General features: G+C 63.1%; 45 protein-coding genes and 1 tRNA gene (1 of these 46 only partly in view). 19 read left to right on the top strand and 27 right to left on the bottom strand.

Features of this window, described 5'->3' with window-relative positions:
• Positions 1 to 289 precede the first annotated feature (289 nt).
• From rpsJ to G0P99_RS06105, 4 genes are read left to right on the top strand one after another with little or no spacing between them, the layout of a single operon-like run.
• Positions 290 to 604 carry a 30S ribosomal protein S10 gene (rpsJ, locus tag G0P99_RS06120; protein WP_005621947.1) on the top strand — a complete coding sequence of 105 codons (315 nt, stop codon included), beginning with the start codon at positions 290 to 292 and terminating at the stop codon, positions 602 to 604.
• A 16-nt stretch (positions 605 to 620) separates the two neighbouring features.
• Positions 621 to 1346 (top strand): 50S ribosomal protein L3, encoded by a 726-nt coding sequence (rplC, locus tag G0P99_RS06115; RefSeq protein WP_164128501.1) that lies wholly within the window; start codon positions 621 to 623, stop codon positions 1344 to 1346.
• Positions 1343 to 1960: a 50S ribosomal protein L4 gene (gene rplD / locus G0P99_RS06110; RefSeq protein WP_164128500.1), complete on the top strand. Its 618-nt coding sequence runs from the start codon at positions 1343 to 1345 to the stop codon at positions 1958 to 1960. The genes rplC and rplD overlap by 4 nt, the downstream gene beginning before the upstream one ends.
• Positions 1957 to 2253, top strand: a complete 297-nt coding sequence (locus tag G0P99_RS06105) for a 50S ribosomal protein L23 (RefSeq protein ID WP_093029010.1) — start codon at positions 1957 to 1959, stop codon at positions 2251 to 2253. The genes rplD and G0P99_RS06105 overlap by 4 nt, the downstream gene beginning before the upstream one ends.
• Before the next feature lie 112 nt (positions 2254 to 2365).
• On the opposite strand, the gene G0P99_RS06100 is transcribed toward G0P99_RS06105, so the two are convergent.
• A complete protein-coding gene (locus G0P99_RS06100; RefSeq protein ID WP_164128499.1) occupies positions 2366 to 3187 on the bottom strand; it encodes an ABC transporter substrate-binding protein in 822 nt (273 codons plus the stop codon).
• Positions 3184 to 4161, bottom strand: a complete 978-nt coding sequence (gene pip, locus G0P99_RS06095; protein ID WP_164128498.1) for a prolyl aminopeptidase — start codon at positions 4159 to 4161, stop codon at positions 3184 to 3186. Before pip ends, G0P99_RS06100 begins: the two co-directional genes overlap by 4 nt.
• A gap of 49 nt (positions 4162 to 4210) precedes the next feature.
• On the opposite strand from pip, the gene ubiG reads away from it, so the two are divergent.
• Entirely contained in the window at positions 4211 to 4957 is a 747-nt protein-coding gene (gene ubiG / locus G0P99_RS06090) for a bifunctional 2-polyprenyl-6-hydroxyphenol methylase/3-demethylubiquinol 3-O-methyltransferase UbiG (RefSeq protein ID WP_164128497.1), read from the top strand.
• An 18-nt stretch (positions 4958 to 4975) separates the two neighbouring features.
• On the opposite strand, the gene G0P99_RS06085 is transcribed toward ubiG, so the two are convergent.
• The 4 genes from G0P99_RS06085 to G0P99_RS06070 form a co-directional block, all read right to left on the bottom strand.
• Positions 4976 to 5416: a MarR family winged helix-turn-helix transcriptional regulator gene (locus tag G0P99_RS06085; protein ID WP_164128496.1), complete on the bottom strand. Its 441-nt coding sequence runs from the start codon at positions 5414 to 5416 to the stop codon at positions 4976 to 4978.
• A 12-nt stretch (positions 5417 to 5428) separates the two neighbouring features.
• Entirely contained in the window at positions 5429 to 6259 is an 831-nt protein-coding gene (locus G0P99_RS06080; protein WP_164128495.1) for a carbon-nitrogen hydrolase family protein, read from the bottom strand.
• Positions 6256 to 6516, bottom strand: coding sequence for a glutaredoxin 3 (gene grxC / locus G0P99_RS06075; RefSeq protein WP_164128494.1), 261 nt, complete (start codon positions 6514 to 6516; stop codon positions 6256 to 6258). The genes G0P99_RS06080 and grxC overlap by 4 nt, the downstream gene beginning before the upstream one ends.
• A 91-nt stretch (positions 6517 to 6607) precedes the next feature.
• On the bottom strand, positions 6608 to 7336 hold the full coding sequence (locus tag G0P99_RS06070; RefSeq protein ID WP_164128493.1) for a ComF family protein: 729 nt from the start codon (positions 7334 to 7336) through the stop codon (positions 6608 to 6610).
• Between the two features lie 16 nt (positions 7337 to 7352).
• Between G0P99_RS06070 and G0P99_RS06065 the strand changes: the two genes are divergently transcribed.
• Positions 7353 to 8186 carry a methyltransferase domain-containing protein gene (locus tag G0P99_RS06065; protein ID WP_164128492.1) on the top strand — a complete coding sequence of 278 codons (834 nt, stop codon included), beginning with the start codon at positions 7353 to 7355 and terminating at the stop codon, positions 8184 to 8186.
• A 57-nt stretch (positions 8187 to 8243) separates the two neighbouring features.
• Positions 8244 to 9293, top strand: coding sequence for a ferrochelatase (hemH, locus tag G0P99_RS06060; protein ID WP_164128491.1), 1050 nt, complete (start codon positions 8244 to 8246; stop codon positions 9291 to 9293).
• An 81-nt stretch (positions 9294 to 9374) separates the two neighbouring features.
• On the opposite strand, the gene G0P99_RS06055 is transcribed toward hemH, so the two are convergent.
• Positions 9375 to 9560 carry a hypothetical protein gene (locus G0P99_RS06055; RefSeq protein WP_093032657.1) on the bottom strand — a complete coding sequence of 62 codons (186 nt, stop codon included), beginning with the start codon at positions 9558 to 9560 and terminating at the stop codon, positions 9375 to 9377.
• 140 nt (positions 9561 to 9700) lie between these two features.
• Complete coding sequence (locus G0P99_RS06050; protein WP_164128490.1) at positions 9701 to 10300, bottom strand: L,D-transpeptidase; 600 nt, start codon at positions 10298 to 10300, stop codon at positions 9701 to 9703.
• A 166-nt stretch (positions 10301 to 10466) separates the two neighbouring features.
• Between G0P99_RS06050 and G0P99_RS06045 the strand changes: the two genes are divergently transcribed.
• Positions 10467 to 10976: a CAP domain-containing protein gene (locus G0P99_RS06045; RefSeq protein WP_164128489.1), complete on the top strand. Its 510-nt coding sequence runs from the start codon at positions 10467 to 10469 to the stop codon at positions 10974 to 10976.
• 68 nt (positions 10977 to 11044) lie between these two features.
• Here G0P99_RS06045 and G0P99_RS06040 read toward each other — a convergent pair whose 3' ends face one another.
• From G0P99_RS06040 to G0P99_RS06000, 9 genes are all read right to left on the bottom strand, one after another.
• Complete coding sequence (locus G0P99_RS06040; protein ID WP_164128488.1) at positions 11045 to 11509, bottom strand: PTS sugar transporter subunit IIA; 465 nt, start codon at positions 11507 to 11509, stop codon at positions 11045 to 11047.
• 64 nt (positions 11510 to 11573) lie between these two features.
• Entirely contained in the window at positions 11574 to 12137 is a 564-nt protein-coding gene (hpf, locus tag G0P99_RS06035) for a ribosome hibernation-promoting factor, HPF/YfiA family (RefSeq protein ID WP_164128487.1), read from the bottom strand.
• 252 nt (positions 12138 to 12389) lie between these two features.
• Positions 12390 to 13148: an LPS export ABC transporter ATP-binding protein gene (gene lptB / locus G0P99_RS06030; protein ID WP_164128486.1), complete on the bottom strand. Its 759-nt coding sequence runs from the start codon at positions 13146 to 13148 to the stop codon at positions 12390 to 12392.
• Positions 13148 to 13639 (bottom strand): LptA/OstA family protein, encoded by a 492-nt coding sequence (locus tag G0P99_RS06025; protein ID WP_164128485.1) that lies wholly within the window; start codon positions 13637 to 13639, stop codon positions 13148 to 13150. Before G0P99_RS06025 ends, lptB begins: the two co-directional genes overlap by 1 nt.
• A 3-nt stretch (positions 13640 to 13642) precedes the next feature.
• Positions 13643 to 14224, bottom strand: a complete 582-nt coding sequence (locus G0P99_RS06020; protein WP_239059702.1) for an LPS export ABC transporter periplasmic protein LptC — start codon at positions 14222 to 14224, stop codon at positions 13643 to 13645.
• Between the two features lie 27 nt (positions 14225 to 14251).
• Complete coding sequence (locus tag G0P99_RS06015) at positions 14252 to 15220, bottom strand: SIS domain-containing protein (RefSeq protein ID WP_164128483.1); 969 nt, start codon at positions 15218 to 15220, stop codon at positions 14252 to 14254.
• Positions 15217 to 15831: a ribonuclease D gene (locus G0P99_RS06010; RefSeq protein WP_164128482.1), complete on the bottom strand. Its 615-nt coding sequence runs from the start codon at positions 15829 to 15831 to the stop codon at positions 15217 to 15219. Before G0P99_RS06010 ends, G0P99_RS06015 begins: the two co-directional genes overlap by 4 nt.
• A 246-nt stretch (positions 15832 to 16077) precedes the next feature.
• A complete protein-coding gene (locus G0P99_RS06005) occupies positions 16078 to 18042 on the bottom strand; it encodes a calcium-binding protein (RefSeq protein WP_370462718.1) in 1965 nt (654 codons plus the stop codon).
• A 210-nt stretch (positions 18043 to 18252) separates the two neighbouring features.
• Positions 18253 to 18339 (bottom strand) — tRNA-Leu (locus tag G0P99_RS06000).
• Positions 18340 to 18562: 223 nt separating this feature from the next.
• Between G0P99_RS06000 and G0P99_RS05995 the strand changes: the two genes are divergently transcribed.
• Positions 18563 to 19546, top strand: a complete 984-nt coding sequence (locus G0P99_RS05995; RefSeq protein WP_164128481.1) for a complex I NDUFA9 subunit family protein — start codon at positions 18563 to 18565, stop codon at positions 19544 to 19546.
• Here G0P99_RS05995 and G0P99_RS05990 read toward each other — a convergent pair.
• Positions 19543 to 20346 (bottom strand): undecaprenyl-diphosphate phosphatase, encoded by an 804-nt coding sequence (locus G0P99_RS05990; protein WP_164128480.1) that lies wholly within the window; start codon positions 20344 to 20346, stop codon positions 19543 to 19545. The genes G0P99_RS05995 and G0P99_RS05990 overlap by 4 nt on opposite strands.
• A 228-nt stretch (positions 20347 to 20574) precedes the next feature.
• On the opposite strand from G0P99_RS05990, the gene G0P99_RS05985 reads away from it, so the two are divergent.
• The 5 genes from G0P99_RS05985 to mtgA all read left to right on the top strand — a co-directional run bounded on the left by G0P99_RS05985 (position 20575) and on the right by mtgA (position 28976).
• On the top strand, positions 20575 to 22008 hold the full coding sequence (locus G0P99_RS05985; protein WP_164128510.1) for an NAD(P)-dependent oxidoreductase: 1434 nt from the start codon (positions 20575 to 20577) through the stop codon (positions 22006 to 22008).
• A 54-nt stretch (positions 22009 to 22062) separates the two neighbouring features.
• Positions 22063 to 22500: a GFA family protein gene (locus G0P99_RS05980; RefSeq protein WP_164128479.1), complete on the top strand. Its 438-nt coding sequence runs from the start codon at positions 22063 to 22065 to the stop codon at positions 22498 to 22500.
• Positions 22497 to 27029: a glutamate synthase large subunit gene (gltB, locus tag G0P99_RS05975; protein WP_164128478.1), complete on the top strand. Its 4533-nt coding sequence runs from the start codon at positions 22497 to 22499 to the stop codon at positions 27027 to 27029. Before G0P99_RS05980 ends, gltB begins: the two co-directional genes overlap by 4 nt.
• Positions 27030 to 27249: 220 nt before the next feature.
• Entirely contained in the window at positions 27250 to 28194 is a 945-nt protein-coding gene (locus tag G0P99_RS05970) for a Hint domain-containing protein (protein WP_164128477.1), read from the top strand.
• 53 nt (positions 28195 to 28247) lie between these two features.
• Positions 28248 to 28976, top strand: a complete 729-nt coding sequence (gene mtgA / locus G0P99_RS05965; RefSeq protein WP_164128476.1) for a monofunctional biosynthetic peptidoglycan transglycosylase — start codon at positions 28248 to 28250, stop codon at positions 28974 to 28976.
• A gap of 3 nt (positions 28977 to 28979) precedes the next feature.
• Here the strand turns inward: mtgA and G0P99_RS05960 are convergent, their stop codons facing one another.
• Entirely contained in the window at positions 28980 to 29465 is a 486-nt protein-coding gene (locus G0P99_RS05960; RefSeq protein WP_164128475.1) for a GNAT family N-acetyltransferase, read from the bottom strand.
• Between the two features lie 182 nt (positions 29466 to 29647).
• Between G0P99_RS05960 and G0P99_RS05955 the strand changes: the two genes are divergently transcribed.
• From G0P99_RS05955 to G0P99_RS05945, 3 genes are all read left to right on the top strand, one after another.
• Complete coding sequence (locus G0P99_RS05955; RefSeq protein ID WP_164128474.1) at positions 29648 to 30313, top strand: glutathione S-transferase family protein; 666 nt, start codon at positions 29648 to 29650, stop codon at positions 30311 to 30313.
• Between the two features lie 73 nt (positions 30314 to 30386).
• Positions 30387 to 31418: a tRNA epoxyqueuosine(34) reductase QueG gene (gene queG / locus G0P99_RS05950; protein WP_164128473.1), complete on the top strand. Its 1032-nt coding sequence runs from the start codon at positions 30387 to 30389 to the stop codon at positions 31416 to 31418.
• Positions 31419 to 31490: 72 nt separating this feature from the next.
• Positions 31491 to 33494 (top strand): hydantoinase/oxoprolinase N-terminal domain-containing protein, encoded by a 2004-nt coding sequence (locus G0P99_RS05945; protein WP_164128472.1) that lies wholly within the window; start codon positions 31491 to 31493, stop codon positions 33492 to 33494.
• 46 nt (positions 33495 to 33540) lie between these two features.
• Here the strand turns inward: G0P99_RS05945 and msrA are convergent, their stop codons facing one another.
• Together msrA and msrB are read right to left on the bottom strand one after the other, a co-directional pair.
• A complete protein-coding gene (gene msrA, locus G0P99_RS05940; RefSeq protein ID WP_164128471.1) occupies positions 33541 to 34053 on the bottom strand; it encodes a peptide-methionine (S)-S-oxide reductase MsrA in 513 nt (170 codons plus the stop codon).
• Positions 34050 to 34499: a peptide-methionine (R)-S-oxide reductase MsrB gene (gene msrB / locus G0P99_RS05935; RefSeq protein WP_164128470.1), complete on the bottom strand. Its 450-nt coding sequence runs from the start codon at positions 34497 to 34499 to the stop codon at positions 34050 to 34052. Before msrB ends, msrA begins: the two co-directional genes overlap by 4 nt.
• A gap of 139 nt (positions 34500 to 34638) precedes the next feature.
• On the opposite strand from msrB, the gene G0P99_RS05930 reads away from it, so the two are divergent.
• A complete protein-coding gene (locus G0P99_RS05930) occupies positions 34639 to 35160 on the top strand; it encodes a glutathione peroxidase (RefSeq protein WP_164128469.1) in 522 nt (173 codons plus the stop codon).
• Here G0P99_RS05930 and G0P99_RS05925 read toward each other — a convergent pair.
• The 3 genes from G0P99_RS05925 to G0P99_RS05915 form a co-directional block, all read right to left on the bottom strand.
• Complete coding sequence (locus tag G0P99_RS05925; protein ID WP_164128468.1) at positions 35157 to 36035, bottom strand: DMT family transporter; 879 nt, start codon at positions 36033 to 36035, stop codon at positions 35157 to 35159. The genes G0P99_RS05930 and G0P99_RS05925 overlap by 4 nt on opposite strands.
• A 75-nt stretch (positions 36036 to 36110) precedes the next feature.
• Entirely contained in the window at positions 36111 to 37391 is a 1281-nt protein-coding gene (locus G0P99_RS05920) for a tetratricopeptide repeat protein (RefSeq protein WP_164128467.1), read from the bottom strand.
• Between the two features lie 44 nt (positions 37392 to 37435).
• Positions 37436 to 38857, bottom strand: a complete 1422-nt coding sequence (locus G0P99_RS05915; RefSeq protein ID WP_164128466.1) for a M20 family metallopeptidase — start codon at positions 38855 to 38857, stop codon at positions 37436 to 37438.
• A 250-nt stretch (positions 38858 to 39107) separates the two neighbouring features.
• Between G0P99_RS05915 and G0P99_RS05910 the strand changes: the two genes are divergently transcribed.
• The gene (locus G0P99_RS05910; protein WP_164128465.1) at positions 39108 to 40274 is read left to right on the top strand and encodes a CynX/NimT family MFS transporter; all 1167 of its coding nucleotides are present in this window, start codon (positions 39108 to 39110) and stop codon (positions 40272 to 40274) included.
• A gap of 184 nt (positions 40275 to 40458) precedes the next feature.
• Here G0P99_RS05910 and G0P99_RS05905 read toward each other — a convergent pair whose 3' ends face one another.
• The 3 genes from G0P99_RS05905 to ade form a co-directional block, all read right to left on the bottom strand.
• Complete coding sequence (locus G0P99_RS05905) at positions 40459 to 40746, bottom strand: HU family DNA-binding protein (RefSeq protein ID WP_164128464.1); 288 nt, start codon at positions 40744 to 40746, stop codon at positions 40459 to 40461.
• Between the two features lie 132 nt (positions 40747 to 40878).
• Positions 40879 to 42342, bottom strand: a complete 1464-nt coding sequence (locus G0P99_RS05900; protein WP_164128463.1) for an AMP nucleosidase — start codon at positions 42340 to 42342, stop codon at positions 40879 to 40881.
• Positions 42339 to 43758 carry the 3' portion of an adenine deaminase gene (gene ade / locus G0P99_RS05895; protein ID WP_164128462.1) on the bottom strand. Its footprint extends 383 nt past the window's final position, so 1420 of the gene's 1803 nt are visible here — the last part of the coding sequence; its start codon lies beyond the right edge, outside the window; it ends in the stop codon at positions 42339 to 42341. The genes G0P99_RS05900 and ade overlap by 4 nt, the downstream gene beginning before the upstream one ends.

Here is a 43758-nt window from a genome sequence, read left to right as displayed (position 1 = left end):
GCGGCCGTTGCTCCGCAGGAGCACTGAGTGCCCACACCGTTGATCTAAGGAGAGGCCGCCCCAAAAAGGGCGGCCTTTTCCAGCTCCACGGTTGCTATACGAACTTGGGACTTTTGACCGGGCAATTGGGACATTTCTCCCTTGCCATGCCCCCCGTCCCCTAGTACAGAGCGCGAGTTCTCCATGAGAATGTGACGGCGGGATGATTCCCGCCGTTTGGGTTCGACGAGGGTTGGCGGTGAGCGCTTGTCCTCCTCTCAACCCCAACGCCTGACAAAAAGGCATGACAATGCAAAGCCAAAATATCCGTATCCGGCTGAAGGCATTTGACTATCGCGTTCTGGATGCCAGCACGCAAGAGATCGTCAACACTGCCAAGCGGACCGGCGCGCAGGTGCGCGGCCCGATCCCGCTGCCGAACAAGATCGAGAAGTTCACGGTTCTCCGTGGCCCTCACGTCGACAAGAAAAGCCGTGACCAGTTCGAGATCCGCACCCACAAGCGGCTCCTGGATATCGTTGATCCGACACCGCAGACGGTGGACGCGCTGATGAAGCTCGACCTCGCCGCCGGCGTGGATGTCGAGATCAAGTTGCAGTCGTAAGATCGGAGGGTAGAAAATGCGTTCCGGTATTATCGCAAAGAAAGTCGGCATGACCCGGCTGTTCATGGAAGACGGCAAGCAGATCCCCGTGACCGTTCTCCAGCTGGACAACCTCCAGGTCGTCGCCCAGCGCACCACCGAGAAGGACGGCTATACCGCCGTTCAGCTGGGTGCAGGCACCCCCAAGATCAAGCGCGTGTCCAAGGCCATGCGCGGCCACTTTGCCGCACAGAAGGTCGAGCCCAAGCGCAAGCTGGCCGAGTTCCGCGTGTCCGAAGACGCGCTGATCGAAGTTGGCGCCGAGATCTCGGCCGAACATTTCCTGGCCGGCCAGAAAGTCGACGTGTCGGGAACCTCGATCGGTAAGGGTTTCGCCGGTGCCATGAAGCGCCACAACTTCGGTGGTCTGCGCGCCTCGCACGGCGTGTCGATCAGCCACCGTTCGCACGGCTCCACCGGTCAGTGTCAGGACCCGGGCCGCGTGTTCAAAGGCAAGAAGATGGCCGGTCACATGGGGGCTGCCCGTGTCACCACCCAGAACCTCGAAGTCGTGAAAACCGACGCCGAGCGTGGTCTGGTCTTCATCAAGGGCGCCGTGCCCGGTCCGAAGTCCGGCTGGGTCACCGTCAAGGATGCCGTCAAGAAGAAAGCACCGGAAGGCTTGCCCTTCCCGGCTGCTGTGAAATCGGCCGCAACCGAAGCACCTGTTGCCGAAGCGCCCGCCGAAGGGGGTGAAGCATGAAACTCGATGTGATCAAACTCGACGGCTCCAAAGCCGGTGACATCGACCTGGACGAGGCCCTGTTCGGGCTGGAACCGCGTGCGGACATCCTGCACCGCGTGGTCCGTTGGCAGCGCAACAACGCGCAGGCCGGCACCCACAAGGTTCTGACCAAGTCGGAAGTCAGCTACTCGACCAAGAAGATCTACCGCCAGAAGGGCACCGGTGGCGCGCGTCATGGTTCGCGCAAATCGCCGACCTTCCGTCACGGTGGTGTCTACAAGGGTCCGACCCCGCGGTCGCACGGCCACGAGCTGACCAAGAAGTTCCGTGCCCTCGGCCTGCGCCACGCGCTGTCGGCCAAGGCCAAGGCAGGTGAACTGGTCGTGATCGAGTCCGCTGAGTCCGAAGGCAAGACCTCGGCACTCGCCAAGCAGGTCAAGAACCTCGGCTGGAAGCGCGCCCTGATCATCGACGGTGCCGCGGTCAACGAAGGGTTCGCCCGCGCCGCGCGCAACATCGAAGGTCTGGACATCCTGCCGTCGATGGGCGCAAACGTCTATGACATCCTCAAGCGTGACACCCTGGTGCTCACGAAGGCGGCTGTCGAAGCACTGGAGGCTCGTCTGAAATGAGCGCGAAAGCACAACATTACGACGTGATCCGCAAGCCGATCATCACCGAGAAATCGACCATGGCCTCCGAAAACGGCGCCGTGGTGTTCGAAGTGGCGATCGACAGCAACAAGCCGCAGATCAAAGAAGCGGTCGAAGCGCTGTTCGGTGTCAAGGTGAAGGCGGTCAACACCACCGTCACCAAAGGCAAGGTCAAGCGTTTCCGCGGCCAGCTGGGCAAGCGTAAGGACGTCAAGAAAGCCTATGTGACCCTCGAAGAGGGCAACACCATCGACGTGTCGACCGGTCTCTGATCCGGACGTCGATACGAGAAAAGGAACCCCCGCCGAAAGGCGGGGGTTCTTCCTTTTCTGAGAACGGGTTTGCTCGGCCCCGTGTGCCTGAGACAACCCCGCCCTGGATGCGTCAGGCAATCCACCAGCGCTCGGCAATTCGCCCGTCGTCCAATGGTGCGTGCTGGCTGATCTGGCGTGGCAAGCCAACGCTAGGTGCCACCGCGAGGGCCATTTTGTCTTCGGATGGGTGGTAGCGAAAGCGGGAGCGCTCCCTCAGCCCTTCGGGCTGCGGGAGTGCCGCCACATCGACAAAACCGTCGCGCAGCGCCTCGGCCCGCACAGCGGCATCCGGGATCACGATCACTTCGACTGTATCGACCCAACCGGCCTGACCCGTCTTGTAATGTTCCGCGACACGGCGGGCCAGGAAATGGCGATTGTCCTGGGCGCGTTCGACCCGGTAACATCCGGTGCCTATGGCTTGCTCCAGCGGGCTGACATGCGCGCCCGCGCGGACAACGGCAAAACGGCTGTCGGCCAAACGGAAGGGCAGGCCAGGGTCGGGCAAAGCCAATTCCAGCCTGACACTCGACGGGGCCTCGACCTCTGCCAGCCCGATTTCCGCCAGCGAAGACACGACGTCGGCGGCGGTCAGCGTTGCGCCATCGTGAAACCGGACGTCTGTCCTCAGATCGAACTTCCAGACCCGTCCGTCCGCCTCGGATTGCCAGCCTGTTGCCAGCTCGCCCCGCAAGGTTCCGTCCGGTGCGATCTCGGTCAGGGTGTCGAACACCGCTCCCCGGGCAATCTGCTCCAGACTGTCATCGCGCGGCACGGCCAGACGCAGATGCCCGCCTGGTTTTGGTCGGTCCGACAGTGACATTCCAGCCGCCGCCAACAGCGCCGCGGCAGCACCTGACGCAAACAGGGCACGGCGGTCTATGCGGGTCATGTCCGCCCCTCCGCGATGCGATCCATGATGCGGACCAGTTCGGCACTGATGCCCGGCTCTGACAGCGCATGGCCGGCATTCCGCACCATCCTCAGCTCTGCACTGGGCCACACCTCGCTGATCCGCCAGGCGGACGTCGGGGGGCAAATCATGTCGTATCGACCCTGCACGATATGGCCGGGGATGTGTGAAATCCGGTCCATATTAGCTATGATCTGGCCGTCGAACTCCAGAAACCCGTCATTGATGAAATAGTGATTCTCAAGCCGGGCAAAGGCGCGTGCATAATCGCCCGGGCTTTCGCCGGATGCGCCGTTGGAATGAATGGAGGCAAGTGCGTTCTCCCAGGCGGACCAGGCGCGGCCATAGCGGATTTCCTGGGTGATATCGCCCGAGAATAGTCGCTTGTGGTAGGCGGCGATCAAATTGCCGCGTTCGGCCTCGGGAATCAACGAAACAAAGCGCTCCCAGGGTTCGGGCCAGAACTTGCCCGCGCCGCCACCATAGAACCAATCCAGTTCCGATTGCGTCATCAGGAAAACGCCGCGCAGCACCAGCCGGGTCACGCTTTCGGGATGGGTTTGGGCATAGACCAATGCAAGTGTCGCGCCCCAGCTGCCGCCAAAAACGATCCAGCTGTCGATATCCAGTGCGTGGCGGATACGTTCGATATCGGCCACCAGATGCCAGGTGGTATTGTTCTCGACCGAGGCATGTGGGCGCGACCGGCCACAACCACGCTGGTCAAATAGAATCACCCGGTAGACCGAGGGGTCGAAATACCGTCGCATCGCCGGGCTGCATCCGCCGCCGGGCCCGCCATGCAGCACGACGACCGGGATGCCGTTCGGATTCCCGCATTGTTCCACGTATATCTGGTGTCCCTGGCCAACACCCAGCATGCGCTGATCAAAGGCGTCGATCGGCGGGTACAGATATTGCACTGCGCGCTTTTGGTCCGGGTACTTGTCCATTACAGCCCTATATAGTCCGCAAAGGGTAAAAGAGCATACGGAGACAGGAATGCAAGCGCATCCGAACACGGTCGACCCGGCCGAGATCGCAAAATTCGAAGCGATGGCTGCCGAGTGGTGGGACCCCCATGGGAAATTCAAGCCGCTCCATATGCTGAACCCTTGTCGGCTCGACTATATCACGCAACAGATCGCCGGTGAATTCGACCGTGATCTGAAGCAGGAAAAACCCTTTGCCGGTTTGCGGCTGCTGGATATCGGATGTGGCGGCGGCCTGCTCAGCGAGCCGATGGCGCGTCTTGGGGCCGAGGTGGTGGGCGCCGATGCAGCCGAGCGCAATCTGCCAGTGGCCCGGATCCACGCGGAACAATCCGGTCTGGAGATCGACTATCGACATACCACGGCCGAAGCCATGGCAGCCGCAGGCGAGCAGTTCGACGTGGTGCTGAACATGGAGGTGGTCGAGCACGTGGCCGATCCGCAGTCCTACCTGGCCGCCACCCGGGACCTGCTCAAACTAGGCGGTCTTGAGATCTGCTCGACTATTAACCGCAACCCCAAGTCCTATGCCATGGCAATCTTTGGGGCCGAAGTGATCATGCGCTGGCTGCCGCGCGGCACTCATGAATGGTCGAAATTCATCACCCCGGACGAGTTGTTCGACCTGTTGCGCCAGGCGGGGCTGGATCCAGTGGACCGCAAGGGATTTGTGTTCAACCCTGTGACATGGCAGTGGTCGATTTCAGACAGGGATCTGAGCGTCAACTATGTGACGGCCTGCATAAGGCGACAGTAAACCGGTCTCCGGAACGGCTTACTCTTCCTCAAGCCGGATGCGCAAATCGCGCAGCACCGGCAGTGTCAGCCTGACGCGCTCAACACCCAGTTCACCGACCACCCGTCGAATGAGCGGTCCGATCGAAGAAATTGCCTGATCCCGTGCCTGCCGCCCTGCGGGGCTGATCGCCACCATCTTGCGGCGTGCATCGTCCCAATCTGGACGAATGTGGATGTATCCGGCCCATTCCAGCTTTGCCAGCGTATTGGTCATCGCGCCGCGCGTTACATGAAAGGTGCTGGCCAGTTGGGCAGGTGTTCTTTCTCCACCAACAAACACCAGATGATTCAGCACCGAGAAATGCGAAATCTCCATGCCTTTGGGCAGCACCCGGCTCAGCCGGTTGCGCAATAACTGATCGGCGGTAAGGATCTCGCTGAAAAGCGATACCGCCAGGGCATGGGTTTCATCGGCCATTAGACTTCTGGGTCAGGGTCCATCGAACGCGCGTACATGAGTCAAACTTGGGACTCTGCGCCGTGCTTCTGTAACAGACTTATCATCCAGATCAAAAATGTGAATGCCAGGATTGGTGCCTGCGTCGATCAGCACCTCGCCCCATGGCGCGATGACCAAGCTGTGACCATGGGTGCGGCGTGGCTTGCCGCGGCTCAGCCTGTGGTCGCCGGTCTGCGCCGGTGCCAGGACCCAGCAGCCGGTTTCGATCGCCCGCGCCCGCAACAAAGGTTCCCAATGGGCAGCGCCGGTAACCGGCGAAAACGCAGCCGGGACCGTCAGGATGGTGGCGCCCGCCTGTGCCAGGGCGGCATGCAGATGCGGGAACCGCAGGTCGTAGCAGATTGTCATGCCAACCTTGCCGAAATCGGTTTCGGCCAGAACCGCCCGTTGGCCCGGGCGGTAGTTGGCCGATTCGCGAAAGGTTTCGGTCTCGGTCACCTGCACGTCGAACATGTGGATCTTGTCATAGCGGGCCACGATCTGCCCCTGCGGCCCGATCATGAAAGACCGGTTGGCGAACCGCCCGTCGGGGTCATGGGTCCTGATCCCCAGTGATCCGATCAGAAGCCATATCCCCAGTTCAGCCGCCTGTGCCCGCAGGCCCGCCAGCGTGATGTCGTCCTCTTCGTGCTGCAAGACCTCGCGCTGCCGCGTGGTGCTGGTCGACAGACAGTTCGTAACTTCGGGCGTCAGCACCCAGCGTGCGCCTTGGGCCGCGGCATCGGCCACCATTGCCCGCACCATCTCCAGGTTCTCGGCCGGATCGTCGGACGAGCTGATCTGCAACAGTGCGGTTTTCATCCGTTCGCCAGCATCGGGTCGAGCTTGCCGTCTTCCTCGAGGTCGAACAAATCGTCGCAACCGCCGACATGGACCCCGCCAATAAAGATCTGCGGCACCGTGCGACGGCCGCCCGCGCGCTCGATCATCTCTGGTTTGCGCCCCGGATTGGTCAGGACATTGATTTCGGTGAATTCAACGCCCTTCTTGTTCAACAGCCGTTTGGCTGCGTGGCAATATCCGCAGAGCGGCGAGGTGTAGATTTCTACGGGTTTCATGACGTGATCCTTCGAGTTTGCGCCAATCTAGTGCATTTCCGGGAAAAGTGGAGACCGGTTATGCGTGTCCTGGATCGGGAATCTCAATGAACTAGGTGTCGCGCAATACGCGCGCCAGAGCCAATACGAAAACTTGATTGGCGCCTGCGTCTAGACAGGCCTGCGCGCAAGCCGCAAAGGTTGCGCCCGAGGTCATCACGTCATCGACTAGCAAAACGTTCTGGCCTGTCATCCGGTGCCTGCGGCGCGGATGGGCGCCGATGGCGCCGGTCAGGAGTTCGTCGCGCTGCGCCGCCGTCATACCCTCCAGCATCGGGGTTGCCACCGAACGAACCAGAAGGTCCGGGCAGACGGGCAGGCCAGTCTCGCGCCCGACACTCTGGGCCAGCAGCGCCGACTGGTTGTAGCGCCGCCGCGCCAGCCGGGTCCAATGCAGCGGCACCGGTGCAATCAGCATCCTGTCACACAGGATGGGCTTGGCCGCGCGTGCCATCCACAAGCCCGCCGGACGCGCCAGTTCGGGCCGGTCACCGTGCTTCAGTGCCAGGATGATCCGGCGCGCCCGACCCGAATACAGCAAGGCAGATCGCCCGTCTGTCCACGGGCGCGGATGCGCCATGCAGTCGTCGCATTCGATTCTGTGCCCGTCTGTGGCCCCGATCAGCGGCACGCCGCAGCTTTCGCAGACGGTGCCGCCGATAAAAGGCGTATCGCGCCAGCAGGTGCCGCATAGGCCGAAATCCGACGTTACCAGATCGCCGCACCCCAAGCATCGCGGAGGGTAGATAGCCTCGATCACGGTTTGAATTTTCTGCCACATGGGTTAGGTGCGCCTCATGAAACCACCAAGCCATCAGATCGCCCCCGCCTTGGTCGATCGCTCCGCTCTTGCCGCACGTCGGCGCCGGGTTCGCGAAGACGCCCTTTTCCTCCATCGTGCCGCGCTGGACGAGGTGCAGGATCGCCTGTCGATGGTTAACAGAACCTTTACGGATGTTGCGATCGTGACACCCATTCCGCAAATCTGGACAGGTGCTTTTGGCTCTGCCCGGATCGTCGAGGATGCCGAGGTGCTCGCACTGACCGAGGCAAGTTGCGATCTTGTGGTGCACGCCATGGCGCTGCACTGGGCCAATGATCCTGTCGGCCAGCTTATCCAGTGCCGCAGGGCGTTGCGCCCCGACGGGCTGTTGCTTGCGGTCTGCCTGGGCGGTCAGACACTGTCCGAGCTGCGTGCCGTGTTCGCTCAGGCTGAGGTCGAGGTTTCCGGAGGTCTCAGCCCGCGGGTTGCGCCGATGGCCGAGATCCGCGATCTGGGCGCGTTGTTACAGCGCGCGGGCCTCGCGCTGCCCGTTGCCGACAGCCTGAGCCTGACGGCAGAGTATCGCGATCTCTGGCACCTGATGCATGACCTGCGGGGCATGGGGGAAACCAACGCACTCTCTGGCCGTCTGCGCCACCCGACGCGGCGGGCGGTCTTTGAACGGGCCGCGACTATCTACGCAGACCATCATGCGACTCCCGACGGCCGCCTGCCCGCCACGTTCGAGATGATCTGCCTGACCGGCTGGGCGCCCGACGAAAGCCAACCAAAACCCCTGCGCCCCGGCTCCGCCCAGATGCGCCTTGCGGCGGCCTTGGGCGCTGACGAGACCAGCCTGCCGGATTGACGGCGCGGGATATCCGGTTATCTCAGGTCGAAACCGACAAAATTCAGGAAGCCAGATATGTTCGATGCTACCCGTCCCGCCCATGCCCCGGCCGACCACCCAAAGGTCAAGATGGGGCGCGTCGGTGTCCTGATCGCCAATCTCGGCACGCCTGACGATTACACGTACTGGCCCATGCGGCGGTATCTGAACGAGTTCCTGTCGGATAAGCGGGTGATCGACTATCCCGCCTGGAAATGGCAGCCGATCCTTCAGGCGATCATCCTGACCAAGCGGCCGTTCAGTTCGGGGGCGGCATACAAGTCGATCTGGAACCACGACAAGGGCGAAAGCCCGCTGATGACCATCACAAAAGACCAGACGGAAAAGCTGCGCGCGGCGCTGACAGCGCGCTACGGCGATACGGTGATGGTCGATTTCTGCATGCGCTACGGAAACCCCTCGACCAAGTCCAAAGTCCGCCAGATGGTGGCCGAAGGGTGCGACCGGATCTTGTTCTTCCCGCTCTATCCGCAATATGCCGGCGCCACGACGGCAACGGCGAATGATCAGTTCTTTCGCGCACTGATGGACGAGACCTGGCAACCCGCCGCCCGCACGGTGCCCGCCTATTTCGACCAGCCCGCCTATATCGACGCGCTGGCGCAGTCGGTCGAGCAGGCCTATGCGGCGATGGACCGTCAGCCCGATGTGCTGGTCTGCTCGTATCACGGCATGCCCGAGCGCTATCTGATGCAGGGCGATCCGTATCATTGCCAATGCGCCAAGACCTCGCGCTTGTTGCGCGAGCGCCTGGGATGGGACGAATCAAAGCTGATCTCGACCTTTCAGTCGAAATTCGGTCCCGAGGAATGGCTGAAACCCTACACCGTCGAGCACGTCGCCGAACTGGCGCGGCAGGGGAAAAAGAACATCGCCGTCATCGCGCCTGCGTTCTCCTCCGATTGCATCGAAACGCTGGAAGAGATCAACGAAGAGATTCGCGAAAGCTTTGAACACGCGGGCGGCGAGACGTTCACCTATATTCCCTGCCTGAACGATCAGGAGGCCCATATCGCGGCGTTGGCCGCGGTGGTCGAAGACAACCTGCGCGGCTGGCTGGACTGAACCAATAGGTCGGGATTGGGAAAAAGAAAAAGGCGGTGGGGATCCCACCGCCTTTCTCGTGACTGGCCAGAGGCCAATCTATTAGTTGTTCGCTGCGACTGCAACGCCGACCAGAACCAGCAGGATCAGCGGCAGCAGGATGCCGCTCGACGAGCTCTGGGTCTCTTCGACGATGACCGGTGCTTCAACGACCGGCTCCGACAGGTTGCCTGCGAATGCGGTCGAAGCTGCGGCGGACAGAGCAGCGGCGAGAACGAGTTTCTTCATGTTAACCTCCAGTATTTGCGCGATTCTCCAATACGTGAACCGCGCACCCAAGACTTACCTCGTGAGTTTTTCTAACCAGCTATCAGGTTGGAATGCAAACAGTTGTTGCAGTCGATATCCTTTTGAGGGCCGCAATGTCGTCAAATTAGCAACACCTGTGTGCCGACTTTGGTGAATTCGAACAGCTCGGAAATATGTTCGTTGTACAACCCGATGCATCCGTTCGATGATCTTCGGCCGATCTTTCGCGTGTCGTGTGTTCCGTGGATCCGATAGTACTGCCAACTCAGGTACAGAGCATGGGTCCCCAGAGGATTGTCCGGCCCCGGCGGGATGTAATCGGGCCATTCCGGGTTGCGCTTTTTCATCGACGGCGTCGGCGACCAACTGGGGCCGACCACTTTGCGAATCACGCTTGTGCGGCCGCGGCGCGTCAGCTCGTCGGTCAGGGGCACCGATGACGGGTACAGCTTGTAGATGCTCTGATCCTCGGACCAGTAGTGCAGCGCGCGCGATACCGTATCGACCAGAATCGCCCCATTGCGGGTGTTTGAGAAGTAGGGCTGCCATGAAAGTGCCCGAAAACTCGAGATATTTCGGCGCACCGGTGCCTCAGGGGCAGGTGCGGGCCGGGTCGGGTCGTTCGGTATGAATTGGGCCAACGCTGGCGCGCCGAGGGTCGAGGCGGCACCGATCAGAAAGGTGCGTCGGGTCGCTTGAACGGATGGTTTCTTTACCATTTGATCTGACCTTTATTCATGGAAACAAAAATGACACGCCGATAATATGGCCGGGGGGACGCAGTCGCAATCAATCTGACGATGCCGGCCGGTCCCGGGCAGGCAAGATTTGCATCGGGGCGGGTCACGCGCTATCTGAAACCCCGATGAATGTTTCGGTGAGACCATGGCGCGACTGATTTCTCTACTGGTAATCTGCTTTCTTGGGCTGGCGGCCTGTACCGACACTGGGCCGGCCCAGTTGGGCTCGGATGGCAAACCACTACCGAAGGCGTATAAAATCCGTGGCAACCCGGCGACTCTGCAATTTCGCATGGTGGACTCGGTGAACGCGCTCCGGCAGGCGTCCGGCCTGGGTCCCGTGCAGCTGAACCCGCAACTCAACGCCGCCGCGGCGACTCATGCGCGTGACATGTCGGTGCAGAATCGCCCCTGGCATTTCGGCTCTGACGGGTCTTCGCCGATCGACCGTGCCGCGCGCGCGGGCTATCCGGGTATCTTTTTGGGCGAGGCGATCTCGGAAACCTACGAGTCCGAGGTTGAAACCTTGGCGGCCTGGATGGAAGAGCCCGGACCACGCTCGGTGATTCTGGACCCAAAGGCCATCAACATGGGGTTTGGGTGGTACCAGGAAAACAATGGCAAGATCTGGTGGACCCTTGAAATGGGGTCGTGACGCCGACGCGACGTAACAACGCAAAAGGGCCCCGCCGGGGCCCTTTGTCATTCAGTCTCGGTTGGCTGTCAGGCTGCTTGCAGCGGATGCGATTCGGTCAGGATCGCGTAAATCTTGGTCGGATCCGGATTGGCGCGCAGCTTGGTGCAGACGGCTTGTTCGCGCAGGGTGCGCGACACCAGGGCCAACGCCTTCAAATGTTCCACCCCGGCTTCTTCGGGCGCGAAGAGCGCAAAGGCAAGATCGACCGGAAGCCGGTCGACAGCCCCAAAGTCCAGCGGTTTTTCCAAGAGGACAAAAGCGCCGACAACGTTTTCAAGACCGGGGATACGGGCATGCGGCAGGGCCACCCCATGGCCGACGCCGGTCGGGCCAAGGCTTTCGCGTTCCAGCAGCGCTTCCAGCGTTTCCTGGCTGTTCATTGCCAGTGCGCTTTCGGCCAAGTCCGCGATTTCCTGAAACAAACGCTTCTTGCTCGAAGCGGCGCCAATCACGCGAACCGCGTTCGGTTTGAGGATGCTCGAAAGCTCCATAGGGTCTTGCTCCTCGCGCGTGCCTCCGCCCCAGGCGGGGGCACGCTTGGTAAGTTCTTGCCGTTTACGGGTCGATCCAGCCGATGTTGCCGTCTTCGCGGCGGTACACGACGTTCAGTCCGTCCTTGCTCTCATTCCGAAACACCAATACCGGGGCTCCGGCCAGTTCCATCTGCATCACCGCTTCACCGACCGACAGCGATGGAATCTTGGTCTCCATCTCGGCAACGATAATCGGTTGCAGCGAGTCTGGCTCACCTTCCGCATCGGCTTCTTCAGCGGCGAGGATATAAGACGAGGCTCCGTAGAGTTCAACCGGTTCCGCGCGATCCTTGTGGTGGTCCTTCAGGCGACGCTTGTAGCGGCGCAGTTGTTTGTCCATCTTTTCGCAGCAGCTGTCGAAGGCCGCATAGATTTCGGTTGCGTGCGCCTTTGCCTGAGCGGTCAGGCCAGTGGACAGGTGCACGGTTGCTTCGCATACGTATTCATGCGCTGAACGGGAAAACACGACATGTGCGTCGGTCGGACGCTGCGCATACTTTGACACTACGTCGCCCAGTTCCGTCTCGACATGGGTTTGCAAGGCGGCGCCAATGTCGATCTGTTTTCCGCTGATTTGATAACGCATGTGATCTCCTTCACAAATTTCACCCGTTTTGACACCGCGAAATGCGGCTTGCCTGTTATTTTTGGGTGACGGGAAATGGCAGAGTTTTCGATTGTGGCCGTTTGTTCCCTTCTGCGAAGGGGTGACCAGAAACAGCTTCGAACCGCAGCTTTGCCATAACTCTATTGAGGCAAGAGACACGCCCAGTGTCAATCTCCAGCGCGGCTCCGCGACGCAATTTCCATCAATCTTTGCTTGCGGCCGGGCGGCTCGTCACGAGATACGGAAGTTCTCGCCCAGATAGACCCTGCGGACGTTTTCGTTCTCGACCACTTCCGACGGGCTGCCAGACATCAGGACCTGCCCGTCGTGCAGGATATAGGCGCGGTCGACGATTTCGAGGGTCTCGCGCACGTTGTGATCAGTGATCAGAACACCGATCCCCCGGTTTTTCAGATCCGATACCAGATGCCGGATATCCCCGACACTGATCGGATCGACGCCGGCGAACGGTTCGTCCAAGAGCAGGTATTTAGGGTCGGCCGCCAGACAGCGCGCGATTTCCACGCGCCGCCGCTCGCCGCCCGACAGCGCCAGAGCAGGGGCGCGGCGCAAATGCTCGATGGAAAAATCCGACAGCAGCTCTTCAAGCCGCTCGCGCCGTTTGTGTGCGTGCTTCTCGGTGATGTCCAGGACAGCCAGAATGTTGTCTTCCACGCTCAGGCCACGAAAGATTGACATTTCCTGCGGCAGGTATCCGATGCCCAGTCGCGACCGCCGGTACATCGGCAGCGTTGTGGCGACCTGGCCGTCGATGGTTACCTTACCCGCCTCGGGGAACACGAGGCCGGCAATGGAATAGAAGGTTGTGGTCTTTCCCGACCCGTTCGGCCCCAACAGCGCCACGACCTCGGAACGGCCGAGCTTCATCGACACATCCCGGATGACCGTCTTCTTGCGATAAGATTTGCGCAGCTTCTCGATGATCAGGCCCGAAGACCCATCGGTGACGGTCAAGGAGGGGCGCGCCATCACTTGTTTTCCGGGTTCAGAATGGTCTTGACCCGCCCGACCATCTGCGCGGTGCCGGAAATCAGGTTGACGGTCATCTCGTTCGAGGTAAGCGCGTTCTTGCCCTGGGTCAGCAGGACATCGCCGGTCATGACGATGATGCCGGTATCAATCGAGTAATCCGCACGCTGTGCCTGGGCCGCATCCGGGCCGCTGACCAGCACGACATCGCCGGTTGCTTCCAGCCGGTCAATGCCGGAACGCTCCTGGCTGTAGATCACCAGAACCCGCTGCGCGGACAAGCGCATCTCGCCTTGTGATACCAGCACATTCCCCTTGAACTCGGCCGAACCGTCGGCCTGGTTCACATCCAGCGTGTCCGAGGTCACTTCGACAGGGATGGTTGGATCGGCCTTGACCGCACCAAACGCCAAATTCGTGCTTTGCGCCTGGGCCGTCACCGCGCCAAGCGTCAAGAGGATGCCGATTGTCAACGCGCGAAAATAGATCACAGGTTATCTTTCTGACGTTTTTGGCTCATATACCAGTTTCACGCCATTCTTGAAACGAATATGGATGGGGCCGCCATCGTTTTCAGCCCCTATTTCCATTGAACCTGCGGTAAATTTCCCGATAGGTCCGGTTCCTTGGACCTCACCGGGTGAATTTCCCGATACCCCGCTCAACGCTGTGTTGAGTTCCTCGGTTGTGATACGGATACCGTCAGACGTGGTGATCACGACATTGCCGGTGAATGTCGCCATATCGCGGTCCAGTTCCAATGCCCCCATGTCCGACCGGAGGGTGATCATGCGACCGTTCAGCAGGCGAATTTCGGCGGCAAGATCGACAGCTTCGCCTCGCGAGTCCAGGCCGCCAGGGCGGGCCAGCTTGGCCTGCACCTGGATCTGCTCACCTTGTGGTGTGACGCCGGAAAAGAAGGGTCCGGTCACCTGCTGGTCGCGGGTGCGTTCGACGATCTCATCCTCGGCAAACGGAATGGGCGATCCCAGATCGACGCCGCGCGACAATAGGAACACCGCCGACAACAGGGTCAGCGCTGCCAGAGGCAGGATCACCTTCAGCAATTGAACCATGCGCGAGTAGCGGTCTTGCGCCATGGCTTATCCCAGACCCACCCGCAGGCAGTCGTGAATGTGCAGCAGGCCCTTTGTTTGTCCCGGTGTCGCCGGGTCCACCACGAACAGCGAGGTGATCTTGCGCGCGTTCATGATCGCCACAGCCTCTTCGGCGAGCGCATCCGGGGCGATGGTAGTGGGATTGCACGTCATGACCTCGGCGGCGGTCTTGTCCAGCAGGCCGGACATGTGCCGCCGCAAGTCGCCATCGGTGACGATCCCGCTCAGACGCCCGTCGACATCGGTCACGCCGACAACACCAAAGCCCTTGCGGCTGATTTCCAGCAGCGCTTCGCTCATCGGTGTTTGCAGCGAGATCAGCGGTACGGCATCGCCGGAATGCATCAGGTCCGACACCCGGCTGAGCCTTGCGCCCAGTTTGCCACCGGGGTGAAACACACGGAAATTCTCGGGCCGGAAATCGCGGAATTTCATCAGCGCGATGGCCAGCGCGTCGCCCATTGCCAGGGTGAGCGTGGTCGAGATCGAGGGGACCATGCCGAAACCGCAGGCCTCGCCCAGGGCGGGGATCAGCAAATGTACATCGGCCTGCGTCATCAGCGAGCTTTCGGGCTTGCTGGACAATCCGATCAACGGGATGCCGAAGCGGCGGGTAAAGGCCAGCAAATTGGCCAGTTCCGGCGCTTCTCCCGAGTTCGAAATCGCGAGGACAACGTCGTCGTCTGATACCATGCCGAGGTCGCCGTGGCTGGCTTCGGCCGGATGTACAAAATAGGCGGGCGTTCCTGTACTGGCGAGCGTGGCCGCGATCTTGTGCCCGATGTGACCCGACTTGCCGATGCCCGACACGATCACCCGGCCCTTGGTCCGCAGGATCAGGTCGACAGCCTTGGTGAAGTCGTCACCAAGGCTTTCGGCCAATTTTTCAAGGGCATGCGCTTCGTCCAGGACGACCTGGCGGGCGATGGACAGAATGGATTCCGGGTCGGTCATGAGTGGGCAAAGATGTCGATTTCGGGCCAGCCTTCGAGGTCCAGTCTGGCACGGGTTGGCAAAAAGTCGAAGCAGGATTGCGCCAGTCCGGTGCGCCCCTCGCGCGCCAGCCGCAGGTTCAGCGCCTCGCGCAGGCGGTGCAGGTGCAGCACGTCGGAGGCCGCATAGTCGAGCTGCGCTTCGGTCAGGGTCTCGGCGCCCCAGTCGCTCATCTGTTGCTGTTTCGAGATGTCGATCCCCAGCAATTCCTGCGTCAGATTCTTCAGCCCGTGGCGGTCGGTATAGGTGCGCACCAGCCGGCTGGCGATCTTGGTGCAGTAAACCGGCGCCGCCAAAGCACCGTAGGTGTTGAACAGCGCAGCAATGTCGAACCGCCCAAAATGAAACAATTTCAACACGTTGGGATCTTCGAGCATGGCGCAGAGATTGGGCGCGGCGGTTGAACCCTTCTCGACCTGCACGATATGCGCATTGCCGTCGCCGCCGGACATCTGCACCACACAGAGCCGGTCGCGATGCGGGTTCAACCCCATGGTCTCGCAGTCGATGGCCACAACCGGGCCCAGGTCCAGCCCGTCGGGCAGGTCGTTCTTGTAGAGATAGTTAGCCACCGAGATTTCCTTTGCGCCGTACCGGACCCGAGATAGGGCTTATGGCCTGCGAACTCAACATCAACCGCATCGGCGGGCGGGTTCTATTGTGTACAACCGGTCAGAGCCGCGAATTGACCGTTTTGTACGTGCTTCCATCGGTGGATTGGCCGTTTTTTACGCCGCCAAGGGGGGCTTGTGGGTGGCTCTGTGAACCCAAGGGGCGGATGGCATCCGCCCCTCCGAGTTCGGCACCGCTGCCGGGTTTCACCCCAGCAGGTCGAAAACATCCGATCCGATTTGCAGGTTGATCGAGGACTGGCCTTCGCCATCCACCAGCGCCCACATGATCTGGCCGGTGGGCCGGTAGATCACAAACGCCTCCTGCACCGCGTCATCTCCGGCACGCTCGCCCTCGGCATTCTGGGTGTGGTTGAAGTTGACCTGGAACTGGTCGCGGGTGGCGGACCCGATGCCAAAGAGCAGAACGTCGCCCTCGGCGGCGTTATAGTCCTGCACCCAGTCCGAGCCGTGGCCGCTGGCACCGACGTGGAAGAACTTGTCGGCACCCGTGCCGCCGTTGATCCGGTCGTGGCCAAAGCCGCCGTTGACAAAATCGTCGCCCGCACCGCCGAACACCAGGTCCGAGAAACTGGACCCGGTGATGACGTCGTCGCCATCCTGGCCCTGGATCTCGTCGACGCCCGCGCCGCCCGCAATGGTGTCATTGCCACCCTGGCCAAAGATCTGGTCGTTGCCTGCACCGGCGTCGACGCTGTCATTGCCCTCGCCCGCAAAGATCACGTCGCGCAGATCGCCCTCGCCCGGGCCGCCGATGATGATGTCATCGCCATCGCCGCCGTTCAGCGTATCGGCGCCAAGGCCGCCATCCATGCTGTCATTGCCCGCATTGCCCAGCAGGCGGTCATTGCCGTCGAGGCCGGTGATCGTGTCGTCGCCCGCCGCACCGGTCAGGATGTCGGCCTCGGGCGTTCCTGTCAGCACGAGGCCCGAGTCGGACGGCTCTCCCAGGCCTTCGATACGAATGGTGAACTCGTCGCCGAAGCCGTCCAGCATGTAGCCAAATCCGTTCGGGAAAATGGCCGCGAAGTGGGCGTTCAGGGATTGGTTCGGCGTGTCGCCTTCGAAGGCGACCGAGGCGGTGACGGGATTGCCGCTGGCATCGAACTGGCGCAGCAGCGCCTCTTGCCGGTAGGGGGTACCGCCGATGGTGTGATAGACGATGGCATAGCCGCCATCCGACAGCGGGAACACCAGCCCGTCATACTGGCTGCCGTCGTGAAGGTCGGTGTTGACCAGCTCTGGTGCGCGGACAACCGTGCCAGTGGCCGACAGGATCGCCTGAAACAGTTCCGGGTCGGTATCGACGCCGTCGCGCTGATTCGACCAGGTGACGACCACGCGGCCGTCATTCAACACGGCGGCATTGACGGTGTCCGCTGCGGGACGGGTCAGGGTGGCGTTGTCGGTTCCGCCCAGATTGATCTGAGGCCGAAGCTCTGTCCCGTCCATGCCATAGACCCGGGAATAGACGTCGCCGCTTTGCACATCCTGATAGATCAGGTGCAGCGTGTTGCCCGACACGACCAGTTTGGCCGAGGACGCCTTGACCCCGAGAAAGCCGAGATAGGGTTCGCCGGTTGGAGTGATGTCGATTGCGATGGCCTCGGCCGTGCCGCTGTTCAGGGTCAGGTGCAGTGCCTCGGGGTCGGTGCCCTCTGTGCCGAACCAGACCTCGGCGATCTGACCATTGGGCAGGTCCACGATGCTGTTGGTGTTGGGGCCGTCGGGGTCGAGGTAGATCTTGCCGGGTTCCGAGGGCTGCGGCGTGCCATCGGCGGCAAAGCTGCGCTGGGCGACGAATTTCGGATCGGCACTGGGCGTGTCGCGCTGGACGATGGGGCTGTGGCCCTCGTAGTGCAGGGTAAAGCCGCCATCGGCATGCACCTGCACATGGCGCACGGTGGTCGTATAGGGCAGGGTGATGCCCATGAAGGACCAACCGGCAAGCTCGTCGTCGGTGGCATCGGTCAGGCGTTGTTCGGCGAGCAGGAGATTGCCCGCATTGTCGTAGACGCGAAAGGTCGAATCCTGGCCCGTGCCGTTGATCAGGCTGTCATTGAAGACAAAGAGCTTGTCACCGGCGGCGATGGCATGGCGAAACGGGTTGTCTGTCAGGTCATCAATCAAGCCGTTGTATTGAATAGTCACGTTCTATTACTCCACCAAAATGACCCTTGGAAAAAGCCCAAGGGTTTGAAAACGAATATGAATAAGGAAAGAATTAGATGAGTGTTCGCGGCGCGCGCAAGTCTGATTTTTGCGGTTGCCGTTGCGTCATCATCTGCCGGGGCCCGATGCGGGGGCGCGGGTGGGCAGAGACAGAAAAGCCCCCAGGACCAGGGTCCTAGGGGCTTGTCATGGTGCCCAGGAGAGGACTCGAACCTCCACGACCTTGCGGTCACTGGCACCTGAAGCCAGCGCGTCTACCAATTCCGCCACCTGGGCAGGTGTCGTGAGGCGCCGTTTAAGCCGAGGCGCGGGGGGCGTCAACCGGATTTTGCGGCTGGTGTGAAAGTTTTTTGCGATGGCCGGGCGGCGGGTTGCGGATTGTGGGGATTTGTTGGGGAAACAGGGGGCTTGGCGGGTACGCGCGGCACTATTGCGCCTTGTTTGCCCGCTCGCGCGAGGGTAGATCGGATCAAGACCCAAAGTCAGCAGGAGCCGTCTCATGTCCAAACTGGTCACGATCTATGGAGGATCGGGTTTTGTCGGGCGCTATATCGCGCGGCGCATGGCGAAAGAGGGGTGGCGCGTGCGCGTTGCGGTGCGTCGGCCGAACGAGGCGATGCATGTAAGGCCCTATGGCGCGGTGGGCCAGGTCGAGCCGGTGCTGTGCAATGTCCGCGACGATCAGTCGGTGGCGCAGGCGATGCGCGGGGCGGATGCGGTGATCAACTGTGTCGGCGTGCTGAACGACCTGGGCAAGAACGGGTTCGAGGCGGTGCAGGCCGAGGGCGCGGAGCGAATCGCGCGATTGTCGGCCGAGCAGGGTGTGGCGCGTGTGGTTCATGTCTCGGCAATCGGGGCAGATGCCGACAGCGACAGCGCCTATGCCCGGAGCAAGGCCGAGGGCGAGGCGGGCGTGCTGCGGCACCGCCCGGATGCGGTGATCCTGCGGCCGTCTGTGATTTTCGGGACCGAGGACCAGTTCTTTAACCGGTTTGCGGGCATGACCCGGTTCGGGCCGGTGCTGGCCATCGTCGGCGCCGATACGAGGTTCCAGCCGGTCTATGTCGATGACGTGGCGCGGGCCGCGGTCAAGGGCGCGCTGGGCCAGGCGGCGCCGGGCGTGTACGAGCTGGGCGGGCCGGATGTCGAAACCTTCCGCGCGCTGATGCAGCGGATGCTGGGCGTGATCCATCGCAAGCGGATCATCGTGGGGCTGCCGTTTTTCGTGGCGCGGATCATGGCCGGGATGCTGGATCTGGCTAAATTCGTCAGCTTTCAGCTGTTCCCGAACAATATCCTGACGCGCGATCAGCTGAAGAACCTGCGCCGCGACAATGTGGTGAGCGAGGGCGCCAAGGGGTTTGCGGATCTGGGCATCGTGCCCGAGACCATGGAGGCGGTCCTGCCCGGCTATCTGTGGAAGTTCCGCCCCAATGGCCAGTACGACGAGATCCAGGCCTCGGCGCGCAATCTGCGCGCCTAGGTATAGGCGATCACCAGCAGCACCAGCCCCAGCGCCACGCGGTAGATCACGTAGGGCGTGAAGCTGACCGAGCGCAAGAGGCGCATCATCAGGCTGAGTGCGAGCAGGGCCGAGACAAAGGCGAAAGCGGCGGCGATGGCGCCGTCGCGCGCGGTCTGGGCATCGGCGGTCACCGCCACTTCGGCCCCCAAGAGCACGCCCGAGGCGACGATCGTCGGGATCGACATCAGCATCGAGATGCGGGCGGCGTCACCGCGCGCATATCCCAGCCGCCGGGCGCCGGTGATGGTGATACCCGAGCGCGAGGTGCCGGGAATCAGCGCCAGAACCTGCCAGAGCCCCATGACCAGCGCGTCGCGGATGCCCCAGTCGGCCGTGTGTTTCTGTTGTGGGCCGGTGCGATCCGCCCACCACAACACCAGCCCGAAGCCCAGCATCGTCCAGCCGATCACGGCGACCGAGCGCAAGGCGTCGCTGAGCCCGGTGAAGTGCAGCAGCGCGCCCGCGATAACGGTGGGAATCGTCGCCACGATCAGCCCCATGGCCAGCCGGGCGCCCGGCGTGTCGGTCTTGCCCGTCAGCGCGCGGGGCAGGCCGGAGAGGCCGTCGCGCACATCGGCCCAGAAATAGAGGACCACGGCGCAGAGTGTGCCGACGTGAACCGCGACGTCGATGGTCTGTCCCTGGTCCTGCATGCCGGAGAGCTGCGGCAGCAGAATCAGGTGACCCGAAGAGGAGACCGGCAGGAACTCGGTAATGCCCTGGATGAGCGCCACGAGAATCAGTTGGAGAAGGGGCATGGCCGATGGAAATCCGCGTGAAACAGGTTGCTTGCCGGGTATAACTGGCCCTTGGAAAAAGGAAAGTTGCCTTTTAGGACCGGTTTGATACCTAAAAAAATCAAAAAGTCTGACGAGGGGTGCGATTTTTTTACTGGAAAGCCAAAGTAGGTCAGCATGATTGACTTTTAATCTTTTCGGCGCTCATATACCAAATCGCGCAACAGGAAATTCGTGGAGTTTACCCCCGTGGCCAAGCAACCGATGCTGAAATTCGTGCAGATCGAACGTGACATGCCGGAAAAGCGTGCAGCCACTGCGCGCAAGGAGGATTTTCACGAGATCTATGCCGAGTATGCCGCAGCCAAGGCCGCCGAGCAGGCGAGCCGGTGCAGCCAGTGCGGCGTGCCCTATTGCCAGTCGCATTGCCCGTTGCACAACAACATCCCCGACTGGCTGCGGCTGACCGCGACGGGGCGGCTGGAAGAGGCGTACCAGACCAGCCAGGCCACCAATACCTTTCCCGAGATCTGTGGCCGCATCTGTCCGCAGGACCGTCTGTGCGAAGGCAATTGCGTGATCGAGCAGTCGGGCCATGGCACCGTGACCATCGGCGCGGTCGAGAAATACATCACCGATACCGCCTGGGACATGGGCTGGGTCAAGCCCGCCTCGCCGGTGGCGGAGCGCAGCGAAAGCGTGGGCATCATCGGGGCGGGCCCCGGCGGGCTGGCCGCCGCCGACATGCTGCGTCAGGCCGGTGTTCAGGTGACGGTCTATGACCGGTACGACCGGGCCGGGGGGCTGCTGATGTACGGCATTCCGGGCTTCAAGCTGGAAAAAGACGTGGTCGAGCGCCGCAACCGGTTGCTGGCCGATGGCGGGGTTCGGTTCGAGCTGAACTGCGACGTGGACGCGGCCAAGTTCGCCGAGATCCGCGCCGCCCATGACGCGGTGATCATCGCGACCGGCGTTTACAAGTCGCGCGATCTGTCGCTGCCGGGCAGCGGTATGGGCGGTATTGAAAAGGCGATCGACTATCTGGCCGCCTCGAACCGCAAGAGCTTTGGTGACCAGGTTGCCGATTTCGACAATGGCCGGTTGAATGCCGATGGCAAGCGGGTGGTGGTGATCGGCGGTGGCGATACCGCGATGGACTGTGTCCGCACCGCGATCCGTCAGGGTGCAGTCAGCGTCAAATGCCTCTATCGTCGAGACCGGGCCAACATGCCGGGCAGTCAGCGCGAGACCCAGAACGCCGAGGAGGAAGGCGTGGTCTTTGAATGGCTGTCGGCGCCCAAGGGGTTCACCGGCGATGACAAGGTTTCGGGCGTGATGGTGCAAAAGATGCGCCTGGGCCAGCCCGATGCCAGCGGCCGCCAGTCGCCCGAGGTGATCGAGGGGGCCGATTATGTCGAAGAGGCCGATCTGGTGATCAAGGCGCTGGGATTCGAGCCCGAGGACCTGCCCACGCTGTTCGGTCAGCCCGACCTGCCGGTCACCCGCTGGGGCACGGTCAAGGCCGCGTTCCGCACCGGCGCCACCGAGATGGCGGGCGTCTATGCGGTGGGCGACATCGTGCGCGGTGCCAGCCTGGTGGTCTGGGCGATCCGCGACGGGCGCGACTGTGCCGAGGCGATCCTGGAAGGGTTTGGCGCCAAATCCGCCATGGCGGCGGAGTAAGGTGCCTGCTCGGCAAACGAAGACCCCCTTTCACAATCGGGAGCGAGGCCCGCGATGACGGAACTTCACGGAGAATGCATGTGTGGTGCGGTGACGGTCACCGCCACCCCGGCCCGTGCGGCGCTGGGCGCCTGTCACTGTGACATGTGCCGCCGCTGGACCAGCAGCGCCTATGTCAGCTTTCCGGTCGAGCCGGGCTATGCGGCGCTGGGACCGGTCGAGGTTTATCGTTCCTCGGATTGGGCCGAGCGGGCGTTCTGCGGCAAATGCGGCTCGGCGCTGTGGTACCGGATCACGGCCGAGGGACAGATGCATGGCCAGACGCAGATGGCGGCCGGCCTGTTTGACAATGCGGGCGGCAACGCCCTGAAACTTGAACTCTATATCGACAAGAAGCCCGAGGGCTATGCGTTCGCAGGCGAACGCCGGCAGATGACCCAAGCCGAGGTCGAAGCCATGTATGCCCCCTCTGATCTAGGAGACAGCCAATGACCAAGTACGATGCCGATTGGGTGCGGGCCGAAGAAGCCAAGCGCAAGTGGATGGCCGAGAACGGGCTTTATTCCGAGGAGGAGGAGCATTCCTCGTGCGGGGTTGGTCTGGTCGTTTCTGTCAACGGCAAGAAGAGCCGCAAGGTTGTCGAAGCCGGGATCAACGCGCTCAAGGCCGTATGGCACCGGGGCGCGGTGGATGCCGATGGCAAGACCGGCGATGGCGCGGGTATCCATGTGCAGATCCCGGTTCCGTTCTTTTATGACCAGATCCGCCGCACCGGGCACGAGCCGCGCCTGGACCAGCTGGTCGCGGTGGGTCAGGTGTTTCTGCCGCGCACCGATTTCGGTGCGCAGGAGCGGTGCCGGACCATCGTCGAGTCCGAAGTGCTGCGGATGGGCTATTACATCTACGGCTGGCGCCATGTGCCGGTGGATGTGACCTGTCTGGGCGACAAGGCCAACGCCACTCGCCCCGAGATCGAGCAGATCCTGATCTCGAACTCCAAGGGTGTGGACGAGGAAACCTTTGAGCGGGAGCTGTATGTCATCCGCCGCCGCATCGAGAAGGCGGCGATTGCGGCCGGGATCTCGGGCCTGTACCTCGCCTCGCTCAGCTGCCGGTCGATCATCTACAAGGGGATGATGCTGGCCGAGCAGGTGGCGGTGTTCTATCCCGACCTGATGGACGAGCGGTTCGAATCCTCGTTCGCGATCTATCACCAGCGTTATTCCACTAACACCTTCCCGCAGTGGTGGCTGGCGCAGCCGTTCCGCATGCTGGCCCATAACGGCGAGATCAACACGCTGAAGGGCAACCTGAACTGGATGAAAAGCCACGAGATCCGCATGGCGAGCTCGTATTTCGGCGAGATGGCCGAGGACATCAAGCCGATCGTGCCGGGCGGGTCTTCGGATTCGGCGGCGCTGGATGCGGTGTTCGAGGTGTTGGTGCGCGCCGGGCGCAACGCGCCCATGGCCAAGACGATGCTGGTGCCCGAAAGCTGGTCCAAGCAGGCGGTGGAACTGCCGCAGGCCTGGGTCGACATGTATTCCTATTGCAACTCGGTGATCGAGCCCTGGGACGGCCCTGCCGCGCTGGCGATGACCGATGGCCGCTGGGTCTGTGGCGGGTTGGACCGTAACGGGTTGCGCCCGATGCGTTATGTGGTGACCGGCGACGGGTTACTGATCGCGGGGTCCGAGGCGGGCATGGTGCCCACCGACGAGGCAACCGTTCTGGAAAAGGGCGCGCTGGGACCGGGGCAGATGATCGCCGTCGACATGGCCGAGGGCAAACTTTACCACGACCGCGCGTTGAAGGACAAACTGGCGGGTTCGCGCCCGTTCGGCGACTGGGTCGGCAAGATCAACAATCTCGAAGACCAGCTTGGCGATGTCGAGGAGAAGCCTCTGTTCACCGGCGAGGAGCTGCGCAAGCGGCAGATTGCGGCCGGCTACACCATCGAGGAACTGGAGCAGATCCTTGCGCCCATGGCCGAGGATGGCAAGGAGGCGCTGGCCTCGATGGGTGATGACACGCCCGCCGCAGTGCTGTCGAAACAGTACCGTCCGCTGAGCCATTTCTTCCGCCAGAACTTCAGCCAGGTGACCAACCCGCCCATCGACAGCTTGCGCGAATACCGGGTGATGAGCCTGAAGACGCGGTTTGGCAACCTCAAGAACGTGCTGGACGAGGACAGCAGCCAGACCGAGATCATCGTGGCCGAGAGCCCGTTTGTCGGCAACGCCCAATGGGAGACGTTGAAGAAGAACTTCAACGCGCCGCTGGTCGAGATCGACTGTAGTTTCGAGCAGGGATCGGCCGGGCTGAGCGCCGCGCTGGCGCGGATCCGGGCCGAGGCCGAGGAAGCGGTGCGCTCGGGTGCCGGGCACCTGCTGCTGACCGATCACCTTTCGGGGCCGGGCAAGGTGGCGATGCCGATGATCCTGGCCACCAGCGCGGTGCATAGCCACCTGACGCGCAAGGGCCTCAGGACCTTCTGCTCGCTCAACGTGCGGTCGGCGGAATGTATCGACCCGCATTATTTCGCGGTGCTGATCGGCTGTGGCGCGACGGTGGTCAACGCCTATCTGGCCGAGGATTCGATTGCCGACCGTATCAATCGTGGCCTGCTGGACGGCACGTTGACCGAGAACATCGCCCGCTATCGCGAGGCGATTGACCAGGGCCTGCTGAAGATCATGGCCAAGATGGGCATCTCGGTCGTGTCCTCGTATCGCGGCGGTCTGAACTTTGAGGCGGTGGGCCTGAGCCGGGCCATGGTGGCCGAGTATTTCCCCGGCATGACCAGCCGGATCTCGGGCATCGGCATCAAGGGGATCCAGACCAAAGCCGAGGAGATCCATGCCAAAGGTTGGGACAGCGGGTTGGACGTGCTGCCCATCGGCGGGTTCTACAAGGCGCGCAAGTCGGGCGAGACCCATGCCTGGGAAGCGACCACGATGCACATGATGCAGATGGCCTGCAACCGCGCGTCGTTCGAGTTATGGAAGCAGTATTCGGCCAAGATGCAGAGCAATCCGCCGATCCATCTGCGCGACCTCTTGGACATCAAGCCCCTTGGCAAGCCGGTGCCGATTGAAGAGGTGGAAAGCATCACCTCGATCCGCAAGCGGTTTGTAACGCCGGGCATGTCGCTGGGTGCGCTCAGCCCCGAGGCGCACAAGACGCTGAACGTGGCGATGAACCGCATCGGCGCCAAGTCGGACAGCGGCGAGGGCGGCGAGGATCCGGCGCATTTCGTGCCCGAGTCCAACGGCGACAACCCGTCTGCCAAGATCAAGCAGGTGGCATCGGGCCGGTTCGGCGTGACCGCCGAATACCTCAACCATTGCGAGGAGCTGGAGATCAAGGTGGCGCAGGGCGCCAAGCCCGGCGAGGGCGGCCAGTTGCCCGGCATGAAGGTGACTGACCTGATCGCGCGGCTGCGCCATTCGACCAAGGGCGTGACGCTGATTTCGCCGCCGCCGCACCACGATATCTATTCCATCGAGGATCTGGCGCAGCTGATCTATGACCTGAAACAGATCAACCCGCGCGCCAAGGTGACGGTGAAGCTGGTGGCGTCTTCGGGCGTGGGCACGATTGCCGCCGGGGTGGCCAAGGCCAAGGCGGATATCATCCTGATCTCGGGCCATAACGGCGGCACCGGTGCCTCGCCTGCGACCTCGATCAAGTATGCCGGTCTGCCGTGGGAAATGGGCCTGACCGAGGCGCATCAGGTTCTGGCGATGAACAACCTGCGCGACCGGGTGACGCTGCGCACCGATGGCGGGCTACGTACGGGGCGTGACATCGTCATGGCGGCGATGATGGGGGCCGAGGAATACGGTATCGGCACCGCCGCGCTGATCGCGATGGGCTGTATCATGGTGCGTCAGTGCCAGTCGAACACCTGCCCGGTGGGCGTCTGTACCCAGGACGAGAGCCTGCGCGCCAAGTTCACCGGCAATGCCGAAAAGGTGGTGAACCTGATCACCTTCTACGCGCAGGAAGTGCGCGAGATCCTGGCCAGCATCGGCGCGCGGTCGCTGGACGAGGTGATCGGGCGTGCCGACCTCTTGGCGCAGGTGTCGCGTGGCTCGGCGCATCTGGACGATCTGGACCTGAACCCGCTGCTGATCACGGTCGATGGGGCACAGAACATCGTCTATGACCGGGCCAAGCCGCGCAACCTGGTGCCGGACACGCTGGATGCCGAGATCGTGCGCGATGCCGCGCGGTTCCTGGAGGATGGCGAGAAGATGCAGCTGAGCTATTCGGTGCAGAACACGCATCGGACGGTGGGCACGCGGGTGTCGAGCCATATCGTGAAACGGTTCGGCATGCGCAACGATCTGCAAGGCGACCACCTGCATATCAAGCTGCGCGGTTCGGCCGGTCAGTCGCTGGGCGCGTTTGCGGCGCCCGGCCTGAAGCTGGAAGTGTCGGGCGATGCCAACGATTATGTCGGCAAGGGCCTGTCGGGCGGCACCATCGTGGTGCGCCAGCCGCAGGTCAGCCCGCTGAAGGCGGACGAGAACACGATCATCGGCAACACCGTGCTGTACGGGGCGACCGATGGGTATCTCTTTGCAGCAGGCCGGGCGGGCGAGCGGTTCGCCGTGCGCAACTCGGGCGCCAAGGTGGTGGTCGAGGGCTGCGGTTCGAACGGGTGCGAGTACATGACCGGGGGTGTGGCGGTGATCCTGGGTCAGATCGGCGCCAACTTCGGCGCCGGGATGACCGGGGGCATGGCCTATCTCTACGATCCCGAAGGCAAGGCGCAGGTGCTGATGAACATGGAAACGCTCGTCACCTGTCCGGTGACGGTGGACCATTGGGAAGCGCAGTTGAAGGACCTGGTCGAGCGTCACGCGGAAGAGACCCGCAGCCGCAAGGCCGCCGACATCCTGCAACACTGGGAGAGCGAAAAGGCGAACTTCCTTCAGGTTTGCCCCAAGGAGATGCTGAACAAGCTGGCCTATCCGCTGACGCTCGATACGTTGGCAATGCCCGCCGAATAAATCCGAGGATCCGGCCCGCCATCGGGCTGGTTCGCCGTGAAACGAGACGCGACCGGGGTGTTCGAACACCCCGGTCGTTTTTGTCGGTCTCGGGTATTATGGTTAACGCCCTGGGCAGATCGCCATATTTCCGCCCCAATTTTACCTTTTTCTGTTTCGTGAGGCAGGTGCGCGCCCCGGCGTGCCCGAAAACGGACCCGGAAAACCGGGCGGAGCAGACATGGCGAACATCACGTTGACCGCGCAGAACGTGAACGGTGACCCGTTCGTTGCTGGCGGAACGATCAACATCGTCAACAACTCGACAAGCGTTCTGACCTTTGTCGATGTCGATACGCAGCTGAACGACCCGTTGTCGGGCGAATACGTGTCATTTGACGGCGGGCTGACGCTGCTGAGTTACCAGTATCTGGGTGTCGGCAATGTGCGCGGGGATCCCGGACAGAAGGCCTCGTTCATCCGGATCGACATGGGGGACGGCACGTTCAAGACCGTTGCCCTGGATATGAATGCCGATTTCGACGATCTGCCGGATCTTCAGAACGGCAATACCCAGCTTACCACCGACACGCTGGATACGACCACGACCAACTGGTTTCCGGGTTTTGCCTGTTTCGCGGCCGGTACGTTCATCGAGATTGAAAGCGGTCCGATCCCGGTCGAAACCCTGCGCCCGGGCGATATGGTGCGGACGTTGGACAACGGGTTTCAGCCGCTGGTGCAACTGGCGCAGACAACCGTCCGGGGCGACGGCGCCCTGGCGCCGGTGCTGTTTGCCGCCGGTGCCCTGGGCAACTTTCGCGATCTCTACGTCAGCCAGCAGCACCGGATGCTGATCACCGGATGGCAGGCCGAACTGGCCTGTGGCGAAAGCGAGGTGTTCGTTCCGGCGCGATTGCTGGTGAACGGCGACACGATACGGATCGTGCCGCGCCACAAGGTGACCTATTACCATCTGCTGTTCGCACGGCATGAAATCGTGTTTTCCGAAGGCATCCCGACCGAAAGCTATTTTCCCGGCGCTTTCGAAGAGATCGAAGAAACAGGAGCGGACAACGCCGAGGCGGCATTGTTCCGGGATCTGGCGACCCCCGCAGAGTCGGGATGGCAGACCGCGCGACGGGTTGCGCGATTGGCAGAAGCACAATTTCTGTCGGCGGCCTGAGCCGGATGGCTTTGCCCGTTCAGATCGACAGAGAACTGCGCTAAAAGGCGGTCATGGCCAAGCGGACTGCGAACACAAGAAAGAAAAAGGCCCGCAAGGCCGAAACCAAGTTGCAGCCTGTACGCTGGGTCATGCGCTGGGCTGGCCGTGCTGTTTTTGCCGGGCTTTCGGTGCTGGTGGCACTGGTGTTCTTGTTCACGTTGGTCAATCCGCCGATCACCCACACGATCTGGAGCGAGTACCGGCGGCTGGGTTCGGTGGAGCGCGACTGGATGCCGCTGGAGGATATCGCCCCGGTGATGGCGCGGTCGGTGGTGGCGGCCGAAGACGCCAATTTCTGCCTGCATTGGGGCTTTGACGTCGAAGCGATCCGGGCGGCGATTGACGAAGGGGGCGGGCGCGGCGCCTCGACCCTGTCGCAGCAGGTGGTCAAGAACGTCTTTCTCTGGCAGGGGCGCAGTTGGATCCGCAAGGCGCTGGAGACCGGGATCACGCCGCTGGTCGAACTGGTCTGGTCGAAACGCCGCATCGTCGAGGTCTATCTGAACGTGGCCGAGATGGGCGAGGGCGTGTTCGGGGTCGCGGCGGCCTCGCGGCACTATTTCGGGGTGGAACCCGACAAGCTGAGCCCGCAACAGGCGGCGCGCATCGCCGCAGTGCTGCCCAATCCGCGCGAGCGGTCGGCCGCCAATCCGTCGGCACGGCTGCGCAAGCGGGCGGCGGGGATCATGGACGGGGCCGCGACCATCGAGGCCGACGGGCGCGCGGCCTGTTTCGAATAGGGCTCACGCGGTTTCGAGGCGAAATTTCAGGAACCGGACGCCATCGTAGTCTATGTCGGCAAGCTGTGTCGCGCCCAGCCGCTTCAAGGCACCCAGATGCCGGCGCGAGGGCGGCAAGAGGAAGGTCACGAAAGGGATGCGGTTGTCTGCCTTTGCATGGGCGAGCGCCTTTTTCGCGATTGGCAATCCCAACCCAAAGGAATCCGGCTTCAACACCAGGCCGAAATCCCATTCCTCGCCTTCTTTCTGGAAGCCGCCCCAGCCGACATAGTCGCCATGGTTGAGGAAGGCCCAGTGACCTAGACCATCGGTTTGCCAGCAGGCTTCCTTGGCCGCGACAAATCCGGCGCAGATCTCGGGCGTCCAGGGCTCGGTCAGAAGCGGCATATGGGTCGCGACGCGGGGATCGGACATATGCGCCAGAATCTCGGCCGGGTCGATCTGGTTGAGCCGGGCAAAGCTGATATCGGGCTGATGGTGTTCTGGCATGGTCCGGGGCCGTCCTGTTTGCCCGGATCTGCGCCCGCGGCGCGGCGCGGTCAAGCGGTGGGGCGTCACGATTGCGTGTCGGAAACCGGCGGCGGCTTGCCCGCGATGCGCGTGGGAACTTGCACTTGCCGTGCTGGCGGGGCTATTGCTGACATGCAAGAATTGAAATCATCCGGATCACCATGGCGCGCCTGTTTCACGTTCCCCTTTCGCCGTTCTGCCGCAAGGTCCGCCTGTCGCTGGCGGAAAAGAAGGTCGAGGTCGAACTGGTCGAGGAGCGGTATTGGGAGGCCGACCCGGATTTCCTGCGCCGCAATCCGGCGGGCAAGGTGCCGGTGCTGAAGCTGGACGGGCGCATGTTGGCCGAAAGCGCCGCCATCTGCGAATATATCGAGGAAACCCGCCCGGATCCCGCGCTGATGCCCAAGGATACCGATGGGCGCTACGAGGTGCGGCGGCTGGTCAGCTGGTTTGACGACAAGTTCCACAACGAGGTGACGTCTAAGCTGCTCTATGAACGGGTGAACAAGAAGGTCACCGGCAAGGGCTATCCTGACAGCCGCAACGTCAAGGATGGGGCGCGGGCGATCAAGTATCACCTGGATTACATGGCCTGGCTGCTGGATCACCGCCGCTGGCTGGCGGGGGACCAGATGACGCTGGCCGATTTTGCCGCCGCCGCGCATCTGTCGTCGCTCGACTATATCTCGGACGTGGACTGGAACCGGAGTCAGGTGGTCAAGGACTGGTATGCCAAGATCAAGTCGCGGCCCTCGTTCCGGTCGATCCTGGCCGATCAGGTGCCCGGGTTCCGGCCGCCGCCGCATTACGCCGATCTCGATTTCTGACCGGGTTTTGGGGGCGCTGCCCCCGCCGCGCCAAGGCGCGACTCCCCCGGAGTATTTTGGACCAGAAAGAAGCATGAGCCGGGAGTTGAAGGAGAGGCTGGTGGCGCGCGCCCTGGAGGAAGGGTTCGTGGCCTGCCGTATCTGCCGCCCCTGGGATGTGCCCGAGGTGCCTGACCGGCTGACCGCCTTTGTCGGGGCCGGGTTTCACGGGCAGATGGGCTGGATGGCCGAGCGGATGGAGTGGCGCGGCAATCCGGCGGCGCTGTGGCCCGAGGCGCGGTCGGTGATCATGCTGGCCGAGAGCTATGCCCCGGATGAGGATCCGATGGCGGTGGTGGGCCAACCCGACCGGGGGGCGATTTCGGTCTATGCGCGGGGCAAGGATTACCACGATCTGGTCAAGAAACGCCTGAAGCGGCTGGCGCGCTGGCTGATTGGTGAGGCGGGGGGCGAGGTGAAGGTATTTGTCGATACCGCGCCGGTGCCGGAAAAGCCGTTGGGGCAGGCGGCGGGACTGGGTTGGCAGGGCAAGCATACCAACCTGGTAAGCCGGGATTGGGGCAACTGGGCCTTTCTGGGATCGGTGTTCACCACGCTGGATCTGCCGGTGGACGAGCCTGAGCGGGACAATTGCGGGTCGTGCACCGCCTGCTTGACAGCTTGTCCGACCGATGCCTTTCCGGCGCCCTACCAGCTGGATGCGCGGCGCTGCATCTCTTACCTGACGATCGAGCACAAGGGGCCGGTGGACCCGGAGTTGCGCGGCAAGCTGGGCAACCGGATTTATGGCTGCGACGACTGCCTTGCCGCCTGTCCGTGGAACAAGTTTGCGGTGGCGGCCAGCGACCTGCGCTATGCGGCGCGCGAGGAGCTGACCGCGCCGCGTCTGGCCGAATTGGCCGGGCTGGACGATGCCGGGTTCCGGGCCATGTTCTCGGGCTCGCCGATCAAGCGGATCGGGCGGGACCGGTTTGTGCGCAATGTCCTCTATGCCATCGGGAATTCGGGCCTGCCCGAGTTGCGGGGGGTGGCCGCGCGATTGGTGGGGGATGCCGATGCCACGGTCGCGGATGCCGCGATCTGGGCGGTCGAGAAGCTGGGATAAGTGCCGCAAACAGGCGGGACGTGTCGGAGAAAGCCGGTATTCAGGCCAGAGCGAACAGAAGGGAGAACCCGGATGACACTGTCATTGGGCGTGGATACAGGCGGAACCTATACCGATGCGGTGCTGATCCGGGACGAGCGCGATGTCATTGCCTCGGCCAAGGCGCTGACCACGCGGTCAGATCTGGCCATCGGGGTGGGGCAGGCCATTCGGGCGGTGATGGAGGAGGCCGGTGTCTCGGCCGGGCAGATCGGGCTGGCCTCGCTGTCGACCACGCTGGCCACCAATGCGCTGGTCGAGGGCCAGGGCGGCCGGGTGGCGCTGATCTATATCGGGTTCAGCCAGGGCGATCTGGACAAGCATGGGCTGCGCGAGGCCCTGAAGGGCGATCCGGCGCTGGTCATATCGGGCGGGCACAGCCATGCGGGCAGCGAGGTGGCGCCGCTGGACGTGGCCGCGCTGGAGGAATTTCTGGCCTCGGGCGCGGGGGTGTCGGGATATGCGGTGGCGGCGCATTTCGCCACGCGCAACCCGGCGCATGAGCTGGAGGCGGCGCGCATCATCGCCGAGCGGACCGGCGCGCCGGTGACCTGCTCGCACCAGTTGTCGGCCAAGCTCAACGGCCCGAAACGGGCGGTGACGGCGGTGTTGAACGCGCGGCTGATCGGCATGATCGATCGCCTGATCGGACGGGCGCAGGATACGCTGGCTGATCTGGGCATTGACGCGCCGATGATGGTGGTGCGCGGCGACGGGGCGCTGATGAGCGCGGAACAGGCGCGGGCACGGCCCATTGAGACCATCCTGAGCGGTCCGGCGGCCTCGATCGTGGGGGCGCGCTGGCTGACCGGGGTCGAGAATGCGCTGGTCTCGGATATCGGCGGCACCACCACGGATGTGGCCCTGATCAAGGACGGGCGGCCCAAGATCGACCCGGCAGGCGCGCAGGTGGGCGGCTTCCGCACCATGGTCGAGGCGGTGGCGATGCGGACCCATGGCCTGGGCGGGGACAGCCAGGTCCATGTGGTGGCCGAGGGGTTGAAGGGCGGTGTCTTTCTGGGGCCGCGCCGGGTGCTGCCGGTCTCGCTGATCGCGGCCGAGGCGGGCGAGGCGGTGCATGCGGTGCTGGACGAGCAATTGCGGGCCGCGACCGTGGGCGAATACGATGTGCGGTTTGCCCGCATGCTGCCGGGGGTGCCGACCGACGGGTTGGGGCCGCGCGAGACCGTGTTGCTGGACCGGCTGGGCACACGGGTGCTGCCGTTGTCGGGGCTGTTGCGCACCAGGATGGAGCAGGGCGCGCTGTCGCGGCTGATCGACCGGGGGATCGTGCAGGTGTCGGGGATCACGCCCTCGGATGCGAGCCACGTGCTGGGACGGCTTGACGTCTGGGATGGTGAGGCTGCGCGCAAGGGGCTGGAGCTCTATGCGCGCAAGCGGACCGGCAGCGGCGAACGCCTGGCGGGTTCCCCCGAGGCGCTGGCGCAGATGATCATCGACCAGTTGACCGAGCAGACCGCGCTGACCTTGCTGGAGGCCGCTTTTGCCGAGGATGACAGCGATTTCGGTTTGCCGCCTGAGCAACTGGCGCGGCATATCCTGACGCAAAAGGGGCTTGCGGGCCATCGCGGGCTGCTCATGCTCGACACGGCGCTGAACGTTGAGGTCGTCGGGCTTGGGGCGTCGGCGCCCAGCTATTACCCGGCGGTGGGTGCGCGGCTGCATTGCGGCATGATCCTGCCGGAACATGCAGGCGTCGCCAATGCCATCGGCGCCGTGGTCGGGCGGGTGACCTTTCGCAAGTCAGGGACCGTGACGGCCCCGGCCGAGGGGCGGTACCGCGTGCATCTGGAGGAGGGGCCGCAGGATTTTGGCTCGGCCGAGGCGGCGCTGGGGCTGCTGGAAGAGGTTCTGCGCGCCGAGGCGCAGGCGGAGGCGCGCGCCGCCGGGGCCGAGGATGTCCGGGTGATCGTGTCGCGCGATGTCCGGCAGGTGCCGGTCGAGGGGCGCGAAGTCTTTGTCGAGGCGACCGTTACGGTCGAGGCCAGCGGGCGGCCGCGCGTGGCCGACGAGTGAGTTGGGGCGCGCGCATCGCTCGCGCGCCCCGCTTCTGTTTTTCTGGTTATTCAGCGGCGCTGGCCCGTTTGGGCAGCACCCAGTCCCGGCGCGGGAAGTGGCAGGTATAGCCGTTGGGATGCTTCTCCAGATAGTCCTGGTGATAGTCCTCGGCCTCCCAGAAATCGCCTACGGGTTCCACCTCGGTCACCACCTTGCCGGGCCAGAGGCCGGAGGCGTCGACATCCGCGATGGTATCCAGCGCGACGGCCCTTTGCGCCTCGTCCACGTAATAGATCGCGGAACGATAGCTGAGGCCGATGTCGTTGCCCTGGCGGTTCGGCGTGGTCGGGTCGTGGATCTGAAAGAAGAACTCCAGCAGGTCGCGATAGGTGGTCTGGGCCGGGTCGAACATGATCTCGATCCCTTCGGCATGGGTGCCGTGATCGCGGTAGGTGGCGTTGGCCACATCCCCGCCGGTATAACCCACGCGGGTGGCTTTCACCCCGGGCAGCTTGCGGATCAGGTCCTGCATCCCCCAGAAACATCCCCCCGCCAGAACGGCGCGTTCAAGGCTCATGCGATATCCTCCACTTGGTCAATGTAGTCGGCGTAGCCTTCTGCCTCCATGTCGTTGCGATGAACGAAGCGGAGCGAGGCCGAGTTGATGCAGTAGCGCAGCCCGCCGCGGTCGCGCGGACCGTCGGGAAAGACATGGCCCAGATGGCTGTCGCCGTGTTTCGAGCGGACCTCGGTGCGGATCATGCCGTGGGTGCGGTCTTCGATCTCGGTCACGTGCGCCGGTTCGATCGGCTTGGTGAAGCTGGGCCAGCCACAGCCGGATTCGTATTTGTCGGACGAGGCGAACAGCGGTTCGCCCGATACGATGTCGACATAGATGCCGGGTTCCTTGTTGTGCAAGAGCTTGCCGGTGCCCGGGCGTTCGGTGCCGCTGCGTTGCGTCACGTAGAATTCTTCGGGCGACAGGGCGGCCAGGGCTTCGGGCGATTTGGTGTAACGGGTCATGGAACCTCCGCTTAGGGTCTTAGGCGCAGTATTTGAGATCGGATTGCCGAAAGCAAAGGGTTGTTTCATGCCGCTCGCGCAGACGTGCATTGATCCGGGTGGCTTTGGCATACGTAGACTGAGGGAAAGGAGAGCAAAGATGTTCCGTATCATTTTTCTGATCGTTCTTTTGCTTGTTGGCCGGGCTGTTCAGGCGGCCCCGGTGTCGGGCGTGTTCCCCTCGATCGACGGCGGTACGCTGTCGATGGAGTATTGGCGCGGGCAGCCGGTGCTGGTGGTCAACACCGCGTCGCAATGCGGGTTCACGGGGCAATATGCCGGGTTGCAGGACCTGTGGGAGACCTACCGAGGCAAGGGCCTGATCGTGCTGGCCGTGCCGTCGGACGATTTCAACCAGGAATTGGCCACGGCGGCCGAGGTCAAGGAGTTCTGCGCGCTGAACTATGACCTGACCCTGCCGATGACCGACATCCTGCATGTAAAAGGGGCGGGGGCGCATCCGTTCTACAAGGCGGTCAAGGCCGAGACCGGGTTCGAGCCGGGCTGGAATTTCAACAAGGTGCTGGTGGCGCCGGACGGCACCGTTGCGGCGACCTTTGGCTCGGCCGTGCGCCCCGATTCGGCGCGGATGAAGCGCGAGATTGAGGCGCTGTTGAATTAAGGCTTGCGCGCCGCCGTCTGTCGGGACAGTTGCACCGCCAGAATGCCAGCGGTGGTGATCGCCACGCCGACAAGGTCGAGCGCGCCCAGGCGCTCGCCCAGCAGGGCGGCGGCGATGGCGACGCCGAACACCGGGTTGAGGAAGTGGAAGGTGGCGGCCCGGATCGCGCCGATGCGGTTGAGCAGCAGCACCCAGACAAAGGTCGCGGTCAGGCCGGGGATCAGCGTCGTATAGGCGAATGCCAGCGCCAGCGGCAGCGTCGGGTTCACATGCACGGTCTCGAACACCGGGGTCGCGACGAACAGCACCGCCGAGCCCACCAGCATTTGCAGGCCCACCACCATCATGAAGTTGCCGCCCGAGGTCGCTCCGCGCAGCGCCAATGTGGCGGCCGCCAGCGCCAGCGCGCCGAGACCGCACAGGAACACGCCGAACAGATCGACGCCCGCGTCGATCCGGGCGCCCATGATGAGTGCGACGCCGACAAAACCGGCCAGGAGGCCAATGACACCGAGGCTTGGCAGACGTTCGCCCAGGAAGACCCAGCTGGCCAGCGCCACCAGCAGCGGCATGGTTGAGGCGATGATGGCGGCGACCGAGGCCTCGACCGTCTGCATCGCGTAGAAATTCAGCCCCAGGTAAAGGGCATTCTGGCAGACGCCGAAGATGATGGTGGCCTTCCACTGGTTGCGGGTCAGCCGCCAGGTCTGGCCCATCGCCTTTGCGATCAGCACGCCGATCAGCCCCGAGATCAGGAACCGGCAGGCCAGCGAAAAGAGAGGTGAGGCATCCGCGACGATGATCCGGGCCGAGGTAAAGGCCGAGGACCACATGAAGGCAAAAGCCAGCCCCATGGCGATGGCGCGCAAGTCCATGATCTCTCCACCCTCTGTGCAATCGGGCGGACAGTTTCGGAAAACCCGGCGATGTTCAAGTGCCGAGGTCCGGGATCACCCGAGATCGTGAATCGGCGGCGCCGGGAACAGTACGGGACGGCGGGTTTGCAGGCTGCGGTGCGCCTCCTCCGTGAGACCCAGCCGCACCAGCACGTTGACATAGGCCAGCTCGACCAGATCGCGCTGGGCGCGGCTGCCGCCCAGACGTTCGTTTGTGGCCATGACCTGTGCCAGTTCGGTGAGCGCGGCTGTCCAATCCTGCCGTGCAATAGCGCCCCAGGCGCGGGCGATCGGGCGCACCATGTCGCCGGCAAATCCCTTGGCCGTCTCGGCGATATGGGCCAGCCGGTCGCCCTGACCGGCCATCGCATGGGCAAGGGCCGCGTGCATGTCGGCAAAGCTCTGCCCGGTTTCGGGAAAAAACCGCGCGGCGAAAGCGCTGATCGCGGTCCAGCGTGCCGGGTCCACCGTGATACCGGCCAGTTCCGCGCGATAGAGGATGGCGGCGGTATCGGTCAGCACGTTGATCGGCAGGCCCTTGGCCGCGCCGGGGCCGATGCTGCGATCCACCAGTGCCCACATCTCGGCCTCGTCGCCGTCATGCAGCGCCCAGAGTGCCTGGTGCCAGGACAGGTGCCCGTGCAAAACCGCCCGGTCGTCATAGCCACGCATCCATTCGGCAAGATAGGCCCGGCCAGCGGCGGTGTCCCCTGCCTCGTAGAGCGCATGCGCCTTGAAATGCGAGCCGTTGGCGTTGTTGGGGTTGAGCGCCAGCGATTGCTCCATCAGCCGCAGCGAGGCGTCGACCTGCCCGGTTTCGCACAGCGACAGGGCGTGCATCGACATCATCCACCAGTCCTCGCCGTAATGGGGCAGCAGGGCAGACGTATAGGCGAGCAACTCCGCCTCGCGCCCGACCTCGCCGGAAAAGCCGATGAGGCCAAAGATGTTGGTGCAGAGCTGCGCGACCAGAGCGTCGCGCGGGTAGTCGCGGACATGGGCCAGTACCGCCTGCCGCGCCGCTTTTGGTTGCCCGCTCAGCAACAGGTTCATCGCCTCGATATGCTGGCGCTCGCGTTGGTCCGCCTGTGGCGCAAGTTCCGCTGCCTGTGCAATCGCGGCCTTTGCCCCCGGCATATCGGCGGACATCATCCGCGCCCGGGCCAGGGCCGCCTGGCCAAGCGCAAATCCGGGGTCCTGTTCGATGGCCTGTTCGAATTCTGTCGCCGCCCCGAACTGACCGGCAAGAAAGAGCCGGACGCCCCGGTCATAGTGGTCTGCTGCCGCCGCACTCTCGGTCGTGATCGGATTTCCGTAGGCGTCTTGTCTGGTCATCTGTGTTCTCCGGATCGGGTTTTCAGCAGGGGCAGGGGCAGTGGTTATTTCCCGGCCATGGCGGCGATGGGCGGTTCGGCCTCGGGGGGTAGCGGGCAGGTATACCCCTTTGGTCCGATCCGGGCGGCAAGATCGTCCCAGGCGCGTTTGCGCAGGTCGGCGTCCCGGATGACATCGACCCCGGTCGCGGCCATGACAGCGGCAGCGTGTGTCATGCCCTTCAGCGCCAGCGGGCTCTTGCCCTGGGCCACCATCTGCCACGAGTGGAACGGGGTGCCGATGGCATAGGTCGCGCCCCAAAGCTGAACCGTGGGCACCACCCAGCTGACATCGGCCACGTCGGTCGATCCGGCCAGAGGGGGCACCGGCGTGCCCTCGGGCACCACGAAATCGGGTAGGGCAAGATCGGTGCGCGGGCGCATGCCGACGCTTTCATAAGCGGTGGCGACATCCTCCTCGGTCATGGTGGCCTGGAACCGGGCGGCATAGGCGCGGTCCAGATCGTCGAACGGGGGCGGACCCAAGAGGTCGAGATTGCGCTGCATGGCGGCGCAGAGCGGGTCGTTGGGGATCAGGTTGGACACGGCGGCCAGCACCTCGTCCTGCACCTCGGTCTCGGTCATCAGCGCGGCGCCCTGGGCCACCTTGCGCACCCGCGCGAGCAGTTTCAGCATCTCGGGCGCGGTCTTGTCCCGCACCACGTAGCGGACCTTGGCCTGGCCCTGCACCACGTTGGGCGAGATGCCGCCGCCGTCGATGATCGCGTAATGGATGCGGGCGCTGTCGGGCATATGCTCGCGCAGGTAGTTGACGCCCACGTTCATCAGTTCCATCGCATCCAGCGCGCTGCGGCCCAGATGGGGCGAGGCGGCGGCATGCGAGGCGCGGCCGGTGAAGGAGAAATCGACGCGGGCATTGGCCAGCGAACTGCCCAGCATCACGGCCGGGATCGAATGCGGATGCCAGGAAATGGCGATATCGACATCGGCGAATGCGCCATCGCGCACCATGAAGGTCTTGCCCGCGCCGCCCTCTTCGGCGGGACAGCCATAGTAGCGCACCCGCCCCGGAGTGCCGGTGTCGTGCAGCCAGTCGCGCAGGGCGATGGCCGCCAGCATCGCCGCCGATCCCAGCAGGTTATGGCCGCAACCATGGCCGTTGGCGCCCTGTTCCATCGGCTTGCGCTCGGCCAGGTCGGCGACCTGGCTCAGCCCCGCCAGCGCGTCGTATTCGCCCAGAAAGGCGATCTCCGGGCCACCCTCGCCGGCCTCGCCCATGACCGCGGTCGGGATGCCGGCGACGTTTTCGGTGACGGCAAAGCCCTGGCGTTTCAGCTCGGCCACATGGGCGGCGGTGGAGCGGGTTTCGGCATAACAGGTCTCGGGCGTGGCCCAGACGGCATTCGACAGCGCGTGCAGATCGGCCTGAGCGCGGTGGACATAGGACCAGACGGGATGTTCATTCATGGCGGGCCTCCGGGGTTGCACCGCAACCCTGCGCCGGAATTGGCCCGAGGTAAACATCCGTGTCCCTTGGGACGAAAAAGGTCATGTTGTGAAGCCGTGTTGGTCTGGATGATCCCGGAGCGGGCACAAGCCCCCGAGGCGCGAGGAGCCTCCACTTAAATTCCTTGTTTGCTTTCAAAATCCGAACATATGCTGGGGGCGACACATACTAATAAGCTTTCATCGTGTCGTTCTTGCAAGGAATGTATCTATGCCGATGCGATGGATTATTCTGTTAGTGCTGTTCTTTGCGCGAACGGTGATGGCGGTCCAATTCCAATCGATAGCGGCCTTGTCCCCATTCATCATGGAAAGTCTCGCTATTACCCTGACAGATATCGGTCTTTTGATCGGTCTCTACCTTGGCCCCGGGGTCATTGTTGCGATTGGTGGCGGTGCGGTGGCGACCTGGTTTGGCGACAAGCGGACGGTTGCAACCAGTCTGGTGCTGATGGTTCTGGGTGGCGTGATGGTGGCCTATGCTTCAAACTTGGGATGGGCCGTGGCGGGCAGAATTGTCTCTGGAGCAGGCGGAGTCGTTCTGAACGTCCTGATGACCAAAATGGTCATCGACTGGTTCGCAGGGCGGGCTGTTTCAACGGCTTTGGCGATCTTCATAAGTTCCTGGCCAATCGGGATCGGTCTGAGCCTGCTGATACTTCCCGCGCTGGCTGCCAGCACCGATCTCCAGACAGCATGGACCGTGTTGACGATCTGTTCGGTTCTCGCGCTTTTGTCTTTTGTGGTTATCTACAAGGCACCCGAGGGTGCAGTAACCGGCAATGCGCCGATCAAATTCACCTCTCTTCCCTGGACACCGCTGGCATTGGCTGCGGCGCTATGGGCGCTCTACAATGCCGCATTCGCCATGATCTTCAGCTTTGGCACGCTAGTTCTGGCAGATCGCGGGATGCCGATCACCGCCGCAAGTTCCGCCATAAGTCTCTACATATTCGCGGCCTCTCTCTCCATTCCGTTGGGCGGATGGCTGGCAGATCGGACCGGGCGCGCAAATTGGGTCATTCTGGCAAGCCTGGCTGGCAAGATGATGGTTTTTCCAGCGGTTCTCTATCTCCCGGAAGCCTATGTCCCTGCGACGCTTGTCTTGGGCGGTTTGTTTGCCGGATTGGCACCTGGGCCATTGGTCGCGCTGCCAAGCCTGGTTCTTTCTGCCGAAGCGCGTGCCTTCGGTACCGGCGTTTTCTACTCGATGTACTATCTGATCATGATGATCGCTCCGACACTGGCCGGGGGGCTTTCGGATTATCTGGGCGATGTGAACGTGGCTTTTGTCATGGGCGGGGGCATGGTTTTTCTCGCCATTATGGCATTTTGGGTTTTTCGGCGAACCGTTTCATCGGCACAGGTTGCCAGCTGAAAAGATAGCCAGAGATTCTTGTGACATCAGTCCACCTGCACCGCGTGAGGGATCAATGTGATCTGCGGCAGGTGCTCATTTAAAGTCAGCTAAGCCCCGCCTTGCGGATCGACCCGATTTTGCGACATTGCCCAACGAAAAAGGCCGCCCCGTGGGCGGCCTTGTCGTTCGGGTCCGGTGCGGATCAGCCGTTGACGCTGTCTTTCAGCGCCTTGGCGATGGTCACCTTGACGACCTTGTCGGCTTCCTTGGTAAAGGTCTCGCCGGTGGCCGGGTTGCGGACCTGACGCTCGGGGCGCTCGCGGCAATAGATCTTGCCGACGCCCGGCAGGGTGACAGCGCCACCGCCTGCCACTTCGCGGGTGATCAGCGCGCCGATGGCGTCCAGCGCCATGCCGGCGGTTTTCTTATCACTGCCCATTTCCTCGGCCAGTGCGGCAACGAGTTGAGTCTTGGTCATAGGCTTTGCCATTTCTTGGTCTCCTTTTTCGTGCCCGATCCATTGGGCCTCATCGCGGCAATCTAACTGTATCTTGTGATCAAACACAACGAATAGTAGCGACGAAAAACCCAAAAATATGGGGATTTCGGCGTTTTTTCGCGGTCAGAGGAAGGCAGTTTCGTCGAAAGAGCGCAGTTTTCGACTGTGCAGGCGTTCCAGCGGCATGCCGCGCAGCGCCTCCATCGCCCGGATTCCGATGCGCAGATGGCGGCTGACCTGGGTGGTATAGAAGGACGACGCCATGCCGGGAAGCTTCAATTCACCATGCAGCGGTTTGTCGCTGACACAGAGAAGCGTGCCATAGGGAACCCGGAACCGATAGCCGTTTGCGGCGATGGTGGCGCTTTCCATATCGAGCGCCACGGCGCGCGACTGGCTGAGGCGTTGCACCGGGCCGGACTGGTCGCGCAGTTCCCAGTTGCGGTTGTCGATGGTGGCGACGGTGCCGGTGCGCATGATCTGTTTCAGGTCATAACCGCTAAGCTCGGTTACCTCGGCCACGGCCTGTTCCAGGGCGATCTGGATCTCGGCCAGTGCCGGGATCGGCACCCAGACCGGCAGGTCGTCATCCAGCACGTGATCCTCGCGCAGATAGGCATGGGCCAGTACGAAGTCGCCCAGCGCCTGGGTGTTCCTGAGCCCGGCGCAATGGCCAACCATTAGCCAGGCATGCGGGCGCAGCACGGCGATATGGTCGGTCGCGGTCTTGGCGTTCGACGGGCCGACGCCGATATTGACCAGGGTGATGCCCGAGCCGTCGGCGCGTTTCAAGTGATACGACGGCATCTGCGGCAGCTTGGCGGGCGTATCCAGCGGCGCATCGGCCGTGGTGATCTTGACATTGCCGGTGCTGACAAAGCTGGTGTAGCCGCTGTCGGGATCGGCCAGCTGGGCGCGGGCATAGGCTTCGAACTCGGAGACATAGAACTGGTAGTTGGTAAACAGGACGTGGTTCTGGAAATGCGCCGGGTCGGTGGCGGTGTAATGCGCCAGCCGGGCGAGCGAGTAATCCACCCGCTGCGCGGTGAACAGCGACAGCGGGCCCGAGCCGTCATCGGACACATGGGTGCCGTTGACGATATCGTCATTGGTGGTGGCCAGATCGGGCACGTCGAACACGTCGCGCAGGGTGAAACCGGCGGCGCCCTCGTGTGGAACCACCAGATCGGGGGCGTTGGCCACCGCGAAATGCAGCGGGATCGGGGTGGATGACGGGCCGATCTGCACGGGTTGGCCATGGTTGCGGATCAACAGGCCGATCTGCTGAGTCAGATAGGACCGGAACAGATCGGGCCGGGTGACCGAGGTGGCATGGGTGCCGGGGTGCGAGACATGGCCATAGCTGAGCCGGCTGTCGACCTGAGCGTATGAGGAGGTGGAAAAGCGGATCTCGGGGTAATAGGCGCGATAGCGGGTGCCCGCCTCGGCGCCTTGCATGGCGGTGGTGAAGCTGTCGCACAGGAACCCGGTTGCCTGAGCATAGAGCTGTTCCAACCTTGCGACGGCCTCTGCCGCATCGGTGAAGAGGGCCGGTTCCGGGGCCTTTGGGGTGATCAGTTGCGTCATGCGAGCGGTTCCAGCAGGTCAATCTTTTCAAAGGTGCGGACATCGACCAGCCCCAGGTCCGAGATGCGCAGTTCCGGGATCACCACCAGTGCCAGCAGCGAGTGTTGCATATAGGCGTTGTTCAGCGTGCAGCCGCAGGTAACCATCGCGTCGACCATCTTCTGCGCCTTGGCGGCGACCTGGGCGGCGGGGCTGTCGGACATCAGACCGGCGATAGGCAGTTCCACCAGCGCCAGTTCCCGGCCCTCGCGCCAGATGGTGATGCCGCCGCCGACCTCGGCCAGCCGGTTCGCGGCCAGCGCCATCTGCTCGCGGTCGGTGCCCACCACGATCATGTGGTGGCTGTCATGCGCCACGGTCGAGGCCATGGCCATGCGGCCCTGATAGCCGAAACCAGAGACAAAGGCGTTGGTGACGCCGCCGGTGGCGCGATGGCGTTCGACCAGCGCGATCTGGCAGACATCTCCTTCGCCTTCGACCAGCCCGCCGATGATTGGCAGTTCCGCCTTGAGCGCCTTGGTGGGGGCCTGGTTTTCCACCACGCCGATCACATTGGCGCGCACCCGGTTGGCGCCGGTGGGGGCCTTGATCTCGAAATCTGTCGCGCTGAGCGCATGGCCCAAATGCACGGTGTTCCGGGCGGTGTCGGGCCAGTTGTAATGTGGGCAATCGACGGTGATCTTGCCGTTTTCGGCCACCACCTGCCCGCGTGCGATCACCAGTTCGATGGGGAGTTCCCGCAGGTCCGAGGTGAGGATCACATCGGCCCGGCGACCGGGTGCGGTCGAGCCCAACTCGCGCTCCAGCCCGAAATGGGTGGCGGTGTTGATCGTCGCCATTTGCAGCGCCACCAGCGGGTCGCAGCCACAGGCGATGGCATGGCGCACGACCCGGTTCATATGCCCGTCGTTTACCAGCGTGGCTGAATGGCAATCGTCGGTACACAGGATGAAGTTGCGCGGATCGAGCCCCTTTTCTGTCACCGCGGTGATCTGGGTTTCCACGTCATACCAGGCGCTGCCCAGCCGCATCATGCTGCGCATGCCCTGCCGGACCCGGGCGATGGCATCGGCCTCGCAGGTGCCTTCGTGATCGTCGGCCGGGCCGCCCGCTACATAGGCGGCAAAGGCGGGGCCCAGATCGGGCGAGGCGTAATGCCCGCCCACCGTCTTGCCCGCGCGCTGGGTGGCGGCGATCTCGGCCAGCATCTTGGGGTCGGCATTGGTGACGCCGGGAAAGTTCATCATCTCGCCCAGCCCGATGATGCCGGGCCAGGTCATCGCCTCGGCCACATCCTCGGGCGTGATCTCATACCCGGTGGTTTCCAGCCCCGGCGCCGAGGGCGCGCAGGAGGGCATCTGGGTAAAGATGTTGACGGGCTGCATCAGCGCCTCGTCATGCATCATCCGCACACCC

Source organism: Ruegeria sp. PrR005, assembly GCF_010500245.1.
In the GTDB taxonomy this organism is placed as follows: domain Bacteria; phylum Pseudomonadota; class Alphaproteobacteria; order Rhodobacterales; family Rhodobacteraceae; genus Ruegeria_B; species Ruegeria_B marisflavi.
This window is presented reverse-complemented; position numbering and strand designations above follow the sequence as displayed.

Coding starts and splice junctions, on each gene's coding strand:
- G0P99_RS05910 (WP_164128465.1), top strand. CDS start 39,108: ATGCCGATGCGATGGATTATTCTGTTAGTGCTGTTCTTTGCGCGAACG.
- G0P99_RS06020 (WP_239059702.1), bottom strand. CDS start 14,224: ATGGTTCAATTGCTGAAGGTGATCCTGCCTCTGGCAGCGCTGACCCTG.
- G0P99_RS06045 (WP_164128489.1), top strand. CDS start 10,467: ATGGCGCGACTGATTTCTCTACTGGTAATCTGCTTTCTTGGGCTGGCG.
- G0P99_RS06040 (WP_164128488.1), bottom strand. CDS start 11,509: ATGGAGCTTTCGAGCATCCTCAAACCGAACGCGGTTCGCGTGATTGGC.
- G0P99_RS05995 (WP_164128481.1), top strand. CDS start 18,563: ATGTCCAAACTGGTCACGATCTATGGAGGATCGGGTTTTGTCGGGCGC.
- rpsJ (WP_005621947.1), top strand. CDS start 290: ATGCAAAGCCAAAATATCCGTATCCGGCTGAAGGCATTTGACTATCGC.
- G0P99_RS06080 (WP_164128495.1), bottom strand. CDS start 6,259: ATGAAAACCGCACTGTTGCAGATCAGCTCGTCCGACGATCCGGCCGAG.
- G0P99_RS05980 (WP_164128479.1), top strand. CDS start 22,063: ATGACGGAACTTCACGGAGAATGCATGTGTGGTGCGGTGACGGTCACC.
- G0P99_RS06065 (WP_164128492.1), top strand. CDS start 7,353: ATGAAACCACCAAGCCATCAGATCGCCCCCGCCTTGGTCGATCGCTCC.
- mtgA (WP_164128476.1), top strand. CDS start 28,248: ATGGCCAAGCGGACTGCGAACACAAGAAAGAAAAAGGCCCGCAAGGCC.
- lptB (WP_164128486.1), bottom strand. CDS start 13,148: ATGGCGCGCCCCTCCTTGACCGTCACCGATGGGTCTTCGGGCCTGATC.
- grxC (WP_164128494.1), bottom strand. CDS start 6,516: ATGAAACCCGTAGAAATCTACACCTCGCCGCTCTGCGGATATTGCCAC.
- queG (WP_164128473.1), top strand. CDS start 30,387: ATGAGCCGGGAGTTGAAGGAGAGGCTGGTGGCGCGCGCCCTGGAGGAA.
- rplD (WP_164128500.1), top strand. CDS start 1,343: ATGAAACTCGATGTGATCAAACTCGACGGCTCCAAAGCCGGTGACATC.
- G0P99_RS06055 (WP_093032657.1), bottom strand. CDS start 9,560: ATGAAGAAACTCGTTCTCGCCGCTGCTCTGTCCGCCGCAGCTTCGACC.
- G0P99_RS06100 (WP_164128499.1), bottom strand. CDS start 3,187: ATGACCCGCATAGACCGCCGTGCCCTGTTTGCGTCAGGTGCTGCCGCG.
- G0P99_RS05955 (WP_164128474.1), top strand. CDS start 29,648: ATGGCGCGCCTGTTTCACGTTCCCCTTTCGCCGTTCTGCCGCAAGGTC.
- ubiG (WP_164128497.1), top strand. CDS start 4,211: ATGCAAGCGCATCCGAACACGGTCGACCCGGCCGAGATCGCAAAATTC.
- msrA (WP_164128471.1), bottom strand. CDS start 34,053: ATGAGCCTTGAACGCGCCGTTCTGGCGGGGGGATGTTTCTGGGGGATG.
- G0P99_RS06015 (WP_164128483.1), bottom strand. CDS start 15,220: ATGACCGACCCGGAATCCATTCTGTCCATCGCCCGCCAGGTCGTCCTG.
- pip (WP_164128498.1), bottom strand. CDS start 4,161: ATGGACAAGTACCCGGACCAAAAGCGCGCAGTGCAATATCTGTACCCG.
- G0P99_RS06050 (WP_164128490.1), bottom strand. CDS start 10,300: ATGGTAAAGAAACCATCCGTTCAAGCGACCCGACGCACCTTTCTGATC.
- G0P99_RS05920 (WP_164128467.1), bottom strand. CDS start 37,391: ATGACCAGACAAGACGCCTACGGAAATCCGATCACGACCGAGAGTGCG.
- G0P99_RS05930 (WP_164128469.1), top strand. CDS start 34,639: ATGTTCCGTATCATTTTTCTGATCGTTCTTTTGCTTGTTGGCCGGGCT.
- G0P99_RS05960 (WP_164128475.1), bottom strand. CDS start 29,465: ATGCCAGAACACCATCAGCCCGATATCAGCTTTGCCCGGCTCAACCAG.
- G0P99_RS06085 (WP_164128496.1), bottom strand. CDS start 5,416: ATGGCCGATGAAACCCATGCCCTGGCGGTATCGCTTTTCAGCGAGATC.
- G0P99_RS05970 (WP_164128477.1), top strand. CDS start 27,250: ATGGCGAACATCACGTTGACCGCGCAGAACGTGAACGGTGACCCGTTC.
- G0P99_RS06070 (WP_164128493.1), bottom strand. CDS start 7,336: ATGTGGCAGAAAATTCAAACCGTGATCGAGGCTATCTACCCTCCGCGA.
- hemH (WP_164128491.1), top strand. CDS start 8,244: ATGTTCGATGCTACCCGTCCCGCCCATGCCCCGGCCGACCACCCAAAG.
- G0P99_RS05915 (WP_164128466.1), bottom strand. CDS start 38,857: ATGAATGAACATCCCGTCTGGTCCTATGTCCACCGCGCTCAGGCCGAT.
- rplC (WP_164128501.1), top strand. CDS start 621: ATGCGTTCCGGTATTATCGCAAAGAAAGTCGGCATGACCCGGCTGTTC.
- G0P99_RS05905 (WP_164128464.1), bottom strand. CDS start 40,746: ATGGCAAAGCCTATGACCAAGACTCAACTCGTTGCCGCACTGGCCGAG.
- G0P99_RS05925 (WP_164128468.1), bottom strand. CDS start 36,035: ATGGACTTGCGCGCCATCGCCATGGGGCTGGCTTTTGCCTTCATGTGG.
- G0P99_RS05945 (WP_164128472.1), top strand. CDS start 31,491: ATGACACTGTCATTGGGCGTGGATACAGGCGGAACCTATACCGATGCG.
- G0P99_RS05990 (WP_164128480.1), bottom strand. CDS start 20,346: ATGCCCCTTCTCCAACTGATTCTCGTGGCGCTCATCCAGGGCATTACC.
- hpf (WP_164128487.1), bottom strand. CDS start 12,137: ATGCGTTATCAAATCAGCGGAAAACAGATCGACATTGGCGCCGCCTTG.
- msrB (WP_164128470.1), bottom strand. CDS start 34,499: ATGACCCGTTACACCAAATCGCCCGAAGCCCTGGCCGCCCTGTCGCCC.
- G0P99_RS05900 (WP_164128463.1), bottom strand. CDS start 42,342: ATGACGCAACTGATCACCCCAAAGGCCCCGGAACCGGCCCTCTTCACC.
- gltB (WP_164128478.1), top strand. CDS start 22,497: ATGACCAAGTACGATGCCGATTGGGTGCGGGCCGAAGAAGCCAAGCGC.
- G0P99_RS06105 (WP_093029010.1), top strand. CDS start 1,957: ATGAGCGCGAAAGCACAACATTACGACGTGATCCGCAAGCCGATCATC.